Here is a 57,671-nt window from a genome sequence, read left to right as displayed (position 1 = left end):
AGATACATTAGTTGTAATTGCTGATGGAGAATCATACTTAACTACTAAAGCGATTTATGATTTTATTTTTAATAATTATTTAAATAATAAACCTGATTTTAATATTATCTTTACACAAAACAACATTTCTCCTGAAGTTTTAACAAATCAACTTTCTTCATTAATAGGGCAAAAATTTGCTATCTATTACATTTCAAAGAGTGCGATTTCTATCGAAAGCTCTGTTTCATTTAGAGAATATAGGAAACTGCTTGAAGCTAACTTGAAAAAAAGCGATAGTATTGAAATGCTAAATGCACTTATTACAGTCGCAAGCACTGAAGCAGATAATATACTTAATAAGATGGCTAAAATTCATAATTATTTATTCTTGAAATTACCTACAAACATACCTGAAAGATATGTTTCAATATTTGATCCATCATCATTATTTGTACTTGAATTCTTGAATTTTAATTCAAGAGAATTAATCGAGACATTTGTCTCAATTATTGAAAAGACGTTGAACACACCAATAAAAGAAAATATTGTGTTCCTTACAGCTATTTTTAGATACATTTTTGCAAGATACAATAACAAGACTGTTGAAGTTATTAATGATAATGATTTTATATTAGATTCCTTTGTTGAATACGTTTGTTCATTATATAACTCAAGTGAAAATAAAGAGAAAAAAGGTTATTTAACAATTAAGGACTCTGTTAATAATACAAATAGTTTGGATAGTGATTTTTCAATCACAACAAACATTGTATTTAACAATAAAAAATACAACTTAAATCAAGACAATAAAAAATTCGACCAGCTAGGTCTCCTAGGTACAAAAGGCGAAAATCAACCTAATTTTAATATCAAAAATAATGCATTTGATAATAATGATTTAATTATTGAATTTGATGAAATTTCAATCAATAATTTGGCTCATTTATTTGCTTTCTTCCAATTTGTTGCAATCTTATCTTCATTGTTATTTGGAGTTGACCCATTATCTCAACCAGGAGTAGAAGTTTATAAACACAACATTTATAATGCTTTACTAAAATAATATGACCAGATTAGATAAATGACTTTCATTTAACTTAAACATCAGTAGAACTGATGCTAAAAAGTTAATTTCCTCTAAAAGAATTAAAGTTGATAACAAAGTGGTTAAATCAATTATTAATATAATCAATGAAGACGTTTGTTTAGATGATAAATTAATCGGTCCTAAACAAGAATTTATTTATGTTTTACTAAATAAACCTGGCCACTATGTTTGTGCAAATTACGATAACTTAAATAAAACTGTTTTTGAATTATTAGATGAAAGCATTAACTCATATAAAGATATTCACACAGTGGGCAGATTGGACAAAGACACTACAGGGCTAATATTAATAACAAATGATGGACAATTAACTCACGATTTACTTTCACCTAAAAAGCATGTTGAGAAAACTTACTATGTTGAAGTTGATAACAAAATTGACCAAAACTTAATAACTGAATTTGAAAAAGGTTTTGATATAGGAGATAATGAAATTGTCTTACCTTCAAAACTTCAAATTCTTTCAAATAATTCTGCAAATCTTACAATAAATGAAGGTAAGTACCATCAAGTTAAAAGAATGTTTAAACATTTTGATTTAACAGTGACTAAATTACAAAGAATTTCATTTGCTTTCTTAGATATTAAAAACGAAACACTACAAGAAGGTCAGTTTAGATATTTAACTGAGGATGAAATTTTAAAATTAAAAAATAGAGAATATTAAAAAATGGTGTTATAATATTTAAGCCATCAGAACAGTAACCCACTAACCTGGTCAGGACAGAAATGTAGCAGCCACATGAGGAAGTGCTGTGTCTGGTGGTTTTGTTTAGATATTTTTAAAGAGAGTCTCACGTACAGCCATGAGCTCTCACTTTTTTTATAGTTAATGAGATAAAAAAGAAAAACCTTACAGATTTTGTAAGGTTTTTTAATTATAAATTTGAATTAATTGAAGTTATATTATTCAACTGAAACATCTGCACCAGCTTCAACTAAAGCTGCTCTAATTTGTTCAGCTTCTTCTGGTTTAATGTTTTCTTTAACAACAGCTGGTAATGTGTCAACGATTTTCTTAGCATCCATTAAAGCAACACCTAATAAGTCTTTAACAACTTTAATGATTGCAACTTTTTTACCGTTGTCAGCTTTTAAAACAACTTTAACGCTTGTTTTTTCTTCTGAACCACCTTCAGCAGGAGCTGCAGCAACAGCAACAGCAGCTGTAGGGTCGATTCCGAATTCTTCTTTCATAGCGTCTACAAGTTCCATAACTTCTTTAATTGACATTTCTTTTAATGATTCGATGAATGTTTCTTTTGTTAATTTAGCCATAATATGTTTCCTTTCAAACTAAATATTTTTATTATTCTGTTTTACCTTCACTTACTAATTTAAGTGATAATGAAATTTGTTGTAATGGTGCCATCATTGAACGTGCAAGAATTCCAAGTGCTTCTTCGTATGTTGGAAGAGTAGCAACTTCTTTAACACCTGCAGCGTTGATAACTTTACCTTCAAATGTTCCAGCTTTTACAACTAATAATTTGTGAGTTTTAGCATATTTTGTAAGTAATTTAGCTGCTGACATATCGTCATTGTTTGAGAATGCGAAAATGTTTGGACCAACTAAGTATTCTGCTAAGTCAGCAAATCCTGTTTGTTGTGCTGCTAAGTTGAATAAACGGTTTTTGTAAACTTTGATGTCAACACCAAGTTTTTTAGCTTCTTTTCTGAACTCTTCTAATTCAGAAACTGTTAAACCACGGTATTCAGCAAAAGCAACAGCTTTAGAGTTTTGAATTTTATCAACAATTTCTAAAACAACTTCTTTTTTAGCTGCTTTTAATTTTGATTCTGACATACTTGTGCCTCCCTTCAAAATCTATTACGCAATACAATTTGAACAGGAATGAGATACACTCGGTAACAAATTAAGTATAAGCATTTATACAGTTACTGTCTATATGTATTGCGTTTATATTATATAGCATAACTTAAAAATTAGAATAATACTTTTGATACTTTTATACCTATAGCATAGTAATAAAAGTAGTTTTATGAAATAAAATTAAATTTTTAATTTTCTAATGTTATTAGTAAATTTTGCTAATCAAAAAAATTGTAATTTTCCTATTTTTCATATTTTGTGAAAATTTCAGCTATTTCTTTTTGTTTTTAAATTTTGTCTTTATAATTCATTTACAGCAATCGGAAATTAATCAATTTCTATCGTTGTTTTTATTTCAAATTTAGATTGATAAAACGCATAATTTAATGCACTATTAACAATAAATTTATATAGATTCACAAGGAGACAATATGAGCAAAAATAAACACGTTATTATTTTAATCAATGGAAAAAGACGTAGTGGAAAAGGTTTATTAAGCAATGAACTTTCAAAACAATTAAAACCTCAATTTGAAGATAACACACACATTTTATCTTTTGCACAACCAATTAAACAAATTACTCAGCCAATCTTAGATGAAATTAATTGAAATGGTCAAGACAAAGAAATTGTTAGACCACTTTGAATCGCTATGGGTGAAGTTGGAAGAAACATCGATACAAACATTTGATGTTCAAGAGTTTTTGAAAAAATTAAATCAATTGCTAACGAATCTTCTAAAGCAGGTAAAAGCAGTTTATTCATCATTGACGACTTACGTTTCCCTAATGAGTTAGAATACTTCAAAGGAAACATTAATTCAGTTAGAGAAATGGTTTCACCTGATGATGAAGTTAAAATTGTTTCAATCAGAATTGAAAAATACTTTGACCCTGAAAAATTTGTTAAAGGTGTTGATGACAACTCAACTGAAACAAGTTTTGATAAATTAGTAAACATTAGTTTTGATCATATTGTTCCTCAAAATACATTAATAGATTGAGAATGAAAACCAATCTTTGCTAATGTTGACGTTACAGCTAAAAGTATCATTAGAAACTTTGTTGACAAACCTCAAAATTAATTTATATAGCTTATATACTATCTCGGAAGTTTATTCTGAGATTTTATTTTGCAATTTTAAGATATCAAAAAGCAAAATAAAACACATCCATTTGGATGTGTGAATAGCAATTTAAAATTAAGCTTGTTTTGCAATATCAACTAAAACTGCAAATGTTTTTGGTTCGTTGATAGCTAATTCTGAAAGCATTTTACGGTTAATTGTAACACCTGCTCTTTTTAAACCGTTAATAAATCTTGAGTAGCTCATTCCTTCTGCTCTAACTGCAGCGTTGATACGAGCGATTCATAATTTACGGAAGTTTCTTTTAACTTGTTTACGGTCTCTGAAAGCGTATGTTCAAGATTTTACAACTGCTTGTTTAGCAACTTTGTAACCGATTGATTTGTGTCCAAAATATCCCTTAGCTAATTTTATTCATTTTTTACGTCTTGCTCTTGTAACTGTTCCACCTTTAACTCTTGCCATAATTTAATTCCTTTCTTAAATAATGTTAATTATTATCTTGTTTATGAATTAACTTAACAAGATTAGATTAAAGCTTTAAATCTTTTAAGGTCTGATTTAGACATAAGAGCAGCTTTACGTGAGTGACGTTTTTGTTTTGTAGTTTTGTTTTGTGCTAAGTGTGAACGGTAAGCTTGTTCTCTTAAGATTTTACCTGTTCCTGTAACTTTAATACGTTTTTTTAACGCACTTTTAGTTTTCATTTTTGGCATTTTATTCTCCTTCTTTAGCATCTTGATCTTTTGATTCAAGATTCTTTTCTTTTTGGTATCTAAGTACTTTTTGTTTATTTGGTTGGAGATTCATGTCAAGGAAACGATTATTGATTAATTTAGGTTCTGATGTGATTTCAGCAATATCTTCTAATGTAGCGAAGAATTTTTCTAAAGTCTTGATTCCTAAATCTTTCATCAATAATTCACGTCCTCTTAATTTTAATGAAACTTTGATACGGTCACCTTTTAAAAGAAATTCTCTAGCTTTTCTACTTTTTGTAAGTAAATCATTTTCTCCAATCATTGCAGTTAATCTAACTTCACGATTTTGGATAATTGTTTGTTTTTCTTTTAGTTCTTTATTTTTCTTTTTACGGTCATATTTAAATTTACCGTAATCAAGAATACGACAGATTGGTTTAGGTTCAACGCTTATTAAAACTAAGTCCATTCTCTGGCTTTTTGCCAATTCAATTGCTTCAGATGTGTACATTACACCTATTTTTTCTTGATCTGCTCCAATTACAAAGACTTGTTTGAATGGAATATCAGAATTTACGTAATGTTCTGAAGGTGTTTTCTTTCCTTTTGCTTGAATAATATACTCCTTAAATAAATGTTAAGTAAAAAAGTGGTTACCCACTTCCTTGTTCTACTAAAAAAGGTATCAGAATTTTTGATACGTTTAATTGTAGCTAAACCCAAGACTATGGTCATCAGGTGAGAAGTGTCTTCTACTTTTCTGCAATTTAAACTTTTATATTGCTTTTTAATTTTATCAAAAAAATATTTTTTGATTAACCTTACATATAACTATGTTATATGTTAGTTTTTAACTAATATACCTATGTTTAAGGTAAAAAAGTTTTAGAAATTTCATTTATTCAAGTAATTACAAATAAATTTATTTTATTTGACTGTCTAAATCCAACTTTTATATGCATTTTTATGAACTAAAAATATTGCTTATTTGTTAAAAAATAACTTACATAAAATGTTATATTTTTTATAATTAAACTATGAATAAAGAACATAAAACATCATTTAGTTGGGAGCTAAAAAAAGAAGTCATAAACAACTTATCTAAACCACACGAAATTAAGAGGTTTTTAAGTGGTTTACTTTTTTGTGCTGCAGAAGTTGAAAAAGATTTTTATGTTCTCAAAATTAAAAATGAATATCTTTATTCAAAATTACTTAGAAAACTTGAAAAAATTAATATTAAACCAATCATTAATCTAAAATGAAAAACTAAAATCTTAATTAAGATTCCTGACCTTGAAATGATTGAGGAAATTGATTTTAAAGATTCACTCACAAGTTTTTTTGCTGGTGTATTCTTTGGGAGTGGTAGCATCTCAGGAAAATCATCAACTTCATACCACTTAGAAATTTCTTCACATAATCCTGGACACTTAGTAAAAATTCAAGAAAAACTAAATCAATATGACTTTAATTTCAACTTCTTGAATAGAAATAATAAATACATAATTTACCTTAAAAATAAGGAAAAAGTTATTGACTTTCTAGCAGCTATTGATGCTAAAAAGTCTTGGTATAAGCTTCAAAACATAATTATTGCTCGTGACTTTGAAAATGTTGTTAACCGTATTAATAATATTGATATGAGTAATATTAATAAGATTGCAAAGAGTACAATTAAACATATTGAAAACATTAACTACATGTTTGAAAATGGATTAGATATTTATTTCACAGACAATCAACTTGTTTTATTTAGATTAAAAGTTGAAAATAAATGATTGTCGCTTCCTGAATTGTCAAATTTACTTAACGCTGAACATAATATGTATGTTTCAAAAAGTGGAATAAATCACTGATTTAGAAAACTTAATGAAATTGTTACAGAACACAAAAATACTAAAAAATAGAATTTTTGCATCTCTATAACTTGAGATGTTTTTTTAATCAAAAAAGCAAACATTTTAGTCTGCTTCAATTTCTGTTGTTATTGTAAGTTTAAGTCAAATAACTTAACTAATTTGCTTTCTGAATTTTGATCTCCAAATGAAAATTCAAGTTTGTTTTTATTTTGATTTAGGAAGATAAAGAAGTTTTTGTAATCTCCACTATATACAAATTCTTTTTTAAGTTCTGCTGTCTTAATGTTGTATGAATAAATGTAGTTAGCATTATCATCTTTAGCCATAAAGAACATTTTATCCCCGTGCATAGCAGCCTTTGGTAAAACTTTTAAACTTAATCTGTTGACTAATGAACTAAATCCATCAACTGTGTGAATTGAGTTTTCAATATTTTCATTTGGAATTGTTTTGTTTGTTTCTACATATTGCAATTTAGGTTGATTATCTTTTGTTGAAACAAAATATAACTTATGATCATTATAGTTTAACGATGAAATTTTTTCTCCATCTGAATACTTATCTTTAAGTTTGTAAGCTCATTTATTAAATAATGAATTATGCATTTCTTGAGAAATAAAGTTAATCGCTTCATTTGAACCGTCATTTGGGCCTAAATCAAATAATGTGAAATCTGTTGTGACTGCATTTTGATGATTGAAAAAGTTTTTCATTTCAAAATCTAAATCAATTTCACCTGATTTTCCTAGAGGGAAGTATTTTTCAGCTTTACCTGTATCTGCATGTGTTGGATCAGTTGAGAATCATTTACCATCTTCATTTTGGATATTTAATCAAGTATGGTAGTCACCTTGTATCACTTTGTATGAAATATTTAAGTTCGATAAAAGTAGCGCCATTTGATCAACATAATGTCTACATACACCTTTATGTTCAATGTAGGCAAAGTCAAGTGAATTCATTGTTTCTGTACCTGATTCAGTTTTATAAATTAAGTTTTCTAAAACGTATTTACCTAGAACATATACTTTTTCATAAGTATTCATTGAGTTATCGACTAAACTAAGTGCATTTTCAATGTATTTATCAACAACTTGATTCATATCATTTCTTCTAAAGTCATTTGCATTTATTAAAATTCCATAAACTTTATTCTGTGGTGTAACTTCAAATGAAATTGATGATGTTGAAACTAATGAAATTTGTTTGAAATTTCTAAAACCTGATTTTAAGAAATCTTTAACAACTTCATAATATGTATCGGCAGGAATTAAATATCCATTTTTATCATAATTGATTCTTCCATTTAATGGTTTGTAGTTTTCTTCATTTGAATGATCTTCATTTTTATCTGAAACAACTCTTTGAACGATTTCTTTGAAATGTTCTCTAACTTCATCAATTGTCATTTCAGATTTTAAAGAATAAGTAGGAGGATTTATCGCAGCTAATTGCTTATTAAAACCTTTAACAAATGTTGAAAACATTTTGTTAATTTTTGCATATTCTTCTTTAGCAGACTCTACATTATTTCCTACCACAGTATCTCACCCATCAATTACTGTATTAATTTTGCTAAAAATCACATCGGCAAAATTTTTGTAAGATCCATATTGCTCATCAGTTCCTTCAGGTCTAGCCATATGAAATACAAATGATTCAGCACGTCCTTTATAAACATTTGCATAATTGTTCAAGTAATTGTTAAAATCAACTCTTGTTTGCTCAATTTGTGATTTATATGATTCAACACTATTTAATTTTTCTGGAGCATCCGGTTCTGGTGTTACTGGATTTGGTTCTGGATCTAGTGCAGGAGCAGGATTTACAGGTTTTGGTTGTATTGGCGTAGGTTTTTCTGACTCAGCAGGCGTCGGCTCTTCAGTATTTTTATTACCACAAGAAATTGCTGAAATCAACAAACTTGTTGCAGGTGCTAAAAATAATAATTTAAATAAACTTGATTTTTTCATAAGTCTCCATCTGTAAGTAAAAACAAATAATTACTTTACTTACTCTTTATATAATTAAATGATATAACATTTATTATATTTTTACCTAATTAATTAATTTATTCTAAAAACTTAATAGATTAATAAAAATAAAGAAATTTAAATCCATGGATTTATATTGAATTGATTGTTTTCCTTACAGTCTCAAAATCTAAACGTTTTTTTAAAATGACCAGTCTTGGAAACACCTTTAAATGCAGAACATAAATAATTACATTTATTAATTCTTAAATCTTCAATTTTCTTATTAAATTCATCCTCAATTTAATTATAGACCGTTGGTTATTGCGAAGATTTATTTCTTACCCCCACGTCGCATAGGTTTAAACAACTATTCGTCACTGTCATAGGTTTAAAAGTATTAAAAATAATAAAAAACATGAATGATATAAACTCTAATTTTCAATATCGAAAATATCTATTGACCATTATTTATTTTTCAATTTGAACTTCATTTGAAAAAGTCACAAAAAAACTACCTTGTTAATTAGAAGGTAGCTTTTCATTTTGCATAAATTATTTTTTATCCATTTTGTCATTAAGTTTAACTAATTCTTTTAAGATTAATTCTTCTGTTGTAGGTTTAGCTGGAGCTTCAACAACTGCCGGTTTTTTAGCATCTTTGTGAGCTGCAATAGCGTTAGCAATTAAGAAGTATCCTAATAAAATTGCAAATACAACAAATGAAACAATAATAAATGTTAATAATGCAGCTAAGAATTTTCCGTAAAGAACACCATTTGATTCCATTTTTGCTAATTCGTCAAATCCTAATACTTTAGAAATTGGGTTCATAATAATATCGTTTGCTAATGAAGCGACTAAAGCACTGAATACTGCTCCTAAAATGAAAGCAATGGCTAATAATAAAATGTTTCCACGTTTTAAATTGTTTTTAGCGTCAACTAATGATTTTTTGAAAATTGAAGGTTTTTTAGACATTTCAATTCCTTTCCAAATTAAGTTTTTTATATATTTTTGTCGTTTTGTATTTTAATAAATTAACGACGCTATTATACCCTTTTTTAACTTAATGCAAGCAATAAAAAAATAATGCTAATTTACTTTAGCATTATTGTACTTTTTAATTATCTTGTGAAATAACTTCAACAGCAACGATTGAATCGTTGTCTTTTAAGTTAATAATTTTTACACCTTTAGCATTTCTTCCTGTTTCAGAAATTTGGTTAATTTGAGTTCTTATTGTTGAACCTGATGATGTAATTACTAAAAGCTCATCTTTTGTATTAACAAATCTAGCAAATACTAAGTTTCCAGCTTTGTTACTATCAATACCAGCAACTCCTTTAGAACCTCTTCTTGTTAATCTAAATTGTTCTTTGTCTGTAAGTTTTCCAAATCCTTTTTCACCAAGTGTAAGGATTAATGAACCTTCGCTATCTGATGAAGCTGATACAACTTCTTGATTATCATCAAGTTTAATTCCCTTAACTCCTAATGAATTTCTTGAAAGCGGTCTAATGTCATCAGATTTGAACATACATACATTTCTGTAGTTGTTTGCTATTAATACAACTTCTTCATTTCCGATCACAAATGCTCTAACTAATTGGTCACCTTCTTTTAATTTAAATGCAATAAGTCCATTTTTTCTAATGTTTGCAAATAATTTAAGGTCAGATTTTTTAAACATACCTTGTTTAGTTACAGTTACTAAATATTGATCATCTGAGAATTTATCAACATTAAGAATTGAGATAATTTTTTCTCCATTTTCGACATCTAGTCCTGAAAGGATGTTTACAAAAGGAACTCCTTTTGATTGTTTTGAACCTTCTGGAATTTGGTGTCCTCTTAATGCATAAACTTTACCAATGTTTGAGAATAATAATAAGTTTGTATGCGTTGATGCGTGAATAATCATAGCAATATCATCATCTTCGTAAGTTTTCATACTTACTGAACCGACTCCACCTCTACGTTGTGTGTTGTATTCATCTAAGTCAATTCTCTTTACGTAACCTTTTGAACTTGATGTAATAACAATTTCTCTTTCATGGATTAAATCTTCATCTGAAATAACACCGACGGCTGATTCATCAATAACAGTTCTACGTTTGTCATTGAATTTTTCTTTGATTTCTTCAAGTTCTAAAACAATTTGGTTAATTAATTTTTCTTCTGAAGATAAAATGTCTTTGTAATGAGCGATTTCAACATTTAATTCACTAATTTCAAGATCCATTTTTTCAATGTTTAATCCTGTTAATCTGCTTAAACGCATTTCAAGGATAGCTTTTGTTTGTCTTTCAGTTAAATCAAATCTGCTTGATAATTTTTCTTGAGCTTCAGCATCTGTTTTAGATTGTTTAATTATTTTAACTACTTCATCAATGTTTGATACAGCAATTTTTAATCCAGCTAAAATATGAGCACGTTCTTCTGCTTTATTTAAATCAAATTTAAGTCTTCTTGAAACAACATCTTTTTGGTGTTCGATAAACACTTCAAGAGCTTGTTTTAAGTTTAATGTTTTAGGTTCTCCATTAACAATAGCAACTAAGTTAAAGTTGAATGATGTTTGGATATTTGATTTTTGGAATAACTTGTTTAAAAGAATGTGTGGATTTACACCTTTTTTAACATCGATAACTAAACGAATACCTTCTCTGTTTGATTCATCTCTTAAGTCTGTAATTCCTTCAACAACTTTTGCTTTGTGTAATTCAGCAATCTTTTCAATGATTGTAGTTTTTTTAATTGCATAAGGAATTTCTCTAATAATAATTTTTGATTTTCCATTAGGCTGCTCAATAACTTCACATTTTGAACGAACAGGAATACTTCCTCTTCCAGTTTCATATGCTTCTAAAATTCCTTTTGTTCCAAGGATAATTGCACCAGTTGGGAAGTCAGGACCTTTAATGCGTTGCATTAATTCTCTAACTGTAATTTCAGGATTTTTAGCAAGAGCAATAGCTGCATCAATTGATTCACCTAAGTTGTGTGGTGGAATTTCAGTTGCCATACCAACAGCAATCCCTGATGAACCTGAAACAAGTAAGTTAGGAAATCTTGAAGGTAATACTGTAGGTTCCTTTTCACTTCCATCATAGTTATCTACAAAATCAACTGTATCTTTTTTAATTCCTTCTAACATTTCAGAAGCAATTTTAGACATTCTTGCTTCTGTATAACGCATAGCAGCAGCAGAGTCACCATCGATTGATCCGAAGTTACCATGTCCATCTACAAGTGGATAACGCATTGAGAAATCTTGAGCCATACGAACCATAGCTTCATAAACTGATAAATCACCATGTGGGTGATATTTCCCTAAAACATCCCCTACAATACGAGCTGATTTACGATGTTGTGAACCAGGTGTAATTCCTAATTCTGACATATCGTAAAGAATTCTACGGTGAACTGGTTTAAGTCCATCACGTGCATCTGGAAGAGCACGTGAAACAATAACACTCATAGAGTACTCAAGGAATGATTGCTTCATTTCGTTATCAATAACAATTGGAATTAATCCTTCTGTTGGTGACTCAATGATTTGAGATTGAACTTGATATTCATCATTGTTTTGAGGTAATTCTTCCTCTTCTTCAATTTGCTCAACTACTGGTTGCTTTTTCTTGAAGATCATTTTGTTATTTTCTTCATATTCAAATTCTGTATCGTCTGAAGCTTTTAATGTAACATCAATTTCTTCAATTAATTTCTTGTCTTTGTCTTTATTGTCTATCATACAAACTCCTAACAGGATATATTTAAATGTAATTTAAATATATTATATATTTTTTACAAATTTATATAACATACATTATTTTTACCTTTTACAATAGTGTGCAAGCTTTAAAAGTAAAAAAACAAAGACTATTTTTTAGCCTTTGGTTTGTTTAATCACGCTTTTAAAGTTTTAACTTCTTTGATTGTAAGTGGTCTATATTTTCCTACAGGAATGTTTTCAACTGTAATTCCACCATATTCAACTCTTTTAAGATTGATAACTTCTTTATCAACTAATTTGAATAGTTCCTTAACGTGATGGTAAGTCCCTTGTGTTAAAACAACAAAGTAACTTTTTGATTCAATGTGAATAACTTGTTGGTTGGAAAATTTTTTGTTAATAATTACAGGTTTGTTTAATTTAGCTAATTCTTTTTTATCAAGCGGTTCATTTAATCTTGCTCTATAAACTCTTACAACTTCATATGATGGGTGCATTAATTTATTAGCTAAATCTCCATCATTTGTAAGAATAAGAACTCCGGTTGTATCAAAATCTAATCTACCTACAGGAAAAATTTTGTAAGGTGTATCAATTAAATCAGTAACTTTTGCTCTATTGAAATTATCTTTAAGCGTACATACAGTTTTTGGTGGTTTATTTAGAACAAAATAAACTTTTTGTTCTTCACCATTAATTGGTAATCCATCAACTAAAATTTCATCATTAAATGAAGCTTTATCACCTAATTTAGCTATATAACCATTAACAGAAATTCTTCCATCTAAAATCATTTGTTCAGCTTCTCTTCTTGAAGCAACTCCTGCTTTAGAGAGAATCTTTTGTAATCTTTCTTGCATTTGCATTAGTTACCTTCTTTCAAATCTATATCTAAAGGTGATTTACCACTTCTGTATTTGTTATATAAAGCAAGTTGCTTATCTGAAAAGACAACTCCTTTGTTAATGTTGTAATCATAAGCATCTTGAACCGCTTGTGAAAATCCTGCTTTTAAATCTTTTAAAGCTAGAGCTCTTACTTTTTGGATACCAGGATACTTTCTTCCTTGACAAATTTTGTCAGCTAAATAAACCACAATATCAAGCGGCGTCATATTTTCTCTCATAGATGTGTGATATTTAACTGCATTTAAAATATCTTCATTTTTAATTCTCAAAGCGTGTTTAAGAATTAAATAACCTGTGTATTGGTGCAGCATATGGTTTTCAAAACTATCTAATAATTCAGGTTCATTTTCTTTAATTATCTGAATTGAAACTTCTGGATCAATTTCTTTTGCGATGTCGTGAACTAACCCTGCAAAATAAGCGTCTCTAGCAGATAGCCCATGTGCTTTTGCAAGTGCAACTGCAAATTCAGCACAAGACATAGAGTGCTTTGCTCTAAGTGCTGTAAGTGTATTGAAAATAATTTGCTCTATATATAATCTGTGTTCTGCAATGTAATCTGCAACAACTTCTGGAACGAAGTTTAATTCACCTTTTTTATATAAAGTAGATGATTCAGGTCTAATTGGGTTGTTTAAAATTAAAACATTATATTTTTTTGCATAAATTTTGTTGAAATTGTTACTTCTTTTGAAAACAACAATTTTTGCAAGCTTACAAATTTCATCAATATTTTTTCATTTATTAAGTGACATTAAGTTGTCTGAACCAATGAGCAAGAATAATTGGTCATTTTTGTATTTGTTTTTAAAGTATTTAAGTGTGTCAATTGTATAACTAACTCCACCACGTTTAACTTCAAAATCAGATACTTCGATTTTATCTTCTCCATCTGTTGCTAATTGAATCATTTTAATCCTGTGTTTACCTGAAGCATTTTTTTTAGTTGTCTTAAATGGTGATGAATATGCAGGAACAAAAATTAATTTATCTAAATTAAGTTCATTAATTGCATATTTAGCAATTTCTAAATGACCCTTATGAACTGGATCAAATGAACCACCAAAAATCCCTATTTTCATAATACCTACTTTCTGTATAAGCTACCTTGTAAGGTGAATTTACTTTTTTCTTTGTTTACATTTTTAGTTACACCGATGTTTGCAAAGTTAATATTTAAGTTTTCATACTTTTTAATTTCAGTCGCTTCCTGGAATAATGGAACTGGTATGTAAATATCAAAAACATCTCTAAGACCTGATATTCTTACACCTATACCAATGTATTCTTTATCTCTGAAGTGTTTATCAAATAAATCAAAAGCAACTCTATGTAAATCTTCATATGTGTTGATATATTTGGAAATTTTATGTTGCTTTGTAAATCATTTTTTCTCTTTGGTTCTGATTAAAACAGAAACTACATTTCCAACTAAATTGTGTTTAATAGCTCTTCCTGAAACTTTTTTAATTAGATCATCAAAGTATTTGATTTTAATTTCTTCATCCATATAGTAATCTTCAAAAGTAATTTCGTTCCCTAACCCTTGAAGTTGTTTTTCGTGATGTTGAATATTTTCATAATAATAAGGTTGTAAATTTTTAATTATTGTTTCAGCATACTTACCAAATAATGTTTGCATTAGCAACATATTTGTAGATACTTTATAAAGGTCACCAATTGTTTTTAGCCCCATTGATTCAAGTTTTGGAGCAGACCTTCAACCAATTCCGTGAAATTCACCAATTGGTAAGTGAAAGAATTGATCTTTGAAATTAGCTTCATTAGTAAATCCAATTCCAAATGGTTTTGAAATGTTAGTAGTCATCTTCGCTAAAAATTTGTTGTGAGATATACCGATTGTGATCGGAATATCAAAGACTCTTAAGATTTCTTGTTGGATTTGTCTAGCTAAAAACTTTGGTGAAACTTTTGTTTTATAAACTAAATTAGTTACATCTAAAAAACATTCATCAATTGAGGATATATGAATATTTTCAGTGTATTTTCTACCTAAAAAACCAAAAATGGAGTTAGATGTACTAATGCATAAATCCATATCAACATCAACGAACACTGTTTCAGGAACTAGTTTTCTAATTTCTTCTTTTTTCATTCCAACACGAACTAATTTTGTATTTTTTAATTCGTAACTAATAGATACAGCTATTGCATGTGATTTACTTTTGCATATTGCAATTGGTTTTCCCTTGAGTAGTGGATATTTTAATCTTGCTACTGATGCAAAGTAACTATCAAAGTCAATATGGAAAATAATTGGTTTTTTAGTTGTTGTTCTCATCTTGGTAAGCTTTTGTGATTAAAAGAGCACAATTAACTCTATTTAAGTGTGATTTAACATTATAGAAAACTCAAAGGTTTTCTAATTTTGTAATTTGTTCATCGCTTAATTGTTCTTGATTAACAAACTTTTCAAAAAGCGAAATAAGATTTGAGATTTCTTCTTTAGTTTTGTTTTTAATTAAACTTAAGAACATATCAGTTGAAGCAACAAAAATTGCACATCCAATTCCGTTAAAGTTTGCTTCTTTAATTTTGTCATTTTCTCATTGAATGTCTAATTGAACTTTGTCAGAACAAGTATTACTGTAATGGGTTTGAAATTTATCATCTAAATCTTTTTTGTTAACTGGGTTTTTGTAATGCTCCATAATCATTTCACGAGCTTCATTTTGATTAAAACGCATAAAAGTCACCTCCATTTTTTAACTCTTCAATAAGTTTGTCAATATCTTCATATGAATTGTAAATTCCAAGTGAAATTCTTAAAAATGAATAATTATCTTGAATGTTTCTCAAATAAGGGGCGCAGAAAATTCCTGCTATTGTGTAAATTCCTTTTGAACCTAAATAAGTAGCAACATCTTGAGGATTAATTCCCTTTACATTAATAAGCGCAATGTTGTCACCTGGTTTTGAGAAAACTTCAATATTGTCTAATGTAGCTAATTGATTGTGTAAGTAAGTTGATAAATCCTTAAGAATTTCTTGAGTTTTTTCATATCCAATTGAGTTGAAAAAATCAAGTGATTTATCAAACATAAAGAAACCACCTAAATCAGGTGTTCCTGGTTCAAATCTTGAAATTGTCTTTTTAATAGTTCAATTATTATCTTTACCGATCGCATCAACTGAACCACCACCAAATTTAACTGGTCTAAATTGTGAAAGTAATGTATCTTTAATTGCTAAGACACCCATTCCTGTTGGTCCATAAAATTTATTTGTACTGAATGCTATTGCATCAAAATCATTTAAGGAAGTTTTTTTATGACTAATAGCTTGTGCTGCATCAGCTAAAATTACAATATTTTTTTCTTTTGCTATCTTGCAAATTGCATTAATATCTAACGAAATATTAAAGTTGTTAGTTTCATTAGAAAATGAAATGAGTTTAGTTTTCTCATTAATGTCACTTAAAATGTCATTTGACACAACAACTTTTGAATTTGTTTTTTTAGCAATTTCTAATCAAGGAATAATGTTTGAAGAGTGATTGTATGAGCTTAATAAAATTTCATCACCATCTTTTAGAATTTGTCCCATCATTTGAGCAAACATATTAATTGATTCAGTTGTTCCTGATGTGAATATAACTTCTGTTTCTTTTGCATTGATTAAATCAGCGACTTTTGAACGAACTCTTGAAATTGTTTGATTAACTTCACTACCGATTGGTGTATCTGCTGTACGTGATGAAATTGATTTATTAGAATAAAAATCAACTAAAGCATCGACTGCAGTTTGAGGTTTCAAAACTAAGGCGGCTGAATCAAAATAAACAATAGACTTTAAGATTGGAAATTGTTCTCTAATTTCTTTATTTTTCATTAAAGCACCTTCTTTAGAATAGAACGTAAAACAGTGTTGTAATTTGGCAATTTTTGAAACTCATCTAAAAAGTCATAATAGTATGTTCTTTTAACTTTATTAACTAAAAGATCAAACTCGTGTTTAGTTTCTTTTTTTGATAATGACTTATTGTTAACTAATTTGATTTGGTTATTTTCTAAGTACTCAATATCAAAAGTCAAATTATCAATGTTGTAATATTTAGCAATCAGTTGATAGAACATAAAATGATAAAAGTTGCTAATCATTTGCTTTTGAGCATCAGTTGCATTTTCTTCAAATTCAATGTGACTTAAAAACTTATCAATAAGTTCATTAAGTGTATTTGAAGAAATACTCATTTCTTTTTTATCGTAAGCTGAATTATCTACTTGCTTTTTGATTAACTTGTAGTTAGCAAACTGCTCAATTGTAAAATAAAATTGTTTGATAATCTTTTTTAGATGTGAGTTGTATGCAATTACAAATTTAAGATTGTTAATTTTGATTGATGACATTATTTTGCTTTATCCATTAACTGAATTAATTTGTAATAGTTTTCTAAAATACCATTAACAAACTTGTAGTAGCTTTCTTCTTGTGTCACGTTTGATTGATCTAATGCTGGTGGGAAGAACATTTTTGTAATTTCAACTGACTCATTAAAAACAATTTTAGCTTGATTATTAAACAACTCAAAAGCACCGTTTAAAATGATTGCTCTAACAACTGGAGAGAGTCTTTCTCAACTTCAGTCACTGTTTAAAAGCGATGATAAAGTCTTTCTTAAAAACTTGTAGTTAGATGCAATTAAACTTAATCTTTTTGTTTCTTCAATATCAATAAAATCAAATTCAGTAACTGCAGCAGGAACATCGATTGCTTCATTTAAAAGTTCGTATTTGTAAAGAACTTGAATAACATTTAATCTGATTTCTCTTCTTGATTTTTTATTACTCATAAAACACTCCTTAAATATTTTTTTAATTATATTAAAAAAATGTTTTTGTGTATTTTGCTTTTAGTTCTATGGTATAGAAAGTTTAAAAAATATCTAACTTTTAGTTAGATATATTTAACAGTTTTTCTTGCTTCAATCTTGTTTTTGATTAATTCAAGAAGTGAGAATAAAGTAGATAAAATAAGTACATAAATCGGAATTGAAATTAAGGTTCTGAATATGATTGGTATCATAATTATTAGATAATTATTTCCAACTGTGTAATTACGTTTTAAGAATAAGTTTGCATAATTAATGAAGACGTAAGGTCCATAAATTCATCTACATACAATCATAACAATTAGAACGATTCCGATAATCATAAATAAGTTTATGAAATAACTTGCAATTCTCTTATTTTGATCTTGTTTTGTGTATACATAAAGCATTATGAACAACAGAACAAAAGTTAGAACAAATGAAATTGCAATTATTATGTATAAAGTAGCATCTGTAAGAGCACCAACTCCAAAAATTTTACTGATCTTAAGACCCTCAATTAAGTTAGTTTTTTTATTTTTAACAAAGAATTTTGGATTATCTGAATTCGATACTAAAATAATTGTGAGGAAGGTAGAAAATAGTGAAATAAGTATCGTTACAAAAGTTGCAATAACTGCTTTTATTGACTTTGTTTTATACATAAAAATGAATAGTTTTGTAATCAATACAACTGCAATCGGCACTATTGCATACATTCAGTATCAAGATCAAATTCCACCATTAAATAATAGTGCAAAAAAGTCTGACGCAACTCCTAAAAGTGCTGCTTTATAAGTTGTGAAAAAGATTGCATAGATAATATAAAACACATATTCAAAATTTAATCCAACTTTTGAAAGTGCTGTAAATTTAACAAGTGTCTGAACTATTAAAAATAGTCCCATTGTTATTCCGGCAATTGACATTTCATAAACATCGAATTTAAATTCAACATTTTTGAATCTTGAAAACTTGTTTTCAGATTCTAAATTGATTAAATAAATTAATTCATCAACTTTTTCAATCGAATTTCTTTCCTTATCTGAAAGGTATAAGGTGTTTATAAAGAAAATTTTGTAAAAAACATCAACAGGTGGTATTACTGCTGTTATATAAAGCAAATTAATAAGATGCTTTTTATTACTTAATACAAAATGCATTCTCGGGTTAAGGGTGTAATAACCATTTTTAACTTTTTTAGCTATCTCACTAGCATCGTAGAGTGATTTAAGAGAATAAATAACTCAAATTATTGGAACAAAAATTAGATATGTATATCATTGATTATTCTCCACTACATTTGATTTTCCACAAATTGCTAAAACAACAAATGTAATAATTATTAAAAAAGTTATTATTTGAGAAATTGATTTGATTATCACCTTTTTATTTAGGAAACTTATAAATAAATCATTGATATATCAAGGATTACCTTTATACTCCAATGTTTTCACAAATTTTTGGGTTAATAGTTCTTTGTCTTCATGTATTTTTGTCTTCATGTATTTTTGTCTTCATGCATTTTTGCCTTCATGTATTTTTGTCTTCATGTATTTTTATATTATAAGTAATAAGCAAATTTTAGTAAGTAAAAAAGATAAAAAAACAACTCCCAAAAGGGAGCTGTCTTTCATAACAAAAAAACAAATGAGGTCAGCGATTTCTCGCTGATATGGAGCGAGTGAAGGGAATCGAACCCTCACAGTCAGCTTGGAAGGCTGAAGTTCTACCATTAAACTACACTCGCATTCGTTATTGGTGTAAATATTATAACACACAATTAATTTTTTATAACGAAATTTTTTAATTTTTTATTTTCTCGCACAAAGCAAAGCAACATCTGGCGCGCCCGACAAGACTCGAACTCGTAACCTTTAGGGCCGTAACCTAACGCTCTGTCCAATTGAGCTACGGGCGCATTTATGGAGGCACCAACGGGATTCGAACCCGTAATCAAAGTTTTGCAGACTCATGCCTTGGCCGTTTGGCTATGGTGCCTTGTGCTAACTTATTATAGTATATTTTTTATACTATGAAAATTTTTTTATTAAATTTTTAAACAATTTAATGCACTATTTATAAATCTGATAAAAACATATATTTTTTAAGAATAAATATAGAAATAAATTGGCTTTATTAAGTTTTTTTACTTACAAAAGCAAATAAAAACACCATAGTTTGCACTATAGTGTCCTTATATCTATATAAATTATTCTTCAACTACTTCAGCAACATCTTCATCTGAGTTATTTTGTGATGCTTGTTGTGTATTTTGAGCATTTTGTTGAGCTGATGCATTAGCAAAGTTTCTGACAACTTCTTCAACTTGGTCTAATTTTGTTTTAAGAGCAGGAATGTCTTTTTTGTTAATTAATTCTTGTAATTCACTAATTAATTTTTCAGATTCTGCTTTAGCTTTTTCATCTAATTTGTCACCTTGTTCTGCGTTAGCTTTCTTAATTTGGTCAATTAATGATTCAGCTCTAACGATTGTTTCAGCTTCTTCTTTACGTTTTTTGTCAGCTTCTTTGTTTAATTCAGCTTCTTTAATCATTCTTTCAATTTCTGCTTCTGATAATTTTGAAGAGTTTTGAATTGTGATTGATTGTTCTTTATTTGTTTTAACATCTTTAGCTTTAACTGTTGTAATACCGTTAACGTCAATTGAGAAGCTAACTTCGATTTGAGGAATTCCTCTAGGAGCTGGTTCAATACCTGAAAGGTTGAATTGTCCTAATAATTTGTTGTCTGAAGCCATTTCTCTTTCACCTTGAACAACTGTAATCGTAACTTCTGTTTGGTTATCTGCAGCTGTTGAGAAGATTTGAGATTTTGTAACTGGGATTGTTGTATTTCTTGGGATAAGTGGTGTAGCAATACCTCCAAGTGTTTCAATACCTAATGTTAATGGAGTAACATCAAGTAATAAAATGTCATCAATGTCTCCTGCTAAAACAGCACCTTGAATAGCAGCACCGATTGAAACAACTTCATCTGGGTTGATTGAACGGTTAGGTTCTTTACCTAATGTTCTTTTTACCATTTCTTGAACAGCTGGCATTCTTGTTGATCCACCAACTAATAATACTTCGTGTAAGTCGTTAGCTGTAATTCCAGCTTCTTTTAAAGCATCTTCAATAGGTTTTCTTGTTCTATCTAATAAGTTAGCTGTCATAGCTTCGAATTCGCTACGTTTTAATTCTAATTCAACGTTTAATGGTCCGTTTGGTGTGATTGCTAAGAATGGCAAGTTAATAGCAGCTGTTGATTGGTTTGATAAGTCAATCTTTGCTTTTTCAGCTGTTTCTTTTAATCTTGACATAGCCATTTTGTCGCTTCTTACATCAAAATCGTATTTTGATTTAATTTGTGAAATCATTCATTCAACAATAGCATGATCTCAGTCATCTCCACCTAAGTGGTTGTCTCCTGAAGTTGATAAAACTTCAAATGTTCCGTTTTCTAATTCAAGAACAGAAACATCAAATGTTCCTCCTCCTAAGTCATAAACAAGAACTTTCATTGATTTATCAGTTTTTTCTAAACCGAATGCAAGTGCAGCTGCAGTAGGTTCATTGATAATTCTAAGAACATCTAATCCAGCAATTTTACCTGCGATTTTTGTAGCTTCACGTTGAGCATTGTCAAAGTAAGCTGGAACTGTAATAACAGCTTTAGTTACTTTTTTACCTAATTTAGCTTCTGCATAATCTTTCATATATTGTAAGATCATTGCTGAAATTTCTTCAGGTTTGTAGTCTTTTCCATTTAGTTTAACTGTTTTATCTGTTCCCATTAATCTTTTAATAGAAACAACTGTGTTTGGGTTTGTTTCAACTTGTCTTTTAGCAGCATCCCCAACAATAATTTCATCTCCTTTAAATGCAACTACTGATGGAGTTGTTCTTTTCCCATTAGGGTTTTCTAAAACAACAGGTTGTTTATTTTCAATAACAGTAACAACAGAGTTTGTTGTACCTAAGTCAATTCCTAATACTATTTCTTTAGCCATATTTAATCTCCTTTTGCAATAAAATGTTTTTTCATCCTCTTTTTAATTGAATATATTATAACAGAAATTTAGCAAAACAATAATTTATTTGCTAAATTTTTTTATTTTATTTTTGAGATAACAACTGATGCAGTTTTAACTACTCTATCACCAATTTTTAAACCATATCTAACTACTCTTATAATAGAATTGTCAGCTTTATTATTATCGTGTTCGATTTGAACAACTTCTTGAGTGTGAGCATCAAATTCAGAACCTACAATTGGGTCAATTAATTGAGCACCATTTTCGTTAAATAGATTTTCAAATTGTTTTGCAACAATTGAAAATCCAAAGCAGTAGTTTTTAACAACTTCATTATCTGAATTTAAACCAGCATTCATAGCACCCATATAATTGTTATATGGTTCCATAAATTCTTCTAAAAACTTAGATAATGCATATTTTTTGTTTTCTAAAACTTCTTGTTTTTTTGCTTCATTAGTTTTTGTAACTAATTCTTCATATTTTTGCTTGAAGTTTGCATCTAATTCTTGAAGTTTTAATTTGTATGTATATTGATCTAATTGAATTTTGTTTTCTAATTCTTTAACTTTTGCATTTAAAGAATCAACTTGTGAAGATAATTGAATTTTTTCTGCATTAAGTTTTTCAATTTCTGCAGCCAATAATTCTTTCTCTTTATCATTAGCTTTTGATTCTTCTTTTTTAATGTGTGAAATCTGAAGTTTTATGTCTTTTAAATTAACATAAGCTTTTTTACCACGGAAGTCTTTAAAAATGTAATCACTTGGAAACACTAATTTGATAGTTAATTTTTTATTAAATTTTTGACCAATTAAATATTTGTCAAAATCAGGTAAGTATTCATTTTTACCAACTGTGATTGTTTTTTTACCTTTAAATTCAATAATTTCTTTTGAATCTAAGAAAAGCTCAAATTCAGCAGTAATTTTATTACCCTCAAAAATCTTTCCTTTTGTTAAATAATTATTCATTTTTCTCCTCTTTTGCTCCTAATTTTTACAGCAAGATTATTTTTTCTTATTGCTTAAAATTCTTTCCAACATTGCAAGCGCAATCTTCATATCATCATATTTTGAAGTAGTAGCACCTACTATAGCAATTTCAGTGATTTGATTATGATTGCTAATTTTCTTGGACATATATGTTCCTGAATTATCAATTTGAATTCTTATGTTTTCCTCGTCTTCAATTTGAGATTCAATACTTTCTCAAATTGAGTGATTTTCAATCAACTCAATCATTTTTGAAAGGTCTTCTCTTTGAATATTTTGACTCAAGATAATGTTATTTTTTCCATAAACATTATTTTTATTTCTTGTTCTAGTCTTGAAGTTGCCAAAAACATTTCTAACAAATGAGTTGATAAGCTCTTGATATTTTTGAACTGCTTCTTTTAAAATAGGTTCTAAAATTGCAACAGTTTCAGGAATTTCACAAAGTGGTTTATCAACTAATCTTTCTTTGAAAATTCTTACTGCTGTTTTAACATCAGTCATTTTAAATTCGTTATTTTCAATATTTAAAATTCTTGAAAATACATCACCATTTGATGTAACTAATACAATTGTTGCTTTTGTAGGTGACAACACAACTAAATCAATACTTTTAAGAAGTGTTTGATCATCGATATTATTAGTTGTAATCATTGTATAACCCGACATATCAGCAATAATTTGAGCTGCTTTTTCAACTGTATTATCAATATCAACTTTTTTGTTTGCTAATATAGCTTCAATTTTGTTTTCAAATTCAGATGTATGCGGTTTAGCAAGATATTTAGCATAATAATTAAGACCTAATAAAGTAGGAATTCTTCCACTTGTTCCTGACTCTTTTATAAGGTAACCTAACTCTTCAAGCTCACCTAAAATGTATCTCATTTTAGCACTTGAAAAATCTAATTCAGGATGTACCTTACTATATTTTTCAACTAGATATGCGCTACTTACAGCGTTCCCTGTTTCAATGTAAGCTTGAACTGTAGATCTTAAAACTGGTTCGTGTTTTGGTTTTAATCTTGTGTAATCTGAAGTTTCTTTTTTTGTTTCCATAGAAAATATTTTAGCATAAGTTAGCAAAAAACAAAGCTAATTGCTAAAATTATTTACAAGATGAGTTCTTCTTTAATTTAATAAAGAAGTCATTTGCTAAATTAACAATTAACTTTGTTTTTTAATTACATAATAGATAGCATTATCACTAAAATCTAATGCATTTTTTGTTTCTTTTCCTAAACTATCTCTATGTGCATATTTATAAATTTGTTTAATTCCGGCTTCATTTAAAAGCGACATAATTTCATCAAAATCATAATAAGATAAAACACCTTTTTGCCCTTCTTGATAGTAGACAAAGTCACCTTTATCTCAGTTAGAAATATTTTTAAACTTAATTTCTTTTTCTTGCTGCTTAATTAATTTTTCTCTATTAATATCACCAGTAGCTTCGTGAGCGCTAAAAACTATGTATCCATTTGGTTTTAGTGCAGTATAAGCATTTTTTAATGCATTAATTTTATTAATTCTATAAGGAATGCACATTAGTGAATTGAATGTGAAGATCATAAAATCATATTGCTTTTGATATTTATAATTTGATAAATCAACTTCATAAAAATTCACATTTATGTTTGTTTTCTTTGAATGATTTTGAGTTAAATATTCTTTAGCTTTTTTAATTGAATTTTTACTAATATCATAGCCGTCAAGGTTTAAAAATCCTAAATCAAGTGCTCCAAATATAAAACGTCCAGTACCTGTTCCTAAATCTGCAATGTTTGCAGTTTTAGAAATATTTAGGTTTTTTAGTCAATATTTTTCAGCATTTAAAATGCCAACATTTTCAATAGCTTCAAAATAATGTTTCAGTGAACTATCAGTATCATAAACTGAAGTTAACTCATTAACAGACATAGTAATAGTTTGTGAATTTTTCATAAAGCAATTATATTAAAAGTTAGATTATCACACTCAATTTTTAGACTAATTCATAAGCTGCATAAAGATAAAAAGCTAATATTTAATTTATGAAATTAAATAAATACACTTTTTTAAAAAAAGTATAATATATAAGCAATTTATAAATAGCTTTATAAATTATCAAAAGTTTAGTTTAGATATAGAAAGGAAGCAAAATTATGAAAAAAGTTGCTATTAACGGATTTGGAAGAATCGGAAGATTATTCTTACGTAGATTATTACAAACAAACTCAAAAGATATGCAAGTTGTTGCTGTTAACGACTTAACAGATCCAGCTACATTAGCTCACTTATTAAAATACGATACAGCATACCACACATTACCAGTTGATGTTGAAGTTAAAGAAGGTGCTATTGTTGTTAATGGAAATGAAATTAAAGTTTTATCAGAAAGAGACCCTGAAAACTTACCTTGAGCAGAATTAGGAATTGACCTTGTTGTTGAATCAACAGGATTCTTCACAAAACGTGAAGGTGCAGAAAAACACTTAAAAGCAGGTGCTAAAAAAGTTGTTGTTTCAGCTCCATCAGATAAAGATGTTAAAACAATCGTTTACAATGTAAACCACAACATCTTAACAAGCGAAGACAAATTAATCTCAGCTGCTTCATGTACAACAAACTGTTTAGCTCCAGTTGTTAAAGTTTTAGTTGACAACTTCGGAATTAAAAGTGGTTTCATGACAACAGTTCACGCTTACACAGCTGACCAAAGATTACAAGATGCTCCTCACAAAGACTTAAGAAGAGCACGTGCAGCAGCACAAAACATTGTTCCTACATCTACAGGAGCAGCAAAAGCTATCGGATTAGTAGTTCCAGAAGCTACAGGTGTTTTAAGTGGTTCAGCTCTTAGAGTTCCTACAATTACAGGTTCAGTAGTTGACTTAACAGTTGTTTTAGACAAACAACCAACAGTTGAAGAATTAAACGCAGCTGTTAAAGCAGCAGCAAGTGAAACATTATTATATACAGAAGCTCCATTAGTATCTTCAGATATCATTGGTGCTACATATGGTTCAATCTTTGATGCTCAATTAACAGACGTTTTAGAAACAGAAAATGGAAGACTTTACAAAGTTATTTCATGATATGACAACGAAATGTCATACGTTTCACAATTAGTTAGAACAGTAGAACACTTCGCTAAATTATAATAATCAATGACACAGCTAAAATAGCTGTGTTTTTTGTTACTCATCTCAAAAACTTAATATAATTAATAATATATTAATCATATTAAGGAAAAAATATGCCTTTTATATTAATCGCAATTTCTATAATTCAAGTTATCTTAGGTTGATTTGTTATTTTCGAAAAATCTGGTCTTTTATTCTACAAATCACTTCTAAAATTAACTAATGCAAAAATTGAACAACTTAAAACTTGAAATAAACAAAACAAAGTGGTAAACATAAAATACCTTGAAGGTAAAGATTATCTATTGAAAACTATTCAAAACAAGGTTATTATTCCTGCAATAGTGCTATTTTTCATTCACGTAGCTTTATATGTTGTTTTATTTTTAGAACTATTTTTACTACCTGGCAATGATCGTTTCAATGAAATATATAAAATATTATTCCCGATAGCTGTTATACCAATTAGTTATTTACAATTCTTTTCATTGTTTATTATTCCTTACTTTTTTGTGTTCAAGAAAAGGTTAAATGACGAATTCAAAAAAGCTAAGAAAGTTAGATTTAGTCCTAATGCAGAAATGTTTGAAGGGGTTGAATTAACTGAACCACAAATGTCTGACATAAACTTATTCAAATTTAATGACAAAAACCCTAGATTAATTATTTGAAAACCTATTGTGTTCTACGGTAAAGCTGAATCATTTAGTTCAATTTTTCCTATTAATATAGCTTCAAGAAAAATGAAAAACAGAGCTGACATCGAAAAATTAGCATACTTCTTATTAAACTTCGATTCAATTGGAGATTGGCTCAAATCAGAAGATAAGCAAGTTTATGTTAAAGTATATAGAGCATTATTTGAAACTCAAAATTTCTTATAAATTAAACTATAAAACTACTTTTAAAGCTTACTCATTAGCTTAAAAGTAGTTTTCTTATTATCAAGTTAACTGAAAATACTTTTTATTTTCTTTAAGTTCATAAGTTGTAAAAAATAATATAATATTAAAATATTATATTATTAGGAGGGTTAAATGATATATGACAAGTTTGTCAACGTAGGTAAATATGATTATGGCAATAGTAGCTTAAGTAAAGCAATGAATTTAATTAATTCATATGATTTTAATAATTTACCATATGGCGCAACTAATATTGATGAAAATATTAGAATAGTGAAACTTAATTACACACCATTTTATAACCATTTATTTGGTGAAATTCATAATAACACTATTGATATTCATATTAATTTACTTGATACAAAAGAAGTTGTTTATTATGATTTAAATCCAAATAATGTAAACAATGAAATTTTGAATGAAAATAAAGATAATGATGTTAAATTCGTTCAAATTAATTCATACGATAATAAATTAATGTTAAACAAAAATGAGTTTGTTCTTTTCTTTAAGAATGAAACACATATGTTTGATTTATTAGACAAAAATAGTCCAAAAGACAAGATAATAATTAAAATTAAGACAAATAATTAATTAGGAGAAATTTATGTACTCAATTAAAAAAATATTATTAAGACCTGAGTTTTTTGACGGTTGAACTGATGTAACTATTAAAGGGTGAGTTTCATCAAACAGAGGAAACAAAAAAATTCGTTTCATTGAAGTAAACGATGGTTCAACTATTTCAAACTTGCAAGTTGTCTTCAAAGGCGAAGCTTTTGATTTTGACTTATTAGACCAAACTAAACCTGGTTCAGCAATCATTATTAAAGGTTCATTGCATGCAACACCAAATGCGCCTCAACCAATTGAATTAGTAGCTACAGAAGTTACAGTAAAAAAAGTTGATGAAGATTATCCAATTCAAAACCAAGAAATCAACCTTGAAACATTAAGAGAAATTCCACATTTAAGACACAGAACAAACTTAATTAAAGCAATTATGCTTGTTAGATCAACATTAGCTCACGAAATTCACAAGTACTTCATTTCAAAAGAATTCTTCTTAATGGCTTCTCCAATTATTACAAGTAACGATGGAGAGGGAGCTGGAGAAACTTTTATAGTTTCAGATAATGAATCAAAAGATCCATTCTTTGGAAAATCTAAGAAAGCTACATTAGGTGTTACCGGACAATTACACGGTGAAAGTTACGCAGTTGGAATGAACAAAATTTATACTTTTGCACCTACATTTAGAGCAGAAAACTCAAACACAAAAAGACACTTAGCAGAATTCTGAATGATTGAACCTGAAGTTGCATTCTACAACTTATTTGATGTTATTCATTTAGCAGACGATATGCTTAAAGTTGTTGTAAGAAACACATTAGCTAAAAACAAAACTGAAATTGAATATTTAGATAAAGTAACAAACAATGGTTTAATCAAAAGATTAGAGCACTTTGTTGAAACACCTTTAAAAATCATTGATTATAAAGAAGCAATCGAAGAACTTAAAAAAGTTGCAGATACATTTGAAAACAAGGATATTTACTTCGGTTTAGATTTAGCTTCAGAACATGAAAAATACTTAACAGATAAGCTTTATAAAGCACCTGTTGCAGTAATTAACTTCCCTAAAGATTTCAAAGCATTCTATATGAAACAAAACGAAGATAGTAAAACAGTTGCTGCATTTGACTTATTAGTGCCTGGTGTAGGAGAAATGATTGGTGGTTCTGAACGTGAATCTGATTATGATAAATTAGTTACACGTGTAAAAGAATTAGACATTGACCAAGAAGACTTACAATGATACTTAGACTTACGTAGATTTGGGCATATGTTAACTTCAGGATTTGGAATTGGATTTGAAAGATTAGTTATGTATGTCACTGGTACAGAAAACATTAGAGAAACAATTCCATACCCAAGATCAAACGGAAGCATCAAAATGTAATTTAAACACTCTTTATGAGTGTTTTTATTTTTAAAAAGACGTGTAAATAATATAATAATTAAATAAAGGAGTTTAATGAAATTAATATTTAACGATTTGCCAATTTGAGCTCACTTACTCATCTTAGCCGTATTTTTTGCAATTTTAATTGTAATACTAATTTTTGCGCATTCTTTCATTCAAAAAACTGTAAGATTAACAAATTCATATAAACAAATACAAATTCGAAAATGAAGTGAAGAAAATAAAGTTGTGAATAAAAAGTATTTAGATGGAGCTAAAAAGATTTTTAAATATATCACTATACCATTTATTATGCTTTCTGCTTGAATTTTTATTTCGCTTGTCCTTTCTATTATGGATATAGTATATGCAGCTAGAGAATTAAGTTTTAGCGTTTCACTTGATACATCTGTTTTATATACATTAATAATAGCATCCAGCTGCATAATAATCACATCAATGTTCATTTTTCATATTGTTATGTATTCTATACAATATGCAAAATTTGTTAAATTACTTAAACAAATCAAAAATAGCAAAATACAATGAAAAGAAAATGCAAAACTATTCACTAAAGCATATGACAATAATGGAAGCTCGACTGACTTTGAACTTAAAAATATTGGTGCAAATAGCGACTTTAATAAATTTATGAATAATGGTGTTATAGGATTAACTGTTAAAGGTGTAAGAGAGTTGTTTGCTCCTAAATTATGAAAATGAAACAAAGAAACTTACAGCGATATTACATACTTTGTATTCAATTTTGAAGATATCGAAGAATTTTTAGTTAATGAAAATGATTCATATGTTAGAGTTTGAAAAGAATTAAATCAAAAGTAAATAAAAATCAACTAGATAGAAAATTCTAGTTGATTTTTTTAATTAATAAAACTTTTTAATTAATTGGTAAAGTGATTCTACAACATTTGTATCATCGACATGCATTGAATCAACATTTACATATTGAGTGTCAAATAATGCATAGTATAGAACCTTACCCTCTTTAAATCATTTAGGTAATATTGCGTTTTTATATAATTTTGTGAAATTTGGAAGTCTATATGAGAGTGTTGTTGCTCTGTTTTTGATTATTAATTTGTCTAATTTCATTTTTTTAGGAAATTCTTTAGTTGAAATTTTTGAATAGAAATAATCTGCAAGATCTTTATGTTCTTCTGTTATATCAATAATTTCTCAAGCTCTCATTGTTTTATGTCATACACGAGCTACTACAATGAAGTTTTTAAATAATAAATATGAGAAGTATCCGTTCATTAAGATTAAAGCAATGATAATAAGTAAGTTTGTTATTCTAGTAATACCTTTGTCAGTATTTGTTCCTAAAAAATCTTTTAAAAAATATACTGATGCAAGACAAATTGCAAATACATTAAAAATAAATTGCAGCGAAATCAAAATAATTAACATAATGTAATGAAAGTTTCAATATTTGTTCATCCTTTCATCAATTTTGTAAGAATTAAAGAATTTTTCATTATTTTGAAAATGTACTGCATTCATTTTTGCATGATTAATGAAGTTTCCATAAGTAATAGCAATAGATGCAAACAGCAATAGTCCTGTACTACTAAATGCAACTGCTAATCAAAAAAATACACTTGACATAAGACTCCTTTTAGTTTATTGATATTTATTTTAATAATTTTACATTATTAAAATTAAAATAAAAATAACTAGATTAATCTAGCTATTTTTCAGATTTATATAATCATTATATTAATGGAATTTCAGCTTTGAATGAATCTCCAATTTTGTTGTTTTTAAAACTTGTAGGATCAAAGATATTTGCATCATAGATAATTACAACTTGCTCTTTTTGAGAGTCGTATTTAGCTCATTTACTATCTTGAGGGTATACTGCCTCTTCTCTGTCTTGAGCAATCATTTTTCAATTTGAACCATCTTTATTTAATTCATCTAATATAGCTTGAACTTTATCTGCCCTGTCATAGTTAATTTCAGTTAAACCAACTATGTCAAATCCTAATGCTTTAATAATTTTTGAGATTGATATATATTTGAAATCTCTAGTACTTAGGAATGTTGCATAATCATCAGATGTTCCATAGTTTAACACATTTCAGTGAGCTATACGAAGTGCGTTAGCATCTTTTCTATGTAAATCTATAGAATGGTTTGAATGTGGTAAAGTAACATTATTTTTAACTTTAACATCAGTTCACACAGGAGCATGATCTGATAATCTAGCTCTAATTGGTTCTTTAGGTTTATTACTTGTGTAGTAATTTAAGTTCATATCTTCAGTTGCAAGCACATTATTTCTAAATGAACTTCAAATATCAAATTTAAATGCTAATTCAGGTGCATTAACTTGTGTCAATGTTTCTAAATGTTGTTTATTTTTGTTCTTAAAGAACATTTTATCATATGGTTGTGAATATACACCATTTGTTCTACCTAATGATGTGTAGTGAGTCTTATCGTCAGCTTCGCCTAAATTAGTAATTGTAAATTTATAGCTTTCTGGATAAAGATTTTGAATACTGAAGAAATCAGCACTAATGTTTGTATCACCACCAAAAATAACAAAACTATTATCTTGTGAAATTGATTCAAAATGTCTTGCTACATTTGGTAATCCTAAAAATTCAGAAACTTCTTGAGCACCTGCCGATTTTGGTTTACCATTTGCTGTTTTAATATTGAAGTAGTCAGAATTTATTGATTGTTCATCTTTAGCATTTTTAGCAACACCTGGAGAGTCTAAGTGAGCGAAAATTGTTGTGAAGTATGTATTGTCATTTTTGAGTTTAAATTGTGCTCCAAAAGGCGGTCTAACATATACTGTTCTTTTTTCGCTATTAATAATGTATCCTTCAGGTTCTTCTGGATTAACAGGCTCTGGTTGAGGGTTAGGATTTTCGTTTCCTGGATTAGGATTGTTTGGTTGTGGGTTTGTTGGTTCTGCAGGAGGATTTTGAGTACCTGGGTTATTTGTTGGAGTAGTTGGTTGTTCTGGAGTTGTAGTTGTTTCTTCTCCAAATAAGAAGACTTGTTCTCCACCTTTATTGTGTAGTTTATCTCAGAAACGAAGAGTAACCTTTTTATCCTTTTTGTTAAATCTACATCTAATTTTCTTTGTTCTTAATCTTTTATTGTTAGCATCCGTTTCATTTCTGTATAAGTCATGTTTTCTTCTATCGAATCTGAAGACAAATTCTTTAACAGTTCCTTTTTTAACAAAAACATTACCATCATCATCTAATGTTAAATCAAATTCAACTTCTTTTGTGTTGTTTTGATCTAATGATTCTACATAGTTTGTTAATGTTTCTTTTGTATTATCTAATGAAACTGAAACACTGAGAGGTTGAACTGATAATGATGGTGTGGGTTGTTCTGGATTAGATGGGTTTTGTCCATCAACTGGAGTTGCTGGTTTATCTGATTCTGTTGACTTGCATGAAACAGCAATAGTCGCGACTGTTGGTATTGAAATAAGTGAAGTTAAAAGTAATTTAAATTTAGTTTGCATATTGTGCCCCCTTAACTTAATTTAATGTGAACTTTACATATTTTTAATTGTAATAAATTTACGAAATTTGTTAAGGTTAAATTCAAATTTAATTAATTTTTTTCACATTTTGTGAAAATTAAAAAAGCAAAACCTTTTTAAGATTTTGCCTTTGTTTTTCAACTTTTTTGAATTCTTATTTAATATTTGCATATGGAAGATACTCAGCTGATACTGTGTATCCTGTTGGTAATGAAGTTTGAATTTGACTATTAATGTATTCAACTGATAAGTTTGAAATATCTTTTCTTGAACCAATACTGTTAACTAATTTCTTAGTTGCATTTTCTCCTTCACCTTCATTTACATATTCATTGCTTGTGTAATAGAATTCTGTGTAAAGTTTAAATACATCTAAGAAGTATCATTCACCTGTTTTTCTATTTTGGAATTCTAATCAGTAACTATTTTCAAGTTCTGGTGAATTTCCACGAATTACTTGGATGTTTGTGATACCTAATGTAAATCCTATTTTTGCAAATAATTCTGCAAATGATTGAACGTTTGTACCAACTTTAGCTTTTCCTTGTAATAACTTTTTGAATGATTGTTCATAACCTTCTTGTAAAGTTACATCTATTGTTGCTTCTAAGTTTGTTGCTCTTCTAGGTAACTTGTATTGATGAGTCATAATTGCATCAATTTCTTTATCAATAGCTTTAGTTTCATCATTTTCAACACCATTATTTGCCTTTAATAAAGCAATTTTTTGAAGTTCAATTTCTTTTAATCTTGCAATATCTGTCATCATTTGGTCATAAATTGGTTGACAGTGATCAAGATACGCTTGGAATACTTCTCTATCTTTGGCTTTAGTTGTTGATGCTTCTAATTTCATTCTAGCATTTTGGTATTGTCCTTGTAATGATGTGAAGTACCCATATGCTGTAAGAGGTTCTGTACCAAATCAAGCTAAATATTTGTGTGTTTGGAAGAATTTAAGTGGGTCAGCACTAAATTCAGATGCCTCTTCAGGTGTAAGAGCTGTTTGATTGAACTCTGTAATATTATGAGATGTTATCTTATTAATGTTATCAATTGAAATTTGTTTAAAGATTTTGAAATCATCTGATGGTTCATTTGTATCTGGGTTTAATCCATCAATGAAGTATAAAGGTGAAAATCCTCCTCCAACTCCCATTAATGATTGAGTCATAATGTTTCCATCTTTATCTCTTTTAATTGTGAATGATTGTGATTTTTGTATTAATAAGTTAACAATATTAGAAACCATATCACGTTCTTTAGAAATTGTTGAATCATAATCAAAGTTTAATAATGAACCTTGAATTGTTTTAAAGAATGATTGGAAAAGTGATGAAGAAATACCTGAATTAGTTTTGTTAACTACTGAGAAATTGATTGTGTAACTTCTATCAGCTGCATTTTGTTTAAGAATTCTGCTATTTGAATCTCTTGTTTCATCTTCAATAATAGCATCCATAAATGGAGAATTTTTAAAGTAAATTTTAAGAGCTTCTTTAACATCTTCTAATGAAATGAATTTAGCAGGATCTTCGTTGAAGAAAACAACTTTCATTAATGAATCAATTTTTGAAATGATTGCAATTTGTTTTTCTGAGTAACCTGCTTCTTCTAACTGTTTAGCAGTTAATTTTTGAATTGCAACTTTTTCGAAATCTTCAACTTTTTCAGTAGGGTGTTTTGTATTTGTATCTTTTGAAGCGTAATAGTCATTAAGTAATGTTGCAACGCTACCAACTAATGTACGTGCCTTATCTTTTGCATCATTATTTGCATCTTTTAATGTTTCTGAAAATACTTTTTCATCTACTGAAATTGATTTGTGGTTTTCGCTAATTGTATATAACTTATCAGCAACAATTTTTACATCATCGTTTTTAATATCGAATGAATTTTTGAATAAGAAATCTCAGTATGTGAATGTATAAGTCATAACATTACTGTTATCAAGTTCTTTAAATAATTGAATTAAAGCAGGTTTTTGTTCTCATTCTTTAAATTTAGCTATAACATCAGCATCTTTACTTCTCTCTTGTGTTCTTTTTACAAATGAGTTATTGACATCATAGTTTTTAGCAAATTTTACAGTAACATCATCTTCATATAAACATGAGACTGCTGTAAGTGGCATTGTTACAACTGCAGCTGTTCCTAGTAAAAATGGGAAAGCTTTTTTAGAGAATAATTTTTTCATAAATAACTATCCTAGCATTTCAGAATATCTTCAAGATTTAATTCCAGCATATGTTATGACTGAACCCATCAAGAATAATAAGCATGAAAATGCTAAACCTCCTATTGAATAAGCTTTTGTGTATTGATATGATTGTAAAATTTTAGCATCTAAGGTAGTTTTGTTAATATCAAGTAATGATTGAACATTATTAATTAAAATTGATAAACCAATAATTGCACCTAATGCAACCACTGTCAATATTGCTCAAATAACAACTTTTGTTCTAACGTTTTTCATATACTATCCTTTAATTGTTGAACCTTGTCTACTGATTGATGCCATAATACGTTTTCTAAAGATTAAGAAGAATAAGAACACAGGAATAATTGAAAGAAGTGATGCAGCTAATTTAACGTTTTGCATTGTGTTTGCTCCTGATTCTGGATCACTTGGATCGAATCCGGCTTTGAATAATCACACTGACATAACTTGTAAGTCTTGACCACCAATTGTAGAAATAAGAGCTGGTCATAAGTATGAGTTTCATGAAGCAAGAGATGTAAGAATAACGATTGTTAATGTTGTTGGCATAACCATTGGGAATGCAACTTTGAATAAGTATTTCATTCCTCCAGCACCATCAACAAGTGAAACTTCTTTAATTCTTCCAGGGATTGCTTCGAAAGCATTTTTATACATAACTGTATTGAAAATACTTGCTGTGAATGGGAACGCAACTGCTAATAAGAATGTAATGTAAGTTTTGTAAAGTTTTGTTTTAAGAACAATTAAATATTGTCCTGATAATAAGGCAACTTCTGGTAACACAAGTAAAGCAAGGGCAATAAATCACACAAGTCCTTTTCCACGTCAGTTTCTTAGTGAGAATGCATATCCCATTAAGAATGTAACAAAGACCTTAAGTACAACTGAAATAATAACGTTGAACATTGTGAATACAAAGGCCTTACCATAACCTGTTGAGAATGCTCTCTTATAAGTGTTAGCTACAACTTCAGATCATGAAGCAATAACAAGGTGCCCTTCTATGTATGTTTTTCCTTCTGCAAATGAAGGTAAGAATTTAAATTGTTGTTTTAATGATTGAGATTCACCATCGTTCATTAATGAAATTGAGATCATGTAGAAGAATGGGAATAGGATAATAACTCCAAATAATGCAAGTAAGAATAATTTTAATGCTGATGAGGTAAGAACTTTTGAAAATGAAGTCTCTTTAACTTGACTAGCTGACTTCTCTTGATTTTTGCGCAATTTCTTTTGCATCATGCGCTTGTGTATTCATAACTTTAACTCAAACATTTCTTTCTCCTAAGTTATTTAATGTTAACTGCATCAAGAAGAATCCTCCACGGATCATTGATGAGAATATTACCCCGATCACGAATAGCGAGATACTTGCTGCTCCGGCTAAACGTCTGTCCCCTGTAGATGTAGCGTAGTACACGAACATCATAAGAGATGAACCCCCGTTGTTTAAAGCGTTATTTGGTTTGTTTTCAAATAATGCTAATGGGAATACTTTAAGACCACCAATAATTCCTAATGTAATTAAGAAGTTAATTGTACTTTTAATTGATGGTAATGTAATTGCGAAAAATTGTTTAACTTCACCTGTTCCATCAATTGATGCTGAACGGTATAAGTTTTTATCAACACCCAACATAGCTGTTGTGAAGATTAAGATATTGAAAGCAAGACCACTTCAAATACCATTAATAATCATAGCTACAAGAGCGTTGAATGTGTAAGGATCACCTGTTGTTAATCATGGAATATTTTTTCCGATTAATTGGTTAACAAGTCCATATGTACTGAATAATTGAATGAATGCTAAAGAAACAGCAACAGCATTTGTAACATAAGGCATGAAGAATACTGTTTGTCAAAATCCTCTAGCTCACTTTCTGTAAAGCTTAGCAATAACTGATGATACTACTAAGGCAATCATCATAACAAATGGAAGAACAAATAAACCATAGATAAATGAGTTTCTAACCCCAACAGCAAAGTATTGGTTTGTGAAAACACTTGCATAGTTTTGTCCTGTTAATGATCCTGTTTCTGTTGTTAATGATTCATAAATATTAATGAATAAAGGTGTAATTGTGAATAATGATAACAATATAACACCTGGTAATAAGAATAACATCGGAATTCAAAACGGTGTTTTCTTATCTAAAATCGTGTGTGATAAAGTAGATTTTCTTTTTGCTTGTTTTTTTATAGATCAATTAAACAAGAAAGGAAAATTTTCTTGTATAAAACTATGAAACTTATTTCTTGATATCATATTCTATTCTCTCTTCAGATAAAGCATCGAAAATGTGTAATTTCTTCAATGGTACATCGAAGTAAATTTCATCATTTTTAGCAAATGAGTAGTTGTTGTCTAATAAGAAGTTAATTCTTCCTACTCCTTCAACTAAAACAACTAATTTACTTTCTTTTCCGAAGTTTTCTACCACTACTACTTTACCTTTGAACATAGAACCTTGTTCTTTTGATTTAATAATGAAATCTTCTGAACGAACACCAATGTTTAATGTGATGTTGTCTTTATTGTCGTGAAGTTTGATTTCTGGAAGTTTTACGTCAGCCATTGTAACTACACCATCTTTAACTTCTGATTTGAATAATCCCATTTCTGGCATACCAAGGAATCTTGCAACGAATTGGTTTCTTGGTTTTGAGTAAAGTTCCATTGGTGTACCCATTTGTTGAACTCTAGCAGTTGACATACATACGATAATGTCTGAAATAGACATAGCTTCCTCTTGGTCGTGTGTAACGAAAACTGTTGTAATACCTAATGATTGTTGGATTTCTCTAATTCATTGACGAGTTGAGATACGTAATTTAGCATCTAAGTTTGAAAGTGGCTCGTCCATTAAAAGAATTTGAGGTTTTTTAACAATAGCACGTGCAATAGAAACACGTTGTTGTTGACCTCCTGATAAACGAGTAGGTTTCTTTTGTAAGATGTGAACAATTTCTACACGTTTAGCAACTTCCATAACTTCGTTGTGAATAGCTTTTTTAAGACTGATAACTTTCTTAGATAATTCTCTAATTTGTTCTCTGTCTTCATCTGATAATAAAGCAAAACCAATAGTTTTTCTTTCTCTTTTCATTGCTTCTTTAACAGAATATTTGTCTTCAAGTTCTTCAACAATACTGTAGAAGTGTTCTTCAGCTACTTTTGGTAATCTCTTTTCATCAGAAACTAATCCTAAGTATTCTTCATCTTCTTTTATTGTTTTGTTGTATTCTGCTTTAGCGTCTAAGTATGCAGCTTTTTTTTCAGCTTTTTCTACTTGGTATCTAGCAATGATTTCTTTTTGTTTTAATAAGAATTTGTAACGAGTTAATAATTTAATAGCTTTTTGTTCTAATTTAATAATTGCTATTCTGTCTTTTAGGACTAATTCACTTAAATCAAGTTGAACTAACTCAGCTGTGAAATCTTGTAAACTATTAATTCTTTCTTGATACTCTTCTTCTGATTTTGGTTTTGAGAATTTAAGAATGCTCTTGTCATATGAAGCTAAGAATTCTGATTGTTTTAATTCATTTTCATTAATTAACCCATTAGCTTTATCATGAGCGAACTTGTATTTAATGTCTTGGATTTTTGTCGCTGAATCTTGTTTTGTTTTTTTGTTAGTTTTAATAACATTCTTTGTTAATACTGAAATTTCTGCATTTTCGTGAACTACTGAAACTGAATAATCAGTGTGTGCTTTTTCAAGTTTGTTACTGATTCTTGAGTATGCTTCACTAACTTGACGTGAAATTTCAGTTTTAACTAATTTATAGTTTTTGAATGCTTTATTTAAGTGTTCAATTTCTGCTTCAGAAGCTCCTAATTTTCTTAAGTAAATAGAACGAATTCCATTTTTAGCTTCTTCTTTTTCTAAATAGAATTTTCTTTGTCATTCTGAGTCATTTCTTAATGGGAATGCAATATTGTGGTAAACACTCATGTGTGGGTATAAAGCATAGTTTTGGAAAACAAACCCTATTTTTCTGTTTTGAGGTGTGAAGTCAGTAACATCTTTACCTCTGAAAAGAATTTTTCCTGATGTAACTGTTAATAAACCTGCAATAGCATTAAGAGTTGTTGTTTTACCTGAACCAGATGGACCAAGTAATGTAACTAATTTTCCTTCTGGAATTCTAAAACTAACATTATCAACAGCTAATGTTTCACCGAAGTCAATGTTTAAGTTTTTTAATTCAATAGCAGGAATAGAATCAACATCAGTTGCTTCTAATTCTGAAACATATTGATTAATTTTACGAATATCTGCTTCGTGAGCTGATGAAAATGTTGTATTTTCTTTTTGTTTCATTTTATCCTTTCTTAATAAGAAAATTTAAAAACTAAAATTGCTTAAATCAATATTGTTAATTTTATTAATTCTAAGCCTCATTATTTTTTTGTAAGATTTTGTAAAGTTCCTCAAATGCTTGTCATTTACTATTTCTTTTTGCTATATAAACATATTTTTCAATTTGTTCCGCTTGTTCAAAGTAGTGGAAAAATCCTAATTTGTTTTCACGAGCATGGTTAAATGCTAATGCAATTTCTGGATAAATGCTGTTTACGTAGTTTGGAGAAGTTTTTGGTTCATTGTAATTTGCTTTTCAGTTAGCAAATGAATCATATGGTAATGTTAATCCTTCTCTTGTAATCTCTGCGTTATATGAATATCCAAAATCCTCACCAAAGAATATATCTGCAGTTAATCTACCATATGAGTCAGAACCAGATGTGAATCCGATTTTAACTTCATTTTTAACATTATAGAATTCTGAATTTGGATCATCATTAAATAAGATTTGTTTTCCAAATTTTGATGATAATAATGCAAATCCATATTCGAATGGACAAGATAAAGTACTTGATACAGCTTTTTCTGGTGTGTCAATTCCTGAATATCTGATTGTGTATTTTGATCCTTTTGTTATAGAAGTGTTAATCATTTTCTTGTCTTCTAATGCTACAACAGTTGCTGTATCACCATCTGATACGCTAATAACTTTAGCTCTAAATGAGTTCATATCAATGAGTTTGTTGTTTCAATCGATAGATAATTTTTTCATTTTTGTATAAGATGGTTTTACTTCGAAATCAGACAATTTAGGTGTAATTGTAGAAGAAACGTTTAAACCGCTAGCTTGTGCAACAGTGCTAAATTTAGGCACTTTTCATAATTGACCATCTAATTTAATTGAAACTTCGAAATTAAAGTTAATTAATACAGGAATAGATGTCATATTTTGTAATAAAGTTTCTCTATTTGGTAAATCTTGTTTGAAATAATCACTTTTTGTATTTAATCCCATTGAATATGGATTTTTTTTATCTATTTTTACAATAACTTCATATTTTTTACCTGCATTTATATCATTAATAAAGTATGTATATTCTTTATTAATGAATGACTCTTCATATGATACAGCTGAATTAGAAGGAATTAAATATTGTGATTGTGCAACTATTTCAGGGTTAATGCTGAAACCAGAAGTCATCTCATTATTAAGATCAGCACCAATAACATCTTTAATAGAATCAATAGCTTTAGCGAATTCAACTCTTGAATCTATAGATTCAATTGCCGGAACAACTTGTGCTGTTTTAGTAAATTTATTTTTTTCAAATTTTAAAGAAGTTAGAACAGGACCACCCACTTCTACATCCACTATGTTAGTACCCTCTCGAACTTTAACGACAGTAGCTTTATTGCCGTAACCACATGAAACACTCATTGCAATTGGTGTTAATGATAATGCTGAACCTAATACTAAAGGTATTAATTTATTTTTTAGCTTCATGTTTCTCCTTAATTTAAAAGCAAAAATATAGTTTTAACATAATTAAAACTATATTTTCATTTGTTTTTTTAATGTATGAGAATTTTTGTTATTTAACTGTAGCGTTTCTAATAAAGTCCTCAAATGTTGGTTTTGCATGTGAAGAATCTGCTTTGTTTGAATCGATTCCTGCTTGTAATGAGTCTCATGCTCCTTGAACTCCACTTCTGAATGAATCAGCAAAAATTGCTCCTGGTTCTTCAAATGTTACATATGGAACTTCATCTGCATCTGTTGACTTAGCAACGTTTGAGAATAATTCGAATGCTGTTTTTAAGTATGGGTTAAGTTTTCCTTTTGTAGGGAAATCTGTATTCTTTTCAAATCCTTTGTAAGGAAGAATGTATCCCATAGCACTTTGGAACATGTCACGTGGTGTTAAGTTTTCTGCAATAACTTCTTCTGCTCCATTGTTACCTTGAATTGTGAATCTTTCATATGTAGTTTCTGATGTCATTAATCAGTTTACAAATAATTTTGTTGCAAGATCACCTGCTTCAGTTGTATGAACACCGATCATTGATGGTCCTTGTACATAAACAACATTATATGGATCTTCAGAAGTTCATCTAAGTGGTACTGGTTGAGAAATTAATTCCTCTTTACCTAATAATTCAAGAGCTGTAGCTACTTTAATTGTGTATCCCATTGCAGTTAATTTAGCAACAAGAGCTTCGTCAGTGTTTTTAAGTGATTTGTTATCAACTGAATCTAAAAGTAAAATTCCATAGTATTTTGTGCCATTTTTCTTTTTCAATTCAGCAACTGGAACGTTTTGTGCTTTAGCTTTTTCGATAATTTTGTCGCTACCGTCTTTGTTAATTATAATTAATGATGCTTTTGGTAATGCTTCATCTGTTAATGCACTAGTAAATGTTGTTTCTTCAGCTGCATTAACAAATTGAAGTTCATAATTAGCACTTTTACCATCAGGGAATGTTGCTTCTGATGCACTGTGAATTGCATTTTTGTATTTTCCGAATGCTAATTTTCCAGATTCTAATTTTGATAATAAAACTAATCCTGGAGTGCTCTTGTTTTCAGAAAGTTTTAATGAGCTTCCTTTTTCATCGATTTTTAATGATGCGCCTTTGTTAAGGCTGTTATTTAAATTTGATGATTCACCTGAAACATAGTTGTGTGAATATCCAGCTGTTGAACCGATTGAAAACGCCATGTAGTGTTTTGTTTGGTCATTTGATGAATATTGACCACCAGGATAGATTTTTAATCCTCCTGTTTCAATAGCGGCTTTTGTTTTGTTAAAGATTTCTTGAGTTTTTACATAAGCTGATGTACTTTGTTTTTTAAGAACATCATAGTTGATAGATAATTTTCCACCATTTCTTGATACTGATTCAATCATTGCTGCTGAAGCTTGTTTAAGGGCATCTTCTTGAGTTAATGTTGTTCCTGCTGATTTAGCTGCATCAACTTGGTCTTTAAGTAAAGCACTATATAAAGCTTGGTTGTATAAAGCTGTATAGTCGTCTACTCCAAATACGTGTAATGTTGAATTTGTTGCAGCTGAGTTTACAAATAATTTTTGTGCCATAGCTGCAAAATCAAGTAATTCAGCATATGAGTTAAAAATTGCTTTACTTAATTTCTTAACATTACCACCTGTTCCTTTGTATTCGTTAACAATTGTTTCAACGTTTGCAACAGGTTCTCCTCAGATTTTCTTAACACCTTCACGGTCTCCTTGACCTTTTGCTTTAATGTTGTTGTATTCTTCTTGGAAATCTTCTGCAACTACCATACCTTTTTCTACTAAAGTATCAAGAATGTATGAAAGAACCGGTGCGTTAATTGAGAAAATTGTTGTTGATTTAAACGCAGGTAAAATTCATGTTGATGGTAAATCAATATGTTCTGTTTGGAAGTTAGAAGTAATGAATTTTTCTGAGAATTGTGATAAATCTGTACTTGCTGATTTTAAGTTATCATTAAAACTTAAAAGCATTTTTGCTTTTGCTAACTCTGAAGCAACTGTACTATAGTTTAAGATAAGGTTCATAAAGTCTGAGTTTTGTTTTGATGAAAGACCTTTTGTAACAATATCTTTACCAGCTGAGTATCCTGAACCTAAACGTTTTAGTCCTACTGGTAATGAACCTTTAAGTTTTGGTGCAACTTCTGTATTGTATTTTTCAACTAAAGCTGCTAAAGCTTTTTGTTGAACACCACCATCTGAGAATGTGTGGCCAATAAGAATTTTGTCACCAACTGTAATTGTGTAAGGTTCAGTTGATGACATGTTAGGTGTTTCATTGTTTAAAATTCTGTCACCTAATGTTGAACCATTAATTTCTGATCCATTTTTTTCTTCTTGAGTAAATGTTTCACCAGATGCGCTTACACCACCTTCTTTACCACAAGAGATTGAAATAACTGGAGCTGTAAGAGCTAATAAAGCTGCTCCGTTAATTAATAATTTTTTGAATTTTGTCATTTTATCTCCTATATTGAAATAAAAATTTGAATAAATTTAAATTGTTTTGTTTAGATATTTTTGTTATGAGATTCTATTAGAAATCAATATACACAAATATTTTTTACGAATATGAATGTGAAAATTTCTAATTTCTAAAATTGAAAAAAAGTCAATTTAATTTCTGTATATTAGATTTCGTATTTATTATAAATAAATAAATAAATTTATTTATAAATATTTTCAAAAATTACTTATTTTTTTCACATTTTGTGAAAAAATAAGAAAAAAATAACTCCACATGTGGATAACTTACACGTGGAATTGAAATTTTAGTCTACTTTATTAAATCATTCAAGCGCAGTTGTTACATCACCTATCTCACCGATGATTGTAATATTGTCATCTTTATGTAATGTAACATCTCCTGTTGCGCGTTTAAAAACTTTATCAGCTGATTGAATTAAAACAATAGTGATACTCTTTTCATTTAAACCAATTTCCTTAACTTGTTTGTTAAATAAGTTTTGGTTCTTAATTTTTGTTGAACCAACAACAAAGTTTCCTCCAATTTCTTGAAGTGTTTCACTATATCGAATAAAGTTTTTGTTTGCTGCAATTAAAGCTGTTCTTGTACCTGATTCAAACTCAGGACGAATAATCACGTTAACACCAATTTGTTTTAAAACTCTTGCGTGACGTTTTGTTGATGCTCTTGCAATAATGTTTTTTACTTTAAGTTCTAAAAGTGCAGCAACAATTTCGATGTTGTCTGATACAGCAACAACAACGGTTTCCATTTGGTCAATACCAATAGCTTGAAGTGTTCTTGTATCAGCTGCATCACCAATGATAATTTTGTCAACTTCATCTGCATAAAGTTTCGCATTTTCATCATCTTTATCTAAAATAACAACGTCTTTTTTAAGTTTAATTAATTGATCGATAACAGCTTGACCGAATCTTCCTGTGCCGATAACTACTATTTCATTTTCATATTTGAGTTTCATATTTTCTCCAATCATTAACCAATGATAATGTCAGCTTCAACATATTCATAAGTACGACTAAAATCTTTTTTACGTTTTCAAACATTAAGTGTTGAACTAATTCCAAATTGCCCAATGAACATAACAATAATTAATGTTAATTTTGAAACTATATTTAAGTTTTTTGTAATTCCTGATGATAAACCAGTTGTTCCAAAGGCGCTTGCTACTTCGAAAATTAAATTTTCCATTGAGAATCCTTCATTAGGATCTTGCAAGAATGCGTTTTCGATTTTTCCACCATAATCTTGGAATGAACTGAATAGAATCATTGAAGCAATAAGAATAATAATTGTTGCAATTGTTAATATTTTTGCAGACATATTAACAGTGTCTTGGTTGATAGCTCTCTTGAACACTCTAACTCTTGGTCTACCAAATAAAATTCTATATAGACCTAGAATTATAAGAGCTAAAGTTGTGGTTCTTATACCTCCACCGGTTGATGCAGGTGCTGAACCAATTATCATCATAAAGATAAACACAAAGGTTGAACCGTGTGTAAAATGTTTCATATTTACAGTAGCAAATCCAGCACTTCTTGTTGAAAGAGATGTGAAGAATACTGCAAAGAATTTATCAAATGTATTCCCGTATAATTGACCTTTTTCAATGTATTGCTTAAGATTTGAGAATTTTTCTAATTCTAAATCTTGGACATTTGCACCTTTTGAGAATCATTCAATGTAAGCTTTGTGAGTTTCATTACCAACACCCACAGGTAAGTGATATTGATTTCACAATGAATATGGATTTGAAGATGAAAGTTCAAATCCTAAGGAAATTCCAAATCCAATTAGAAATACAAATACATAAGTTGTAAGTGAAACTTTGGTGAATATTGAAAATTTAAATTGTGTATCCTTTCTTCTAAGTTTGCGTTTGATATAAGACACAATGTCGTGAAGAGCTGGATAACCTAATCCACCAATAATAAGTAAGATAATAAAGCAAATTTGTAAGAAGTAATTTTGATAATACGGCATAAGTGAAGAGCTTGACATAATATCAAAACCAGCATTATTGATTGCTGATATAGTATGGAAAATTCCATATTTTAAAGAAAGAACAAAATTACCTTGAGGATTTTTGAATGAACCATCAGTTAAAATTTGTTTCATTCCCTCTGTATGTTTTGGTGTTGCGAAATAGAAATAAAATGTAAGAATAACACTGAATAAACAAATACAAATAAAAATAAATTTAACTGATGAAATAATTAATTTTGTAGTCTGTGTTACATCAGATACACCCCGTTCAGTTTGCATAATTTTAATCTCAGCAAGGGTGGATGTTTTTTTACCAAATAAGTAGTTGATAGCAAAAAACTTCAGTGCAAAAATACCGATTCCACCAGCTAAAATCAAGATAGCAATAATTGCTTGACCTAAATCATTTCACTGGCTAAATGTATCAACAGTCACTAGACCGGTATCACTAAATGCACTAGCTGTTGTGAAAAATGCATCAATGTATTTAACACGTGCAGCTTCAGGATTTTGTGCTATTGGTGAGAACAAAATCAAACTGGAAACTAGAATAATCAATAAGTAAATAAATAATAAATACTTAAGTTTTGATATGTTGTTTTTTCAATATCAAAACTTTCTAATTAATTTTGCTAATCTCGAGTTCTGAATCCTTAACTTAATACTATAAGAAGTCTTACTCAAAATTCCTCCAAACTTACATTATTAAATGTAATTTAATTATATTAAATTAAAAAAATTCATTATTAAAATGAATTTATTAAATTATTTTTTATTTTTTTCAGCATTCATTGATTTCATAATTTGACGAATTTGTGTTTCTGATGCTGTTCTACCCATTTGTTTGAACATTACTCTAATCATTTTTTCATTGATAGGTGGGTTTTCTCTAAGTTGTTTTTCAAACATTCTTTTAGCAATAAAGAATGTTACTAAAGCAGCTGCAATAACTACAAATATTACAACAGCAATAATCATCCCAACAAATGCTCCAGTTTGCATTTCAACCATAATTATTCTCCTTAAAATAAATTTTGTAATGAGTTTTAATAATTAAATTAAATATATTTTATTTTATCATAGTTTGTCTTATTAAAATCTTTTAAAAAGTTAACTAATAAATCTTTAGCAGCTATTAAATCAGAAATTGAGCAAACACCAATAGGGCTATGTAAATATCTTTGTGGAAGTGAAATTGTTAAAGTTGCAGCTCCACCTTTTGCAAATTGAAGCTCATGAGCATCTGTACCTCCACCCATTGCAACAAATTTGTAAGCTGGAATTTCATATTTAGCAGCAACTCCTTCGAAGAATTGAACTAATTTTGTATCCATTAATGTTCCAACATCTTTAATTCTAAGAGCAGCACCTTTAAATAATGCTGTTGTTCCTGGGATTACATCTGGTGTATCGTGTGAAGAAGTTGTATCAAGTGCTACTGCAACATCTGGATTAACAAGTGCAACTGAACTTCTTGCTCCTCTTGTTCCAACTTCTTCTTGAACTGTTCCTACTAAATATAAATCAACATCTAGATCTAAATCAGCAACTTCATTTGCAATAAATTCTAAAACAGTTACACCTGCTCTATTGTCCATTGCTTTTCCACCAATTAAATCAGGATTGTCAAATAAAATTGTTTCTCCACTCATTTGAACTCTATCACCAATTGTTACTCCTGCTGCTATTGCTTCTTGTTCATTTTTAAATCCAAAATCAGCATAAAGTTCATTATTAGTCATAGCTTTTGAAACTTTAGAATTTTCCATAATGTGAATACTTGTGTGTCCAAATACACCTAAATATTCTTTGTTTGCTGTGATTAATTTAGCTTTTGTTCCAATAACTGTTGAAGCTCAAATTCCACCAATTGGACTTAATAATAATTGTCCTGATTTTTCAATTCTTCTTACAATGTAACCTACTTCATCCATATGTGCTGCAATCATAACTTTTGGAGCAGATGGATTTTTAGATGGTTTGTGAAAAATAATTGAACCTAATTTATCTCTTGAAATTCTGTAAACTGATGAAATATTTTTTCTTAATTCATCTGCTACAGGTTCTTCGTATCTTGACATAGCTTCGATTTCTAAGTATTTAATTAATTGATTTTTAAATTGTTCTTTTTTGTTCATAAACACCTTCTGATTTGTAAAAATAGCTTTAAATTAAAGTTAATTTAAATTATATAAATCTTTATAAATTTTTTTAATTTTGTTTTATAATATTTTTACTAATTGCGTGAGTGGTGAAATTGGCAGACACGCTAGATTAAGGCTCTAGTGGGGCAACCCATGCAGGTTCAAGTCCTGTCTCGCGCACCATATGACACTAAAAAGTGTCTTTTTTTATTTTCTTTTGTACAAAAAAGGCAAAAAGAAAAATCGCCATTAACGCAGCGATTTTCAGAACAATTAAATTAAACCATGATTTTTTAAAGCAGCTTCAATAGCTTTTACTGCTGCTTCTTCATCTTCTCCGAGCACTTTAACTGTAATTTCAGCTCCGTGTTTAATTCCTAAAGCCATAATGTTCATAATTGATTTTAAATTAGCTTCACGTCCATTGTAAATTAATTTAGAATCTGATTTGAATTTTGTAGCTGTTGAAACAATTAAAGTTGCTGGTCTAGCATGTAAACCAATTGGATCAATAATTTTAGCTGTGAATTCTTTCATCGTTTTCTCCTTTGTTCCTTTGCAATTGATTTCAATAAAATGCTGTTTCAAAATTTAACAAAAATAAAATTAAAAAAAGTAGTTTATCTAACCAAAATATACTCTTATTATATCAATGGTTTAGTTATATCAAAAACAAATTTCTTAAATAGATTACTTTTTTTCTTATTTTTACAGTTTTTTTTCATATTTTCAGATTTTTTATCATATTCATCAAAAATCTGAATTAGTTTTTGGACTGATTTTCCTTCAAAAACATCCATTGTTTCATATTGTGAAAACATACTTCTACTGTCTCAGTTAGTTGTTCCAACTCAAGCAATTTTGTCATCAACTATCCCTGCTTTAGTGTGTAAGAAATGGTCATCATAAATTTTTACCTCTAAACCATATGGAATTAATTCTTCAAGTTGAGATAAACTGATTTTATAAACCAGCTTCTTATCTGGTAATCCTGGGAAGTAAATTGTGATTTTCACATTATTTCTCAATGCTAAAATCAATTGTTTTTTAAGTGCATTAGTAACTGAAAAGTATGGTGTGCAAATACGAATTGACTTTTTAGCAGTTGCAATTAATTTTAGTCATAAAAATTCTGATTCTGAATAGTCAAAATTAGGTGATTCTAAAATTAAAAATGAATTATTTTCATATTCTTGATCACTAGTATCAATAAATAATGAACTTCTAATTTCAATATTTTTATTAGTTATTATTTTTCAAAACTTAATAAAATGAATTATATATGTATTTATATATGGACCTGTAATCTTATAGTTAAGATCAATTCAGTGTCCATATTTTTTTGACATTGATGAATATTCATCTGAAATGTTGTTTCCACCTGAGAAAACCATCTTGTTATCTATAATAATAAACTTCTCATGGTTTCTTGAGAAACTACTTGCATTAATAAATGGATAATAAATTTTTCCGATATAGGCAAACTCAATGTTTGGATGTTTAGATAATTTAGATAACTTTCTTTTTTGTGATGGAGTAGCACCAAAATCGTCAACAAGTCATTTAATTTTTACACCTTCATTAGCTTTTTTCAGTAGTAAGCTTAAGAAGTGTTCTGAGATTTCAGATTTTTTAATTATGTATGTAATGATGTAGATTGTTTTTTTTGCATCATTGATTCCATTAAATAAATGATCATAGAATCTATATCCTTCTTCATAGAAATCAATGTTCGCAGGTAGGATAACATTATTATTAAGATTTGTAAGCTCTGTTAAATTATTACTTTTATAACTTAATTGATTTTGATTTTTCATAAACAATGGAACATATTGTTTTAAACAGTACATCGGATTTCTATTAACCTTAATTTCATTTTTATTTTTTCAATGGAAACCATAAACAATAAAAATAACATGTCCGATTATTGGTAATAACATCGTTAAATAAATTCAAGAAAATTTCGACTCATGCTGCTTCTTTTGACTGTAAATAACAAAGACAAAAGTCACATTAATTACATAGAACAAGAAGATGAAAAAATATGAAACTTCTTTGTAAATATTAAGCACTAAAAACGATACAAAAACAACAGTTAATGTAACAATAAAAAATGCAATGATAAATGAAATTAATCACTTTAAGTTATTTTTAGTAATCATGATTTAATTTTATATCATTTTATTCTTTTTGTCCTAAAAAATAGCACTTAAAAAATATTTTAATCACAAAAATAAATTTGGTTTTGGTATAAAATAAACATTATTTTAAATAATTAAAATTAAGACAAAAAGGATTTATGAAACAGCAGAATTTACTTAGAAAACTCAAAGCTTGATCAGCAATTATTATAATTGCTTTAATCTCAATTTTTACCTTCACTTTGGCCGGTGTAAAAATGAGTAATAGATTTAAACCATCCTTCTTTAATTACAAGTCTTATATCTCAGATGAGAATAGGGATAAAATTCAAGAAAACTTCTCTTACAAAACATTTGATGAAATTAACGAATTTACAGTTGCCCTTGTAAACTCAAAAGCAATTGCTGGAATTGGGAGCGATTTCCAAGCAGTTAATTTAATCAAAAAAGACCTATTAGCACCAATTGATTTTAAAAAGTTGCTAAATTTATCAGAAGAGCCTGATAAGGAGTTCCTTAAAAACATCTTGCAAACTATTTACACACCTATTGTGTTTGAACATTTAGCAAGTTATGATGAAGATCTAAAGACAGATCAATCAGGTAAAAAATATGAGGAACCAAGACACTTATGAGAATACTTTGTTCCATACTTTATGCAAGATGCAGTAGTTGCATTTAACACAAAGAAACAAAAGCAAACTAACGGTGTACAACAAATCACAAAAGAATTATTAGATCAAAATAAAACAAAATTACAAGCTAACGGAACAAACCTTGAAGAGTTCGGTTCACTTAGTTTATATAACCAATTAAATACATTGTTTAATAATGGATATTCTAACTTAACTATTACAGATGCTGTTAGAGCTAATATGTTATATGGTTCATTTTATGACTTTAAACCTACCGGCGTAGTCTTAAACACAAATAACGATGTTGCTAAAGATAACTACACGAAGTTTATCGACAACTTCTATTCACTTGTTCAAAAAGGTACAGGTAAAAATCCAAATGATAGCAATTACATCACATATGATGGTGATGGTCAAGGTATCTTAAATAAATTAATTAATCCACAGTATCCAGAAGCTGACTCAGCTGTTATGTATAATGGCGACGCACTGGATGCCTACTTCTCAGATAACAACTATGAAGAAGTTGAAAACGGCACAGTACAATCATTTAAAATTGCACAAAACATCTTACTTATAGATGGATTAGTAGTTGCTAAAAACACATCGCAAGGAACTCTTGATCAACTTTATGAAACATTAAATTCATCAATTTATTCAAATATGGGTGAGTTATATAGATTCACAAAACAATTTAAAAATGATATTCAGGAAGGTCTAAATAATTATTCACTTAAAATGTATGATGAATATATTGATTTAGTGTTCAGAGACTACTATACAGATTTAAATAAATATAATGATTTCAAGAGTCAACTACACGAGCTTTATAAAACTACATTAATTGATATCAATACACTTAGTTCATATAAAGCAAAAGTTGAAGAATTATTTAGTATTCAAGAAACTAAAAATGTTTTTGTAAGGTTGATTCAAGATTTAAATAATGAAGATCCTGAAAATGCGGTCGATATTAATGATGAAGATGAATTTAAGAAAAAGATCGAGTTTATAGTAAATCACATCGATTTTGCTAATAGTAAATTTGTTAAAGTAATGAATAAAAAATACTTACAACTTAATAACTTTGACTTTGTTAACTATACTCCTCCAACAAGATTTGAATATGAGTTAGTTAAAAGAAATTACTTCATTACAGATGACAATGAAGTAGATAATAGTGCATTATACATTTATCAAATTGAAAATGATCCAAACGAAAAAGTCACACACACTAAGATAAATGGTGTAGATGACAACTTATCTTCAAAAATCGGAATTGCATATAACCAAAAATTTAAAAGCTAAAAATATAGTATAATAAAAAAGATTTTTCACATATATTTAGAAAAAGGGAGGATTTATGGCTAACATTAAATCTAAAGTTAAAAGTATAGCTAAGATGGAAAAAGCTCGTGTTAAAAACGCTGCTATGAAATCAAGAGTTAAAACAGCTATACGTAAAGCTAGAGAAGCTGTTTTAGCTAAAGATGCAAAAGCTGCCGAATTAGTTGCATTTGCTCACAAAACAATTGCTAAAGCTGTTTCTAAAGGTGTTTTCCACCCAAACAAAGGTGCTAGAAAACGTTCACGTTTAGATGAATTTGTAAACAAAAACAAATAGTTTAAACATCATAAAAAAACGGACTAATGTCCGCTTTTTTATCTCTCTTTTTCACTTTTACAATAGTGTGCAAGTTATAAAAGTTTTTTAGTACATAATTTTCTTATTTGTTTTTGCAATATTTCCCGTTTGAGAAACAGCTCTTTTAAGTTCATAATCTCCACGATATAAATAATCAACAATAGCTTCAGCTAATCCATCTTGAAGCACATCTGATGTGTAATATTTTGCAAATGATTTTGTATATTGGTCAGAATTATCCATTGCATATGAATATCCTGATAATTTAAACATTGGAATGTCATTTGGACTATCTCCAATTGTCATAACATCAGCTAAATCAGCATTGAAAATGTTTTCACATAATCATTTCATTCCTGAACCCTTATTTACACCAGGATTAGACATTTCGATATATAAATAATCAACATTAACTAAGTCCAATTTAATATCTGATTTATTATATAAATCAACAAATTTTTCTAATTGTTCTTTTGTCCCATAAGCTTCAATTCTGTGTAAATCAGCTGGAATAGTTCCATCCGTAATTCACTTATCATATTCATTAAATGATGTTAAAAACTCATATATATCATCGTGAACATTGTATAAGTAGAATTGATTAACACCTGCATAATATAATGTAACATCAGCTTTGAGTGCTAAATCTCAAACTTTTTTAGCTTCATTAGGATCAATAATTTCAATGTGTAATGGTTTTTCTTCTTGCATATCATAAATAATCGCACCACTTGAACAAGATAAATATCTTGAATTAAGTTCTCTAGCTAAACGTTTGATTTTTTCTAAAACAGGATTACCTGTGTTGATTACAAATGGAATATTTTTAGATGATAAATCTAAAACTTGTTCTTTTACTTTTTCTGATAATTTTTTATGTGGAAATCCGTAAATTGTTCCATCCACATCACTAAAAACTGCAAATGATTTATTCATGCGAATATTATAAATTAAACTATCAAAATATAGCTAAAAATAATATTTTCAATTAAAATATATTTCATGAAAGATATTATTAAATATTTAAACAAACGGCTTAAGCATGATAAGAAGAAACTGCTTACTTACAAGATTATTGATATCAGTTTTTCTGTCATAATTGCACTGCTTAATATTTCATCAATTATCATAGCTGCAATTGCGCTTTCAATCATTGTGTCACATGGACAAACAAATGGAAATGATGAATTACAAAGAAACTCATCATACATTTCAGTTATCTTACTTTGTGTGTTTATGATTATTCTATTCTTTTTAAACATTGGAATAGCTATTTATCGTAGCAATACTAAGATGTCAACTTATAAGAAAGTTCATGAAAGTTTGGAATATCTTGAAATTAAGTATGCTAATGGTTTAATTTCAGAAGAAAACTTAATTAAATTCATTGACTATATGTACGCTGAAGCTAAATCATTCAAGAAATTAGCAATCTTAGAAGTTATTCAGGATGAAATTACCTCACCATCAGGAGGTAAGAAATAATGAAAAAGAAAAACATTACATTGAATGCTTATTTCAAGCTTTATAGAGAAACAAAACTTAAGCTTATTGTGTATTCGGCTCTATATTATTTACTAAATGCATCAATAATCTTGTTTACACTTTTAAACGGTGTGATAGCAATTTTATTCCTTGCAGGAGCATCTTCTTATTATCCTGAAGGTGTGACTAATCCGTACAAAAGTTTTTTAAACTCAAATAGTAACTACATTATATTGCTAACAATTGTTAATGCGATAATCACTTTTACTTCAGGTATATTATCATTCTTTGTTATTAATAAAAAAGCAATCTTTTATCAAAGTAAAATTAAAGCAATTCAACTTGAGCACCTTTTATACAAATCTAAATTACACATATATAAGGATTTAAATAATAAAGAAGCAAACTTTACGTTATTTAAAAGAACAATGAGCATATTAGAAATAGACAGATATAGATCAAGCGACATTGAAAAAGAGGTTAATAATGGATAAAGACAAAACTAAAGAACAAAAGAAAAATAAATTACAAATCAACAGCATTAATGATATTGATAAGGTCAAAAATAGAGTTTATTTTAAATACATTACAAGTAAAACTTTATTTACATTATTAAACGTTATTTCTATTTTCTTATCTGCTTCAATTATTGTTCTAAACTTATATTCAATTAGATTTAATATCTTGCCTGATAAAACAATGGACTTGTTTGTTGCGATTGCTTTATTCTCTGTTATCATAACAATGCTTGTATCAATCCAAAGCTTCTTGGCAATAACAAACAAGACAAATGAATATAAAGATAAGATTTCAAGAAATGTTGAATTCTTAAAAGAGTTTAAGGAACAAACTCAAATAACTGATAATGATATCGAAGTTATTAAGCAAATTATTGAATAAAATGGATGAATGAAACTGAATTAAAAAAGTTTCATTCATTTTTTTATTTGCCTTGCACATAGGAATAAAAAAAATCATAGGTTGCCCTATGACTTATAAATTAACTATTTTTCAATTTTAATTTTAACACTTGGTCCCATTGATGCTGAAACTGTTAAGTTTAACATATATGTCCCTTTAACAGCTGCAGGTTTTAATCTTTTAATTAATGAGATTAATGTTTGTGCATTTTCTACTAATGCTTCAGTTGACATACTTGCTTTTCCGATTAATGAGTGTACAATACCAGCTTTGTCTGTACGGTAGTTAGCTTTACCTTTTTTAAGTTCTTCAACAGCTTTTTCAGGTGTTGGAGTAACTGTACCTGTTTTAGGGTTTGGCATAAGACCTTTAGGCCCTAATTTTTTACCATATTTTCCTAATAAAGGCATCATAGCTGGGTCAGCTACCATAACATCGAAATCAAATTGATCTTCTTTAATTCTTTGTTCTAATGCTTGTGCATCAACAACAATATCTGCACCAGCTTCTTGTGCAGCTTTTTGTTTTTCAACATTGTTTGTAGCTACTAAAACTCTGATTGATTTACCTGTTCCGTTTGGAAGTAATACAGCTCCACGTAATTGTTGGTCTGCTTTACGAACGTCTAAGTTTAAGTTGAAAGCTAAATCGATTGAAGCGTCAAATTTTGCGTAAGAAGTTTTTTTAGCAAGCTCGATAGCTTCAGCTAAATCATAAGCAACTGTTCTGTCAAATGCAGCTCTAGCAGCTTTTAAATTTTTAGAAACTCTTTTAGCCATAATTATTCTGCTCCTTCTTCTTTGTCGTGTTCGTGTGAAATAACGTTAACTTCGATTCTTTCACCTTTTGTTGCAACAAGTTCTTCAGCTTCTTTGTTTAATTCAGCTTCTCTAGCTTCAGCTTTTGCTTCTGCTTTAGCTGCAGCAGCAGCTTCTTTTTTAGCTTTAAAAATGTCGTCGTATCCTTCAACTAAAACACCCATTTGTTTAGCTGTACCAGCAATTGTAGCCATAGCAGCGTAAACATCATCTGTGTTTAAGTCAGGTAATTTGTATTCAGCGATTTCTCTTAATTGGTCTTTTGAGATTGTAGCAACGATTGTTGTTTTAGCGTTTGAAGCACCTGATTGAATTTTTGCAGCTTGCTTAATTTTGTATGAAGCAGGAGCTGTGAATAATTTGAATTCGAATGATTTGTCTTTGTAAACTGTAATTTGTACTGGAACTGGTTCGTCCCCTCTATCTCTTGTAGCATCGTTAAAAGCTTTTGTAAATTCTGGCATGTTAACACCAACTCCAGCAAGAGCTGGACCTGGTTTAGCTTTACCAGCAGGGAATTGCAACTTAGCAATACGTTGAATTTCTTTTTTTGCCATAAACTCTGTATCCTTTCGATATGGTGGTCAAACGATATTTTTTATATCTCCCACATTAATTTGGCAATATTGTGTATATTGCTTTTTTATTATAATAAAAAAAATCATTTTTGATAATGATTTTAATGTGATTGATTTTTATACTTTTAGCACTGTGTGTATGGCTTAAATGTTTTTAATTTTATCTCTTAGATTCTGTGTTTTTTTAGAAAGATTTTCATAATCATCTGATAGACGCTCTAAATATTTTTTAATGTTTTCTCCATTAAATTCTGCTTCATTAACTAATTCAATTGCTTTCTCAAGTCATCTTAAGTTTTTCTTAAGAATTTCTAATAAGTCCTCATTTGCAATTGATTTAGAAATTTTATCAAGTATTACAATGTTATCAATTTGTCTAAATAAATTAATTTTATTGAGTGTATGCATTCTTTTTTTATCAACTGATTTTAATTCAGTCGTTATTACATTTTTAGCTTTTATCCTATGATTAAGAGTTTCTGGATTTTTGTAAATAAAATCAATTCTGTGAATATCATCTGAATTATAAATTCTTAATTCATTTAATATTGTTGTGATTTCTGCATTGTTAAGAAAATTCTTATTCTTTTTCTTATATTGTGCTTCAAAAAGAGCGAAACCAGCTAAAGAGGCAATTAAGCCAGGATCTGACTCATCAGTAATCTTGCGAATTGATTTTTTCTTAAGAATTTCTATTGTATTTTTAAAGTAGCTTTTATCTTCGTAACCTTTAGACATTCACTTTAATGAAATTTCTTGTTTAGATGTAAATTTATCCTTAAAAATATTTGCATTATGACAAATTGTTTGGTTGCCTAAAACTGTTTTTATGATTGTATTTTCTAAAACGGGATTTCAGCCATAAAACACAAACTTTTCATTGATATTATTAACAGTTAAATCTTTAACCTTCATTCCATTTAATTTAGCTATATCAGCTAACAATTTAATTCTGAATTTTTTGAAGTATTCTTTTTTGTCGTAATTTCTAAAGTTAATAACATTTGTTTTTATTTGCATTTCTTGGTTTTTATCATTATTTGGATATTTCCCAATTGTGTATGCAAACGGAATTGAATGAAACTTCGACGTCTTTAATTCATCATAAATAAGAGCATGTCTTCTATCTATTGCTTCGAAGTCAATGTATATTTCTATTTTCTTATTCATTTTTACCTAGTTTTTAAAGCATGCTTAATTACTTCGATAAAGTTATCTAATTGCAATGATGCCTTACCAACTAAAAATCCATTGATATTTGGTTGTGCGCATAATTGTTCAATATTTTGACTTGTAACACTTCCTCCATATTGAACAATAACTTTGTTATCTAGCAATTGCGAAATGAAGCCACAAATTTCATTTGCAAATTCAGGAGTAGCTGAATGACCTGTTCCTGTAGCTCAAATCGGCTCATAAGCAATGATGAATTTATCTAAATCAAGACCTTTAGTTGTTTCTAAAACTTGTTGCTTAATGATTTCTTTAGTTTTATTGTTTTGATAATCTTCTAAACTTTCACCAACACAAATTAAAGGTGTGATCCCGTGTTCAATAGCAATTTTAGCTTTAACATTAACTCTTTCATTAGTTTCAAAGTGATGTAATCTTCTTTCGTTGTGTCCTAAAATGACGTATCTAACGTTTAAATCATTTAGCATAAGAGCACTAACTTCGCCTGTGAATGCACCGAATTGATGAATAGACATATTTTGAGCAACTGGTAGTACAAATTTACTTATAGCACTTGTGAATGCAGGTAAACTTGGGTAAGGCGCTGCAATTCCAACTTTAATGCTTTTAGGAATATTTAATTCTTTGAACGATAAAACTAAATCATCTAAATAACTCAATGTTTGAGTATAAGTTTTATTCATTTTTCAGTTTCCGATTATTAAAAAATCTTTCATATTTACCTCTTTTATTTATTTTATTTTATTTAAAGAAAATAAAAAGAAATCAATAATTAAATTATTGATTACTCTTCATCTGTTCATTCAAATTGGAAACCGTAAATAGAAACAGTGTCACCATATTTAACACCTTTTCTAATTAACTCTTCTCAAACGCCCATTTTCTTTAAGATATTGTTAAATCTAACAAGGTTGTCAAATGTATTGATTGGAATACGGTTGTATAATTCTTCAACTTTTTT

At 28.6% G+C, this 57,671-nt stretch carries 55 protein-coding genes, 4 tRNA genes and 1 other RNA gene (2 of these 60 cut by a window edge); 16 read left to right on the top strand and 44 right to left on the bottom strand.

Translation table 4 applies throughout. The features are described 5' to 3' along the window. The 3 genes from VBM91_RS01620 to ffs form a co-directional block, all read left to right on the top strand. Positions 1–1,045: the 3' portion of a hypothetical protein gene (locus VBM91_RS01620; RefSeq protein WP_323189071.1), read on the top strand. 233 nt of this gene lie to the left of the window's left edge; the window shows 1,045 of its 1,278 coding nt (coding positions 234–1,278); its start codon lies off the left edge, out of view; the stop codon is at positions 1,043–1,045. Position 1,046: 1 nt separating this feature from the next. Further along, complete coding sequence (locus VBM91_RS01615; protein WP_323188431.1) at positions 1,047–1,757, top strand: pseudouridine synthase; 711 nt, start codon at positions 1,047–1,049, stop codon at positions 1,755–1,757. Positions 1,758–1,772: 15 nt separating this feature from the next. Then, positions 1,773–1,867: signal recognition particle sRNA small type (gene ffs / locus VBM91_RS01610), an RNA gene on the top strand. 129 nt (positions 1,868–1,996) lie between these two features. On the opposite strand, the gene rplL is transcribed toward ffs, so the two are convergent. Beyond that, positions 1,997–2,368, bottom strand: coding sequence for a 50S ribosomal protein L7/L12 (gene rplL / locus VBM91_RS01605; RefSeq protein ID WP_257088781.1), 372 nt, complete (start codon positions 2,366–2,368; stop codon positions 1,997–1,999). A 31-nt stretch (positions 2,369–2,399) separates the two neighbouring features. Next, positions 2,400–2,897, bottom strand: coding sequence for a 50S ribosomal protein L10 (gene rplJ, locus VBM91_RS01600; protein ID WP_323177393.1), 498 nt, complete (start codon positions 2,895–2,897; stop codon positions 2,400–2,402). Positions 2,898–3,355: 458 nt separating this feature from the next. On the opposite strand from rplJ, the gene VBM91_RS01595 reads away from it, so the two are divergent. Beyond that, positions 3,356–4,009 (top strand): hypothetical protein, encoded by a 654-nt coding sequence (locus VBM91_RS01595; RefSeq protein WP_323188430.1) that lies wholly within the window; start codon positions 3,356–3,358, stop codon positions 4,007–4,009. A 117-nt stretch (positions 4,010–4,126) separates the two neighbouring features. Here the strand turns inward: VBM91_RS01595 and rplT are convergent, their stop codons facing one another. From rplT to infC, 3 genes are all read right to left on the bottom strand, one after another. Beyond that, the gene (rplT, locus tag VBM91_RS01590; RefSeq protein ID WP_257088787.1) at positions 4,127–4,477 is read right to left on the bottom strand and encodes a 50S ribosomal protein L20; all 351 of its coding nucleotides are present in this window, start codon (positions 4,475–4,477) and stop codon (positions 4,127–4,129) included. A 62-nt stretch (positions 4,478–4,539) separates the two neighbouring features. Further along, complete coding sequence (gene rpmI, locus VBM91_RS01585; RefSeq protein ID WP_257088789.1) at positions 4,540–4,728, bottom strand: 50S ribosomal protein L35; 189 nt, start codon at positions 4,726–4,728, stop codon at positions 4,540–4,542. Between the two features lies 1 nt (position 4,729). Then, positions 4,730–5,278, bottom strand: a complete 549-nt coding sequence (infC, locus tag VBM91_RS01580) for a translation initiation factor IF-3 (protein ID WP_416234920.1) — start codon at positions 5,276–5,278, stop codon at positions 4,730–4,732. 472 nt (positions 5,279–5,750) lie between these two features. On the opposite strand from infC, the gene whiA reads away from it, so the two are divergent. Beyond that, positions 5,751–6,623, top strand: coding sequence for a DNA-binding protein WhiA (gene whiA, locus VBM91_RS01575; protein WP_323189070.1), 873 nt, complete (start codon positions 5,751–5,753; stop codon positions 6,621–6,623). Between the two features lie 77 nt (positions 6,624–6,700). Here whiA and VBM91_RS01570 read toward each other — a convergent pair whose 3' ends face one another. From VBM91_RS01570 to VBM91_RS01485, 18 genes are all read right to left on the bottom strand, one after another. After that, positions 6,701–8,548 carry a transglutaminase domain-containing protein gene (locus VBM91_RS01570; RefSeq protein WP_323189069.1) on the bottom strand — a complete coding sequence of 616 codons (1,848 nt, stop codon included), beginning with the start codon at positions 8,546–8,548 and terminating at the stop codon, positions 6,701–6,703. Positions 8,549–9,103: 555 nt separating this feature from the next. Beyond that, a complete protein-coding gene (locus tag VBM91_RS01565; protein ID WP_323189068.1) occupies positions 9,104–9,529 on the bottom strand; it encodes an MscL family protein in 426 nt (141 codons plus the stop codon). Between the two features lie 142 nt (positions 9,530–9,671). Continuing rightward, the gene (gene gyrA, locus VBM91_RS01560) at positions 9,672–12,059 is read right to left on the bottom strand and encodes a DNA gyrase subunit A (RefSeq protein WP_416234919.1); all 2,388 of its coding nucleotides are present in this window, start codon (positions 12,057–12,059) and stop codon (positions 9,672–9,674) included. Positions 12,060–12,433: 374 nt separating this feature from the next. Beyond that, positions 12,434–13,153: a pseudouridine synthase gene (locus VBM91_RS01555; RefSeq protein ID WP_323188425.1), complete on the bottom strand. Its 720-nt coding sequence runs from the start codon at positions 13,151–13,153 to the stop codon at positions 12,434–12,436. After that, positions 13,153–14,277, bottom strand: coding sequence for a nicotinate-nucleotide adenylyltransferase (locus tag VBM91_RS01550; RefSeq protein ID WP_323189067.1), 1,125 nt, complete (start codon positions 14,275–14,277; stop codon positions 13,153–13,155). Before VBM91_RS01550 ends, VBM91_RS01555 begins: the two co-directional genes overlap by 1 nt. A 5-nt stretch (positions 14,278–14,282) precedes the next feature. Continuing rightward, positions 14,283–15,497, bottom strand: a complete 1,215-nt coding sequence (locus VBM91_RS01545) for a Y-family DNA polymerase (protein WP_257088805.1) — start codon at positions 15,495–15,497, stop codon at positions 14,283–14,285. Further along, positions 15,481–15,903, bottom strand: coding sequence for a Fe-S cluster assembly sulfur transfer protein SufU (sufU, locus tag VBM91_RS01540; protein WP_323189066.1), 423 nt, complete (start codon positions 15,901–15,903; stop codon positions 15,481–15,483). The genes VBM91_RS01545 and sufU overlap by 17 nt, the downstream gene beginning before the upstream one ends. Then, positions 15,893–17,047 (bottom strand): aminotransferase class V-fold PLP-dependent enzyme, encoded by a 1,155-nt coding sequence (locus VBM91_RS01535; protein WP_323189065.1) that lies wholly within the window; start codon positions 17,045–17,047, stop codon positions 15,893–15,895. The genes sufU and VBM91_RS01535 overlap by 11 nt, the downstream gene beginning before the upstream one ends. Next, on the bottom strand, positions 17,047–17,565 hold the full coding sequence (locus VBM91_RS01530) for a hypothetical protein (protein WP_323189064.1): 519 nt from the start codon (positions 17,563–17,565) through the stop codon (positions 17,047–17,049). The genes VBM91_RS01535 and VBM91_RS01530 overlap by 1 nt, the downstream gene beginning before the upstream one ends. Beyond that, entirely contained in the window at positions 17,565–18,008 is a 444-nt protein-coding gene (locus VBM91_RS01525) for a transcription antitermination protein NusB (RefSeq protein ID WP_323189063.1), read from the bottom strand. The genes VBM91_RS01530 and VBM91_RS01525 overlap by 1 nt, the downstream gene beginning before the upstream one ends. Before the next feature lie 104 nt (positions 18,009–18,112). Continuing rightward, positions 18,113–19,531 carry a hypothetical protein gene (locus VBM91_RS01520; protein ID WP_323189062.1) on the bottom strand — a complete coding sequence of 473 codons (1,419 nt, stop codon included), beginning with the start codon at positions 19,529–19,531 and terminating at the stop codon, positions 18,113–18,115. A gap of 171 nt (positions 19,532–19,702) precedes the next feature. Then, positions 19,703–19,776: transfer RNA gene (locus tag VBM91_RS01515), tRNA-Gly, on the bottom strand. A gap of 94 nt (positions 19,777–19,870) precedes the next feature. Further along, positions 19,871–19,947, bottom strand: a tRNA-Arg gene (locus tag VBM91_RS01510). A gap of 5 nt (positions 19,948–19,952) precedes the next feature. Beyond that, positions 19,953–20,027 (bottom strand) — tRNA-Cys (locus VBM91_RS01505). Between the two features lie 211 nt (positions 20,028–20,238). Next, on the bottom strand, positions 20,239–22,041 hold the full coding sequence (dnaK, locus tag VBM91_RS01500; protein WP_323189061.1) for a molecular chaperone DnaK: 1,803 nt from the start codon (positions 22,039–22,041) through the stop codon (positions 20,239–20,241). A 101-nt stretch (positions 22,042–22,142) separates the two neighbouring features. After that, the gene (grpE, locus tag VBM91_RS01495) at positions 22,143–23,039 is read right to left on the bottom strand and encodes a nucleotide exchange factor GrpE (protein WP_323189060.1); all 897 of its coding nucleotides are present in this window, start codon (positions 23,037–23,039) and stop codon (positions 22,143–22,145) included. A gap of 36 nt (positions 23,040–23,075) precedes the next feature. Beyond that, complete coding sequence (locus VBM91_RS01490) at positions 23,076–24,119, bottom strand: heat-inducible transcriptional repressor HrcA (RefSeq protein ID WP_323189059.1); 1,044 nt, start codon at positions 24,117–24,119, stop codon at positions 23,076–23,078. 108 nt (positions 24,120–24,227) lie between these two features. Further along, complete coding sequence (locus VBM91_RS01485) at positions 24,228–25,004, bottom strand: class I SAM-dependent methyltransferase (RefSeq protein ID WP_323189058.1); 777 nt, start codon at positions 25,002–25,004, stop codon at positions 24,228–24,230. A gap of 197 nt (positions 25,005–25,201) precedes the next feature. Here VBM91_RS01485 and gap point away from each other — a divergent pair, with 197 nt between their 5' ends. The 5 genes from gap to VBM91_RS01460 all read left to right on the top strand — a co-directional run bounded on the left by gap (position 25,202) and on the right by VBM91_RS01460 (position 29,899). Continuing rightward, the gene (gap, locus tag VBM91_RS01480) at positions 25,202–26,203 is read left to right on the top strand and encodes a type I glyceraldehyde-3-phosphate dehydrogenase (protein WP_323188493.1); all 1,002 of its coding nucleotides are present in this window, start codon (positions 25,202–25,204) and stop codon (positions 26,201–26,203) included. 95 nt (positions 26,204–26,298) lie between these two features. Continuing rightward, a complete protein-coding gene (locus tag VBM91_RS01475) occupies positions 26,299–27,069 on the top strand; it encodes a hypothetical protein (protein ID WP_323189057.1) in 771 nt (256 codons plus the stop codon). Positions 27,070–27,222: 153 nt separating this feature from the next. After that, entirely contained in the window at positions 27,223–27,684 is a 462-nt protein-coding gene (locus tag VBM91_RS01470) for a YhcH/YjgK/YiaL family protein (protein ID WP_323189056.1), read from the top strand. 13 nt (positions 27,685–27,697) lie between these two features. Continuing rightward, positions 27,698–29,053: an asparagine--tRNA ligase gene (gene asnS / locus VBM91_RS01465; protein ID WP_323189055.1), complete on the top strand. Its 1,356-nt coding sequence runs from the start codon at positions 27,698–27,700 to the stop codon at positions 29,051–29,053. A gap of 75 nt (positions 29,054–29,128) precedes the next feature. Beyond that, entirely contained in the window at positions 29,129–29,899 is a 771-nt protein-coding gene (locus tag VBM91_RS01460; protein ID WP_323189054.1) for a hypothetical protein, read from the top strand. Positions 29,900–29,941: 42 nt separating this feature from the next. On the opposite strand, the gene VBM91_RS01455 is transcribed toward VBM91_RS01460, so the two are convergent. From VBM91_RS01455 to VBM91_RS01395, 13 genes are all read right to left on the bottom strand, one after another. After that, a complete protein-coding gene (locus VBM91_RS01455; protein ID WP_323189053.1) occupies positions 29,942–30,685 on the bottom strand; it encodes a hypothetical protein in 744 nt (247 codons plus the stop codon). Positions 30,686–30,791: 106 nt separating this feature from the next. Beyond that, a complete protein-coding gene (locus VBM91_RS01450) occupies positions 30,792–32,576 on the bottom strand; it encodes a hypothetical protein (RefSeq protein WP_323189052.1) in 1,785 nt (594 codons plus the stop codon). Between the two features lie 175 nt (positions 32,577–32,751). Then, the gene (locus VBM91_RS01445) at positions 32,752–34,794 is read right to left on the bottom strand and encodes a hypothetical protein (RefSeq protein WP_323189051.1); all 2,043 of its coding nucleotides are present in this window, start codon (positions 34,792–34,794) and stop codon (positions 32,752–32,754) included. Between the two features lie 6 nt (positions 34,795–34,800). Further along, a complete protein-coding gene (locus VBM91_RS01440; protein WP_323177368.1) occupies positions 34,801–35,073 on the bottom strand; it encodes a hypothetical protein in 273 nt (90 codons plus the stop codon). Positions 35,074–35,076: 3 nt separating this feature from the next. Further along, positions 35,077–36,066, bottom strand: coding sequence for a carbohydrate ABC transporter permease (locus VBM91_RS01435; RefSeq protein ID WP_323176522.1), 990 nt, complete (start codon positions 36,064–36,066; stop codon positions 35,077–35,079). Further along, the gene (locus VBM91_RS01430) at positions 36,023–36,949 is read right to left on the bottom strand and encodes a sugar ABC transporter permease (RefSeq protein WP_323189050.1); all 927 of its coding nucleotides are present in this window, start codon (positions 36,947–36,949) and stop codon (positions 36,023–36,025) included. Before VBM91_RS01430 ends, VBM91_RS01435 begins: the two co-directional genes overlap by 44 nt. Before the next feature lie 124 nt (positions 36,950–37,073). After that, positions 37,074–39,152 (bottom strand): ATP-binding cassette domain-containing protein, encoded by a 2,079-nt coding sequence (locus VBM91_RS01425; protein ID WP_323189049.1) that lies wholly within the window; start codon positions 39,150–39,152, stop codon positions 37,074–37,076. A gap of 70 nt (positions 39,153–39,222) precedes the next feature. Then, positions 39,223–40,638 (bottom strand): thermonuclease family protein, encoded by a 1,416-nt coding sequence (locus VBM91_RS01420; RefSeq protein WP_323189048.1) that lies wholly within the window; start codon positions 40,636–40,638, stop codon positions 39,223–39,225. An 88-nt stretch (positions 40,639–40,726) separates the two neighbouring features. Continuing rightward, positions 40,727–43,132, bottom strand: a complete 2,406-nt coding sequence (locus tag VBM91_RS01415) for a P68 family surface lipoprotein (protein WP_323189047.1) — start codon at positions 43,130–43,132, stop codon at positions 40,727–40,729. A 311-nt stretch (positions 43,133–43,443) separates the two neighbouring features. Next, positions 43,444–44,121 carry a TrkA family potassium uptake protein gene (locus VBM91_RS01410; protein ID WP_323189046.1) on the bottom strand — a complete coding sequence of 226 codons (678 nt, stop codon included), beginning with the start codon at positions 44,119–44,121 and terminating at the stop codon, positions 43,444–43,446. 14 nt (positions 44,122–44,135) lie between these two features. Next, positions 44,136–45,707 carry a potassium transporter TrkG gene (locus VBM91_RS01405; RefSeq protein WP_323189073.1) on the bottom strand — a complete coding sequence of 524 codons (1,572 nt, stop codon included), beginning with the start codon at positions 45,705–45,707 and terminating at the stop codon, positions 44,136–44,138. A gap of 207 nt (positions 45,708–45,914) precedes the next feature. Beyond that, complete coding sequence (locus VBM91_RS01400; protein ID WP_323177362.1) at positions 45,915–46,160, bottom strand: YneF family protein; 246 nt, start codon at positions 46,158–46,160, stop codon at positions 45,915–45,917. A gap of 47 nt (positions 46,161–46,207) precedes the next feature. Beyond that, positions 46,208–47,287, bottom strand: coding sequence for a M42 family peptidase (locus VBM91_RS01395; protein WP_323189045.1), 1,080 nt, complete (start codon positions 47,285–47,287; stop codon positions 46,208–46,210). Positions 47,288–47,391: 104 nt separating this feature from the next. On the opposite strand from VBM91_RS01395, the gene VBM91_RS01390 reads away from it, so the two are divergent. Next, positions 47,392–47,476: transfer RNA gene (locus tag VBM91_RS01390), tRNA-Leu, on the top strand. Between the two features lie 90 nt (positions 47,477–47,566). Here VBM91_RS01390 and VBM91_RS01385 read toward each other — a convergent pair. After that, positions 47,567–47,830, bottom strand: a complete 264-nt coding sequence (locus VBM91_RS01385; protein WP_257088861.1) for an HPr family phosphocarrier protein — start codon at positions 47,828–47,830, stop codon at positions 47,567–47,569. Between the two features lie 107 nt (positions 47,831–47,937). Then, complete coding sequence (locus VBM91_RS01380) at positions 47,938–49,455, bottom strand: phospholipase D-like domain-containing protein (protein ID WP_323189044.1); 1,518 nt, start codon at positions 49,453–49,455, stop codon at positions 47,938–47,940. Between the two features lie 236 nt (positions 49,456–49,691). Here VBM91_RS01380 and VBM91_RS01375 point away from each other — a divergent pair, with 236 nt between their 5' ends. Beyond that, positions 49,692–51,377, top strand: a complete 1,686-nt coding sequence (locus VBM91_RS01375; RefSeq protein ID WP_323189043.1) for a hypothetical protein — start codon at positions 49,692–49,694, stop codon at positions 51,375–51,377. A 55-nt stretch (positions 51,378–51,432) separates the two neighbouring features. After that, positions 51,433–51,693 carry a 30S ribosomal protein S20 gene (gene rpsT / locus VBM91_RS01370; protein WP_257088867.1) on the top strand — a complete coding sequence of 87 codons (261 nt, stop codon included), beginning with the start codon at positions 51,433–51,435 and terminating at the stop codon, positions 51,691–51,693. A gap of 87 nt (positions 51,694–51,780) precedes the next feature. On the opposite strand, the gene VBM91_RS01365 is transcribed toward rpsT, so the two are convergent. Further along, positions 51,781–52,650, bottom strand: a complete 870-nt coding sequence (locus tag VBM91_RS01365) for a Cof-type HAD-IIB family hydrolase (RefSeq protein ID WP_323189042.1) — start codon at positions 52,648–52,650, stop codon at positions 51,781–51,783. Positions 52,651–52,716: 66 nt separating this feature from the next. Here VBM91_RS01365 and VBM91_RS01360 point away from each other — a divergent pair, with 66 nt between their 5' ends. Genes VBM91_RS01360 through VBM91_RS01350 form a run of 3 tightly spaced genes read left to right on the top strand, consistent with a single transcriptional unit; the run spans position 52,717 to position 54,099 of the window. Continuing rightward, positions 52,717–53,199, top strand: a complete 483-nt coding sequence (locus VBM91_RS01360; RefSeq protein WP_323189041.1) for a hypothetical protein — start codon at positions 52,717–52,719, stop codon at positions 53,197–53,199. Beyond that, positions 53,199–53,693, top strand: a complete 495-nt coding sequence (locus VBM91_RS01355; RefSeq protein WP_323189040.1) for a hypothetical protein — start codon at positions 53,199–53,201, stop codon at positions 53,691–53,693. Before VBM91_RS01360 ends, VBM91_RS01355 begins: the two co-directional genes overlap by 1 nt. Next, complete coding sequence (locus VBM91_RS01350; protein WP_323189039.1) at positions 53,686–54,099, top strand: hypothetical protein; 414 nt, start codon at positions 53,686–53,688, stop codon at positions 54,097–54,099. Before VBM91_RS01355 ends, VBM91_RS01350 begins: the two co-directional genes overlap by 8 nt. 104 nt (positions 54,100–54,203) lie before the next feature. Here the strand turns inward: VBM91_RS01350 and rplA are convergent, their stop codons facing one another. The 5 genes from rplA to obgE all read right to left on the bottom strand — a co-directional run. Beyond that, positions 54,204–54,899: a 50S ribosomal protein L1 gene (rplA, locus tag VBM91_RS01345; protein ID WP_257088879.1), complete on the bottom strand. Its 696-nt coding sequence runs from the start codon at positions 54,897–54,899 to the stop codon at positions 54,204–54,206. A 2-nt stretch (positions 54,900–54,901) separates the two neighbouring features. Beyond that, on the bottom strand, positions 54,902–55,495 hold the full coding sequence (gene rplK / locus VBM91_RS01340; protein WP_257088881.1) for a 50S ribosomal protein L11: 594 nt from the start codon (positions 55,493–55,495) through the stop codon (positions 54,902–54,904). A 165-nt stretch (positions 55,496–55,660) separates the two neighbouring features. Then, on the bottom strand, positions 55,661–56,686 hold the full coding sequence (locus tag VBM91_RS01335; protein WP_323189038.1) for a hypothetical protein: 1,026 nt from the start codon (positions 56,684–56,686) through the stop codon (positions 55,661–55,663). 2 nt (positions 56,687–56,688) lie between these two features. After that, positions 56,689–57,426, bottom strand: coding sequence for a triose-phosphate isomerase (gene tpiA / locus VBM91_RS01330; RefSeq protein ID WP_257088885.1), 738 nt, complete (start codon positions 57,424–57,426; stop codon positions 56,689–56,691). Between the two features lie 68 nt (positions 57,427–57,494). After that, on the bottom strand, positions 57,495–57,671 hold the 3' portion of the coding sequence (obgE, locus tag VBM91_RS01325) for a GTPase ObgE (RefSeq protein WP_257088887.1). 1,089 nt of this gene lie beyond the right edge of the window; only the last 177 of its 1,266 coding nucleotides appear in the window; its start codon lies off the right edge, out of view; its stop codon occupies positions 57,495–57,497.

It is taken from the genome of Mycoplasma sp. 2248 (assembly GCF_034863245.1).
Classification (GTDB): domain Bacteria; phylum Bacillota_I; class Bacilli_A; order Mycoplasmatales; family Metamycoplasmataceae; genus Mycoplasmopsis.
This window is presented reverse-complemented; position numbering and strand designations above follow the sequence as displayed.